The sequence below is a fragment of the Stenotrophomonas sp. genome, from assembly GCF_032056425.1.
Taxonomy (GTDB): Bacteria; Pseudomonadota; Gammaproteobacteria; order Xanthomonadales; family Xanthomonadaceae; genus Stenotrophomonas.
On sequence record NZ_DAMBCN010000010.1, the window covers coordinates 57,672 to 112,249 of the forward strand.

A 54,578-nucleotide genomic window follows, 5' to 3' on the forward strand; every position below is an offset into this window, starting at 1 on the left:
CGCTGCGCGCCCGGCTGGCCCCGCCGCCGCGCCAGGGTTCGCTGTTCGACCCACCCGCGGCGGCCTGACATGCAACGCTGGTCGCTACGCGTGGACCCTGCGTGGTCACTGCAGGCTTGGCGCGACGCGGCGCGGCAGGCGCTGCTGGCGACCGTGCCGCCCGCGCAGCTGGACTGGCTGCCGGGCACGGAAGCGTCGCTGCTGGATGCCCCTGCCCTGCCCGTTCCTGCAGACGGACCTGCGCTCGGCGCGCAGCCCGGCGTACCGCGCGACTTCCTGGAACTGGCCGCCACCGTGCTGTGCCACCGTGACCCGCAGCGCATGGCCCTGCTGTACCGGCTGCTGTGGCGCATCACCCATGGCGAGCGCGCGGTGCTGTCCAACCCGACCGATGCCGATGTGCTGCGGGCGATGGCGCTGGCCCAGGCGGTGCGCCGCGACACGCACAAGATGAAGGCCTTCGTGCGCTTCCGCGAAGTCCCCGGCGAACAGGATGCCTTCATTGCCTGGTTCGAGCCGGAGCACCACATCGTGGACCGCGTGGCGCCGTTCTTCGCGCGCCGCTTCGCCGGCATGCGCTGGGCGATCCTGACCCCGGGCCGCAGCGTGCACTGGGACGGCCAGGCCCTGAGTTTCGGTCCTGGCGGACAGCGCCAGGACGCGCCGGCCGAAGATGCACGCGAGGCCCTGTGGCAGACCTATTACGCCAGCATCTTCAACCCGGCGCGCTTGAACACCCGGATGATGCAGCAGGAAATGCCGGCCAGGTACTGGCGGCACCTGCCCGAGGCGCAGCTGCTGCCCAGCCTGGTGCGCGAGGCGGCAGGCCGGGTGCAGGAGATGCACGACCGCCCGGCCCAGGCACCGGCGCGGCGGGTGCCGGCGCGGGTACTGCCGGCCCCTGCGGTGGAAGGAAGCCTTGCCGCGCTGCGCGAACAGGCCAGCACCTGCCAGCAATGCCCGCTGTGGCAGCCGGCCACGCAGACCGTGTTCGGCCAGGGCCCGGCCGATGCGCGGGTGATGGTGGTGGGTGAGCAGCCCGGCGACGTGGAGGACCTCAGCGGCCGGCCGTTTGCAGGCCCGGCCGGCCAGCTGCTGGACCGTGCACTGGCCGAACTGGGTATCGACCGGGCGACGCTGTACCTGACCAACGCGGTGAAGCACTTCCACCATGAGCGGCGCGGCAAGGTGCGGCTGCACAAGCGACCGGAAAGCCGGCACGTGCACGCCTGCCGGCCCTGGCTGATGGGCGAGATCGCGCGGGTGCGGCCGCAGCTGATCGTGTGCCTGGGCGCGACGGCAGCGTCGGCGGTGTTCGGGCGCGGGTTCACCCTGGCGCGCGATCGCGGGCGCTGGCACACGCTGGACGATGGCACCCGCGGCTACGCCACCGTGCACCCGGCGTGGGTGCTGCGGCAGGGCGATGAGACACGCCGCGAGGAGGCCTATCGGCTGTTCCGCGACGACCTGCGGCAGATGCTGGGGCGGGATGAGATATCCGCCGGGCATGGCCCGTCGCTACCAGCCCCTGGCCAGAGGTAGCGCCGGGCAATACGCGGCGAGCGCAGCGGCCATCAGGCTGCGTCGGGCTGACGCTCCGGACGCGCGCGATCGAAGGCCTCCACGGCCTGGCAGGCCGCCTCGATGCGGCGCAGGGTCGGGTACGGGCCCAGGTCCAGGCTAAACCGGTGCGCGTTGTACAGCTGCGGCATCAGGCACAGATCCGCCAAGGTGGGGCGATCACCGTGGCAGAATTGGCCGGTGTCGCCGCTGCCGGCCAGCAGCGTTTCCATCGCCGCCAGCCCTTCGGCCATCCAGTGCAGGGTCCACTGCGTGCGCGCATCAGCCGGCAGCTGCAGATCGCGCTCCAGGTACTGCATCACCCGCAGGTTGTTGATCGGGTGGATATCGCAGGCCACCAGCTGGGCCAGCCCGCGCACGCGCGCACGGCCGGCGGCGTCGGCCGGCAACAGCGGCACCTGCGGGAAGCGCTCGTCCAGGTATTCCAGGATTGCCAGCGACTGGTTCAGCGTCTGGCCGTCATGCAGCAGGGTCGGTACCAGCTGCTGCGGGTTGAGCGCGGCATAGGCATCGGCATGCTGCTGGCCACCGTCGCGCAGCAGATGCACCAACCGCCCTTCCCAGGCCAGGCCCTTCAGCTCCAGACCGATGCGCACGCGGTAGGCGGCGCTGGATCGCCAGTAGGTGTACAGCACGATGCCGTCGTCGACTGGGATGTCCATCGCCGCCTCCATGCTCAGGGCTTGGCCGCTTGTTCGATGCGCTGCTCGATGGCACCGAAGATGCTGTTGCCGGCGGCATCGAGCATCTCAATGCGCACTACATCGCCGAAGGACATGAAGGGCGTGCTCGGCTTGCCGTCGCGCAGCGTTTCCACGGTGCGTTGTTCGGCGAAGCAGGAGGCACCCTTGCTGGTGTCTTCATTGGCGATGGTGCCCGAGCCGACGATGGCGCCGGCGCCCAGCGGGCGGGTCTTGGCGGCATGCGCGACCAGCTGGGCAAAGTTGAACTGCATGTCCACGCCGGCTTCCGGGGCACCGAACCAGGCGCCGTTGACGTGGGTCAGCAGCGGCAGGTGCACCTTGCTGTCCTGCCAGGCGTCACCCAGCTCATCCGGGGTGACGAACACCGGCGACAGCGCCGAGCGCGGCTTGGACTGCAGGAAGCCGAAGCCCTTGGCCAGTTCGCCGGGAATCAGGTTGCGCAGCGAGACATCGTTCACCAGGCCGATCAGCTGGATGTGGCCGGCCGCCTGTTCGGCGGTGACGGCCATCGGCACGTCGTCGGTGATGACCACCAGCTCGGCTTCCAGATCGATGCCGTAGTCCTCGCTGATCACCTTCACGGCATCGCGCGGGCCATGGAACCCAGCACTGGTGGCCTGGTACATCAGCGGGTCGGTGTAGAAGCTTTCCGGCACTTCGGCGCCACGGGCGCGGCGCACGCGCTCGACGTGCGGCAGGTAGGCGCTGCCATCGACGAATTCATAGGCGCGCGGCAGCGGCGCGGCCAGGGCCTGCGGGTCCAGGTCGAACACGCCATCGGCGTCGCCTGCGTTCAGCGATTCATACAGGGCGTTCAAGCGCGGTGCGATGTGGCTCCAGTCCTCCAGCGCCTGCTGCAGGGTGGCGGCGATGCCGGTGGCGCGCACGCCGTGGCGCAGGTCACGCGAGACGACGATGAGGGTGCCGTCGCGGCCGCCTTCCTTCAAAGAACCAAGCTTCATGGGTGGGTGTCCGGAGTCGTAGGCAAACAAGTTTCAAGTGTAATCAAATGCGCGGCGCAGCCAAGCTGCAGCGCGGCATCGGCCCACCCTACCGCAGGAGGGGGTTGGGCAGGGCTTGCAGCCCTGGCCCCCTGTAGAGTCGAGCCATGCTCGACTGAAGCAACGTCAAAAGCGGGCATTCCGTGGGATGGCGGGGCGGTGTGGGATTGCGGGGACGCCGCAAGTCCCCCTCCGGGGCCCGGCCCAGCCGCTGGCGGCTGTGCGTTCGGACGCTTGCGAAGCAGTGCTTCGCAAGCAAAGCGCCCTCACCCATGTAGGCTTGGCCGCGGCATCCATGCCGCGGACACCCCGCAATCCGACACCGCCCCGCCTTCGACAGATTCACGCGGCTGTTGGTAACTGCGCCTGTCGTTCCGCGCGGCTGTTGGTAGGTGTCGACCTTGGTCGACACATCTGTCAGATATCGAGTGAATTCATCCGTGTCGACCAAGGTCGACACCCACCAGAGCAGAGCGCCGTTCCGACAGCTCGCGGGAAACTGTCGAAGGCGGGGTGGGTCCGGTTGCGGGGGCGTGAGCGCCATGGATGGCGCGACCGAGGCTACAGGGACGTACTTGCGCCGTCCCCCGCAACCGGACCCACCCCGCCAACCCACGGATAGCCCGCTTTTGACGTTGCCGTTGCCGTTGCATTGAGCAGGTGCAGGGCGCAGCCCTGCCGGCCCCCTCCCCCTCCCCTGAACAGGGGTTTTTGCGTGAGGTCTCAGGCTTCGGTTAGACTATGCGGGTCTGCAGCGGCCGTCCGTTTCCCTTCGGGATCGCCGGCGACCGGGGTCCGCCCCTTCGCCCGCCCCCACTCCGACACCGTTCGTCACGCATTCCAGCCTGTGCACCGCGCCGGCTGCACCCAACTTCTCGCAGCGCGGTTCACGGGAACGCTCCGAGTCAGCCGATCACTTTGATCTGCCCCCGCCTGTCCGATCGGTCAGGCGTTTCTTGTACTTGGAGCAATCTCAATGTCTTTTGAATCGCTGGGCCTGGCGCCCTTCCTGCTGCGTGCGCTTGCCGAGCAGGGCTACGAAAACCCGACCCCGATCCAGCAGCAGGCGATCCCGCTGGCACTGGCCGGTCGCGACCTGCTGGCCGGCGCTCAGACCGGTACCGGCAAGACCGCCGCCTTCGGCCTGCCGCTGCTGCAGCACCTGGGCACCGCCTCGCAGGAAGTGCGCAGCGGCCCGCGCAAGCCGCGTGCGCTGATCCTGGCCCCCACCCGCGAACTGGCCACCCAGGTGCATGACAGCCTGCGCGGCTACAGCAAGTACCTGCGCATTCCCAGCGCCTGCATCTACGGCGGCGTCGGCATGGGCAACCAGCTGGACATCCTGCGCCGTGGCGTGGATCTGCTGGTGGCCTGCCCGGGCCGCCTGATCGACCACCTGGAGCGCCGCAGCATCGACCTGTCCGGCATTGAACTGCTGGTGCTGGACGAAGCCGACCGCATGCTGGACATGGGCTTCCTGCCGTCCATCAAGCGCATCCTGGCCAAGCTGCCTAAGCAGAACCGCCAGACCCTGCTGTTCTCGGCCACCTTCGAGGACAACATCCGTCAGCTGGCGCTGGAATTCATGCGCAACCCGGAACAGATCCAGGTGACGCCGAAGAACACCGTGGCCGAAACCATCACCCACCGCGTGCACCCGGTCGACGGCGGCCGCAAGCGCGACCTGCTGCTGCACCTGCTGGCGCAGGACAGCCGCGAGCAGACCCTGGTGTTCGCACGTACCAAGCACGGCAGCGACAAGCTGGCGGCGTTCCTGGAAAAGTCGGGCATCAAGACCGCGGCGATCCATGGCAACAAGAGCCAGGGCCAGCGCCTGCGTGCACTGGGCGATTTCAAGGCCGGCCGGGTGACCGTGCTGGTGGCCACCGATATCGCCGCGCGCGGTATCGATATCAACGAACTGCCGAAGGTGATCAACTTCGATCTGCCGATGGTGGCCGAAGACTACGTGCACCGCATTGGCCGTACCGGCCGCAACGGTGCCACCGGCCAGGCGATTTCGCTTGTCGCGCAGGATGAAGTGAAGCTGCTGCGCGCGATCACGCGCCTGCTGGGCCGCGACATGGATATCCGCGATGTGCCGGGCTTCGAGCTGCAGGTGCCGATCCGCTGGGGCAACAGTGCGCCGGGCAAGGCCGAGCACGAAACTGGCGAACGTGCGCCGCGCAAGAGCCACGCGCGTCGTCCGCACGGCGATGCGCCGCGTCACGCGCATGCCGGTCCGAAGAAGTCGGGTGGCGGCCGTCGCGAGGGCGGTGGCAATGGCCAGCAGCGTGCCGGTGCCGGTCAGGGCCAGCGTCGAGGCGGTGGCGGCAATGGTGGCGGCCGCGGTCGTGGCCAGGGCGGCAACGGCGGCGGTCGCGCTGGCTGATCCTGGCTGACAGTTATGCGCTTCCCGCTGCGCGGGGGGGGCTATCGAGGGACGGCGCTGACGCGCCGTCCTTTTTTTTGGCTGGCTACCGGCTGGGAGAGCACGCGGCTGGTTCTATTTGGGCGCTGGGACGCGGGGGCGGCGCAAAACACGCCGTGAATACATCCATGTAAGCTCGTAGGCGCCATCCATGGCGCCTGCGGTTTTGCGCCGCCCCCGCGTCCCAGCGCTTCAAACATTTCCAGCGCCTTCTTGTCCCGCCGGGTAGCCGGAACAAGAAAGATCAAATTCAAATTCAAAGACAAAAGCCGAGGCAGGAGCTTCGGCTTTTGCTTTTGCTTTTGCCCTTGCTTCCGCCCTGGGTTTGATGCGTCCGCGCCCGCAAGAAACTGTCAGGGGAGGCAGGGGGCCTCAGCCAACACCGCAGGCGCCAAGGGCCCGAGGCATGCCTCGGGCGGGTTGGGCAGGACGCCCAACCCCGGTCTTGCCGTGTGCGCAGGATTGCGCACACGAGCAAGGCGCCTACGAGCCTACAGGGACGTACTTGCGGCGTGTCCTGCGCGGCCCCTCCGTCCTCCCAATCCCAGCATCAGGCAGGCGCGTAAAGCCTCAACCCCGCGCTTTACTCGGATTCACCAGATTCCCGAAGAAGATCGCGTTGATCAGCAGGCGATCCGTGCCGTGCCAGTACTTGCGGTGAGCCGGGTCATCGGCAAACAACACCACGTTGCCCTGTCCCTGCGCCGATACCAGCAACCAGGCGCTGCCCGCCACGCGACTGCGGTTGCGTTCGGACAGATAGCCGTTCACCCGAGGCGGGTTGTCGATGCGTACGACGGTGGAGAACGGATTGGCACTGGGCTGCAGCACCACGGCATTTTCCTTGTTCACCGACAGCGGCCGGCGCGGTACGCCGAAGGCCAGCGGGTGCGAGGTATCGGCGTCGGCGCTGAGGATATTGCCGCTGACCCGCTCGATCGCGGCGATGTCGCGCTGGTCGCCGAACGCACGACGGCTCTCGTCGGCGGCATCCTCGTCCTTGCCCAGCTTTTCGCCCTCGGCCAACTTCTGTTCGATCGCCCACTTCGAGGCGCTGCCGTAGGTGACCAGTGAACCGCCGGCCTGCACCCAGCGCTTCAGCGCGGCCACGGCGGTGGCATCCACGCCGGCGTAGTTGCCGCCAGAGAGGACCAGGGTGGTGTAGCGATCCAACGGCACCTTGCCCAGCTGCTGCGGGTCCAGCTTGCTGGCCGGCAGGTGCAGCTGCTGATCGAGCAGGAACCAGGCCGAGCCGATCTCAGTGGCCGTCACGCCCTCGCCCATCACCAGCGCAACGGCCGGCTTGCGCAGTGCCTTGACACTGTCACTGCCCAGATCGATGCCCTCGCGGCTGCGGCCGCTGGCAAGTGCATGGGCCTGTACACCGGCAGTGCGCGTGGCCGCATTTACCGCGTCCAGCAGCGCGGCACCCTGCAGCGACTGGCCTGCCACGGGAATCACGATGCTGCCTGCGGCAAACGCCACGTCGCCTTGCGCGGTACCCGCAGTGAAGGGCTTGAAAGCGGCACGCGCCAGCACGCCCTTGCCCTGCAGCTCGGCAAGGACGCGGCCCGCGCTGTAGTCGCGCCAGTCGATGACATAAGCGAAGGTGGCCTGCCCGCCGACCACGCCGCCGCTGGCCGCCGGCAATTCGGCCACCACCGCACCACCGTCGATGCGGCTGCGGCTGCCAGCGAAGGCCACGCCGTAGGCCGGCGCAATCGCATAGCTGGTGCTGCCGTAGAAAACGTCGCCCTTGATCGGCGGGGTTTCGGCGAAGATCGAATGCACCAGGCGGAACTGCGGCTGCTGTACCGGGACCACGTAGGCGCTACCCGCCTTGAAGGCCTGACCGTCCACGCTGACATCGCGCGGCAGCGCCTGCACCTGGATGCGGTGCAGCAACAACAGTTCCAACAGGCGCCGGGTCAACGCCGGGTCATGCGCATCGCCGAACACGAAGCTCTTCACCGGCTGCTGCCCGGCCTGCTTCAGCGCGCTCTGGAAGAAGGTCTTCTGCAGGTCGAACAGGCCACTGCGTTCGGTGACCGCGCCACGCACGGTGCCCAGGCCGGTGGCGACCTGGTTGCGGATGGTGAACGGGAACGTCAGCAGGCCGTTCACCGATTCCTGCACACGCCCGCGCGAGCTGGCCTGCTCCACCGTCACCCCTACCGCGCCGTGGAAATCGGGATAGGTGGAGCCGTACACCGGCGAGAAGTTGTCGTAGTTTTCGCCGGTGTAGTACAGCGAGCCCAGCGCATCCAGCGACTGCGCGTGGTACTTGGCCAGAGTCTTGTTGAACTCGTACGACGCCGCCGGAATCAGTGGGCTGTGCATGCTCTTCGGCGACGGCTCGAAGTAGTACGTGCTGTCCTTGCCCATCTCGTGGAAGTCGATCTGCACGTTCGGGTACCACTGGTGGAACACTTCCACCTTCGGCCGCGAATCGCGCTGGGTCAGCGCCAGCCAGTCGCGGTTGAGATCGGTGAAGTAATGGTTGGTGCGGCCCTGCGGGAACGGTTCGACATGCTCCTTGTCAGCCGGGTCGGACGAGGCCGGGTCCGAAGCCCAGGCGTTGTGCCAGTTCGCCGCGCGGTCGCGGCCGTCGGGGTTCTGCGCCGGATCGAACAGCACCACGGCCTGCTGCAGCCACTGCTGGGTTTCGGCGCTGCGGTTGGCCACCAGGTAGTAGGCGGTCAGCATGGCCGCTTCACCGCTGGACGTTTCGTTGCCGTGCACGCTGTAGCCCAGCCACACCACCACCGGGCTGTCACCGGCGGCGCTGCGCGGCTGCGCCGGATCGACCAGCGTTGCGTGCTGCTGGCGGATCTGTTCCAGCCGGGCCTGGTTGCTGGCGGCGGTGACGGTAGCGATCAACAACGGCCGGCCTTCGTAGCTGCGGCCGATCTCGCGCACGCTGATCTTGTCCGAATGACGGGCCAGTTCCTGGAAGTACGCCACCAGCTGGTCATGCCGGGTGAAGCGGCTGCCGATCGGATACCCCAGGAATTGCTCCGGGGTGGGAATGCTGGCGTCGAAGGCCGCGGCCTCGCTGGCCTGCGGGAAGAAGTAGCTGCTCTGCGCCTGGGCCACGCCAGGCGCGGCGAAGACAGTGGCCGCGGCGATCAGCAGCGGCAGAACGGTACGGCGATGCAAGGACACGATGGTTTCCCGGAAGACAGGGCAGCGCGACCGGCCAACGGCTTGGCCGGTCGCGGCCGGTGGTTCAGAAGCGGTAATCGAAGCCGACGGTGAAGTAGCGCCCGCGCAGGTCGTACTGGCTGAAGTCGTACGGCGCGCGGATACCGGGGAACGAGGCGTCATACGGTGGCTCCTTGTCCGCCAGGTTCTGCACCTTGGCGTACAGGGTCAGCTGGTCGAAGCCGGTGTAGGCCAGGTACAGGTCCAGCTGGTTGTAGGCATCCACGCGATCCTGCACGGCGGCGGCCGCGGTGCTGGCCTTCTGGTCGTAGCCGCTGGTGTAGTACCAGGTCAGCGCCGCCTTTACGTCGGCGTAGCGCCAATCCAGCGTGGTGGTGGCCTTGTTCTTGGGCAGGGTGGCGCCCAGGTTGCTGCCGGCGTAATCCACCAGCGGGCCACCGACCACGGTCGGGCGACGGTAATCACGCACGTGGGTGAAGGCGCTGGACACGGTGAACTCACCGAAGGCGTCGGTGGGAATGCGTTGGCGCAGTTCCACGTCGATGCCGGAGGTCTTCAGGCTGCTCAGGTTCTGGTAGCGGTTGTACACCGCCAGCAGCTTGCCGCGCTCGTCGCGCAGCACCGCACCGGCCACGTTGTCGGTCACCAGGGTCTGGCTGTTGTTGGTGCCGACCAGGTTGTCCAGCTCGATCTTGTAGTAATCCACGCTCAGGTTGGTGTTCGACCACGGCGACAGCACGAAGCCCAGGTTGTAGCTGCGGGTGCGCTCGGGCTTCAGGTCGTTGTTGCCGACGGTGAAGAAGGTGGGGTTCTGCCGCGAGCCCGGCACGTCCGGATCACGCGGGTCGATCACGCTGCCGTAGGAAATGCTGGTGCTGTTGGAGTTTTCCGACAGCGACGGCGCGCGGAAACCCTTCGAGGCCGAGGCACGCACCAGCAGGATGTCCAGCGGCTGCCAGCGCAGGCCCAGCTTCGGCGAGAACGCATCGCCGAAATCGCTGTAATGGTCAGCGCGCGCGGCGGCGGAAAGCTCCAGCGTGGAGGCCAGCGGCACGTTCACTTCGGCGTAGGCCGCGGTGACCTTGCGCTCACCATGCACTTCGGCGATGGCCGGACGGATCTGCAGGCCGGCGTCGATCTGCCACGGATTTTCCGAATCCAGCTTCTCGCGGCGCCATTCGGCACCGGCGGCGAAGCCGATATCACCGGCCCAGGTGCGGCCCAGCGTGCCCGACACCTTGGCATCGATGCCCTGCAGCACCGATTCGGCCGGGCGCAGCGTGCTGATGTTGATCGCGTTGATGACTTCGGCCGGGGTGGCCGACGGGTCCAGCAGGTTGTAGCTGCCCGTGGCCAGCGCATCGGCCAGCGCCCAGCGGTTGGCGAAGCCGCCGGACACGGTCTCGCGCTCGCTGCTGCGTGCACCGAAGGCGCCCACTTCCCAATCCCAGTTGTCGGTGCTGCCGCGCAGGCCGACCAGGCCGCGGTAGGCCTGCGAACGGTTGGTCTTGATGGTGCCGCCCAGGTCGAAGAAGGTGTATTCGATGGGAATGGCGCGGCCATACGGGTTGTACGGGCTGCTGGCCGGCAGGTTGGAGGACACGGGCTCGGCCAGGCCGGTATCGGCGTTCAGCGCGAAACGGCCGCTTTCCAGGGTGAAGTACGGGCTGCTGCCGAACCAGGACACGCCCTTGATATCGCTGTACAGCACTTCGCCGAAGGCTTCGACGTTGTCGCTGACCCGGAAGGTGCCATTGACGTAGGCCTGCCAGCGCTTGGTGGACGGAATGAGGGTGGTGTACGGCGCCTGGTTGAAGCCGCAGGTATCGCCGGCCAGGCCGTCGATGGGCGCACTGGCGACCCGGGTGGTGCCGGTGGGGCAGTTGCCGTTGGCATCGAGCATGGGAACCGACACACCATTCACCAGGTAGCGCGCGCCCTTGGCCGACCAGCCGTTCCAGCGGCCGCCGGGCTGATCGCTGTAGATGCCGCTCTTGGTCAGGTCGCGCTGGTCCTGGTCCAGGCGGTCGCGGTTGTAGCCTTCCAGGCTGACCAGGATGTTGTAGCCATCCTTGTCCAGATCGCCGATGCCGCCGACGAAGTGCAGCTTCTGCTCGTCCAGCCCGCCCTGGTCGGCGGTGCCGGTGCTGCCGCCGACTTCGGCGCCCTGGAAGTTCTGCCGGGTGATGATGTTGACCACCCCGGCCACGGCGTCGGAGCCGTACACGGCCGAGGCGCCGTCCTTCAGCACTTCGATGCGTTCAACGGCCACCAGCGGCAGCGCGTTGAGATTGACAAAGGTGTCCGACAGGCCGCCGGCGGGGAAGCCGTAGTTGGCCAGGCGACGGCCGTTCAGCAGCACCAGCGTGTTCTTCTGCGAAAGGCCGCGCAGGCCGATGCCAGCCGAACCGGACGCCCAGCCGTTGTTGGTGGTTTCGTTGGCAGCGTTACCGGTGTTGGCCGAGATCGAGCGCAGCACGTCGGCCACGGTGGCCTTGCCACTGGCCTGCAGCTGCTCGTGACCGATCACCTGCACGGGATTGGAGGCTTCGGTGTCGGAGCGCTTGATGTTGGAACCGGTAACGCGCACGGCAGCCAGGGTGCTGGCTTCGCCACTGGCGTCGGTGGAGGTGTCGGCCGCCGCGGACAACGGCGTGGCCAGGGCAGCCGCGAGGGCCGCTGCAAGGAGGGTGTTCTGGGGCATGACGTTCGTGGGGTGGTGGTGACGACAAGTTCCGCAGTAGTCCATGCCTGGCCCGGCCCGGACCAATAACATCTCTTCATACGGATATAAGAGAAGCTAACATCTCTTTATCAAGATGGAAATGAAATGTTTACATCGGCAACCGATGCAGGCGGGTCAGCGAACGGCCGGCGGCGTACAATCGCGGCATGGAAATCTTCAAAGTCTTCATGCTCGAGGCGGCGCACCGCCTCCCCAACGTGCCGCCGGGGCACAAGTGCGCGCGCCTGCACGGCCACTCCTTCCGGGTGGAACTGAAGGTGGAAGGCGAGCCCGGCGTGCAGACCGGCTGGATCATGGATTTCGGCGACGTGAAAGCGGCCTTCCAGCCGATCTACGAGCGCTTGGACCACCACTATCTGAACGACATTCCCGGCCTGGAAAACCCCACCAGCGAGAACCTGGCCGTGTGGATCTGGAACGAGCTTAAGCCCGTGCTGCCGGCGCTGAGCGAGATCACCGTGCACGAAACCTGCACCTCCGGCTGCCGCTACCGCGGCCCGAACGCCTGATCAACCCGTTTATCCTGAAGGCTTTTTGAAGGCGCCCCGGGCGCCTTCATTATTTTTGTTGCAATGCCGCATGATCGGCGTATGCTGCATTGCATCAACTTCTTCGACGCAGCCATGGCCAACGCCTTCGCCGATCGTTTCAGTGATGCCACCCGCCAGATGGCGGCGGCCGCCACCCGTGCGAACCGGATGGCGCTGGAGAACGCGGAAAGCATGTTCGGCGTGCAGTTGAAGGTGATGGAACGCAACCTGACCGCGACCGGCGGCTGGCTGGGCGAACTGGCCCGCAGCGAGGACCCGGCGGGTTTGCTGCCCAAGGGCGCGCAGCTGTGGCAGGACAACCTGCAGCGGCTGGGCCAGGCCCAGCAGGACATGGTCGATCTGGGCCTGCAGGCCGGAAAGGCCTGGTCTGAACTGGTACAGGGCCACAACGAATCCACGGCGGACGCCACGGCCAACAGCCACTGACGTTACGCCCACGCTCATTGCATGGGTCCCTCCCCCCATGCAATCCGGACCCGGCAGATCCCTCCCTCTGCCGGGTCTTTTTTTGCCTGCGATTAGGTGAAGCGCATCCACGCATGGCGTGGATCTACTTGCGGGGCGTGGCCCGGCGGGGCGGCATCACGGTAGCGCCGGGCCATGCCCGGCGAGCGAAGCGGCGTGTCAGGCCGCCGCGCGGTCCGCCCGCGGCAGACTGAACACGAACAACGCCCCCTGCGCGCTGTCGCGCAGTTCGATGCGGCGACCATGCAGCTGCACGATGCGCTGCACGATCAGCAAGCCCAACCCACCATTGTCGCCACGCCGCGCGCCCAGCGCGGCCGGTGCCTGGAACAGGCCATCGCGCAGGGCCGGCGCCACACCGGGCCCATCGTCGGCCACGCTGACCTCGATGCTGTCCTCGGTGGCGCGCAGCGCCAGTGTTACCTGGCCGCCCTCGGGAGCGTGGCGCAACGCGTTGTCCAGCAGATTGGTCAGCACGCGCTCCACCAGACCCAGGTCGGCGCGCACCGGCGGCAGGCCCTGCGGCACATCCGCATGCAGCTGCTGGCCGCGCGCCTGCGCCGCCAGTTCGAACTTCTGCAGTACGTCCTGGACCAGCTCGGGCAGCGCGAATACCTCCCATTCCAGGCGCACTTCGCCGTGTTCCAGCCGCGCCAGTTCGAACAGCGCGCGCGCCAGCCGCCCGACCTTGGCGCTCTGTGCCAGGGCGATGCCCAGGTAGCGGCGGCGTTCCTCGGGCGCCAGCGTCGTCTCTTTCAGCGCCATGGTTTCCAGGTAGCCATGCAGCGATGACAACGGCGTGCGCAGATCGTGCGAGATGTTGGCCACCAGCTCGCGCCGCTGCAGGTCCTGCTGGCGCAGCTGCTGCCACTGCTCACCCAGGCGCTGCGCCATCTGCGCATGGGCATGTTCGAGGATTTTCAGTTCGTCGCGCTCGCCGGGGCGCAGCGGCGCCAGCGGTGGCAGCACGGACGGCGCGTCGATGTCGAACGCCTGGATGCGCCGGGTCAACCGCCGCAGCGGCCGGGTAACCCAGTAGAACGCCAGCAGGCCCGCCAGCACGCCCAGGCTGCCGACCAGCACGATCGACCACAGGGTGGTGTTCCACTGGCTGCTGGCGGCCAGATCGTCGGCCAGCATCTGCCGGTGCTCGCCTACCAGCACCACGTAGACGTAGCCGGCCGGACGCCCCTGCACCACCAGCGGCGCCACGCTGAACACCTTGCGACCGCGCTCGCTGCGCGGATCGTCCCCCAGGATCGGCAACGGCTCGCCCGCCAGCAGCCGCCGCAGCGGCGCCACATCCACGCGGTCACGCCGCAGGTGGCCACTGGGCGCATCGTGGCCGAGGATGCGCCCCTGCTCGTCCAGCAGGTACACCTCCACGCTGGGATTGACCGCCATCAGCTGGCCGAACAGCGCGCGCACGGCGGCATCGCGCATGCCGCTGGTGTCCATCAGTTCGCTGCGCTGGGCGATGTGCTCGGCCAGGCCCAGCGACAACCGCTGCACCACTTCCTGTTCATGCCGGGTATTGGCGCGCATCTGCAGCGCCAGCAACGCCATGCAGCACACCAGCATCAGCGCGGCGATCACCGCCGCCAGTTTCTGCCACAGGTTCGGCGTGATCATGCGCCCGCCCCGGCAGGGTCCACCAGCTTGTAGCCGCGCCCCCACACGGTCAGCAGCCGGCGCGGGTTCGCCGGGTCGGTTTCAATCTTGCTGCGCAGGCGGTTGATGTGGGTGTTCACCGTGTGCTCGTAGCCATCGTGCTGGTAGCCCCAGACCTGGTTCAGCAGTTCCATGCGCGCGAACACCTGGTCGGGATGGCGGGCGAAGAACAGCAGCAGGTCGAACTCACGCGGGGTCAGTTCCAGCGCGTTGCCTTCCACCGATGCGGTGCGCGCCACCGGGTCCAGCCGCAGCCCGCCCAGATCGATCGCACCGGCATCGATGCGGGCACTCTGGGCCATCGCTTCGGCGCGGCGCAGCAGCGCGCGCACGCGCGCCACCAGCTCGGGCATGGAAAAGGGTTTGGCCAGGTAGTCATCCGCGCCCAGTTCCAGGCCGACGATGCGCTGGGTCTCGCTGCCGCGCGCACTGATGATGATGATCGGCACGTAACGCGCCATCGAACGCGCGCGCTGGCAGACCTGCAGCCCATCCACGCCCGGCAGCATCACATCCAGCACCAGCGCGTCCCAGGGCCCGTCCTGCTCCAGCAGGTGCAGGCCGGCATCGCCGGTGGCCGCGTGCGTCACCTCATAGCCCTCGTCGGCCAGGTGCATGCGCAGCAGATCGGCGATATGGGCATCGTCTTCGACAATCAGGACGCGTTTTGCGGACATCGGCAGCTCGGGGCCAGTGGGGAGGCTGCCCGCATTGTGGCGCGGGACGGCGGCCGATACCTCACGAAAAATTGAATCCTGCGTGAGGATTCGTTGACCCGGGCGGGCGCAGCATGGCCCCGTCGCCCCTTCCCGGAGTCCGCCATGCCCCTCACCCGACGCCACCTGCTGGGTCTGGGCGGTGCCGCCACCGCCGCTGGCCTGCTGGGCCTGGCCGCCTGCAGCCGGGCCACGCCTGCGGCGGCTGAAGCGCGCCCGCAACGCCAGTTTGAAGTGATGCGCAGCGATGCCGAATGGCGCCGCCTGCTGACCCCCGCGCAATACGCGGTACTGCGCCAGCAGGCCACCGAACGCGCCGGCAGCAGCCCGCTGGACCGCGAGCACCGCAGCGGCACCTTCATCTGCGCCGGTTGCGGCCTGCCGCTGTTCTCCTCGTCCACCAAATTCGACAGCGGCACCGGCTGGCCCAGTTTCTGGGCGCCGCTGCACAACGCTGTTGGCGAGGACCGCGATACCACCTTCGGCATGTTGCGGGTGGAAGCGCATTGCCGGCGCTGCGGCGGTCACCTGGGCCATGTCTTCAACGACGGCCCGCGCCCCACCGGCCTGCGTTACTGCATGAACGGGGTGGCGCTGCTGTTCCAGCCCGGCCCGGCGCAGCAGGACAGCAATGGCGGCTGGCGCGTGCCGCTCGGTTCTTCCCGTGTTTCTGGAGCCTGATGATGCTGCTGTTACTGCTGGCCTACCTGGGCGGTGTATTGACCCTGCTCAGCCCGTGCATCCTGCCGGTGCTGCCCTTCGTGTTCGCGCGGGCCAACCGCTCCTTCGTGCGCAGCACGCTGCCGCTGCTGCTGGGCATGGCGCTGACCTTCGCCGCGGTCGCCAGTCTGGCCGCCGTGGGCAGCCAGTGGGTGGCGCAGGCCAACCAGATCGGCCGCTGGCTGGCCCTGGTGCTGATGGCGGTGTTCGCCCTGGCGCTGCTCTGGCCGCGCCTGGCCGACCATCTGCTGGCGCCGTTCCAGCGCGTGGGTGCGCGGCTGAGTGCACGCGCCGATGCCGCCGATGATGCCGGCCGTGGCGGTGCCGGGACCTCGCTGCTGATCGGCATCGCCACCGGCCTGCTGTGGGCGCCGTGCGCCGGGCCGATCCTTGGCCTGGTGCTGACCGGCGCTGCCCTGCATGGCGCCAGCGTCGGCACCAGCGCGCTGCTGCTGGCCTACGCGCTGGGTGCGGCCACCGCGCTCGCGCTGGCGGTATGGATCGGCGGCCGCGTGTTCAACGCCCTGCAGGCGCGGCTGGGCCTGGGCGACGTGCTGCGCAAGGCGCTGGGCGTTGCCGCGCTGCTGGCGGTGGTGGCGATCGGCCTGGGCTGGGATACCGGCCTGCTGACCCGCCTGTCCACGGTGAGCACCGCGCGCATCGAGCAGGGCCTGCTCGACGCCGTGCCCGGCGCTCAGCCGGCGGCCCCGCCGATGATGATGATGGCCGGCGCGAATGCCGGTGCCGATGCGCCGCTGCCGGTGGAAGGCACCCTGCCCTCCCTGGACGGTGCCACCGGCTGGCTCAACAGCCCGCCGCTCAAGGCCGAACAGCTGCGCGGCAAGGTCGTGCTGGTCGATTTCTGGACCTATTCCTGCATCAACTGCCTGCGTGCGATGCCCTTCGTGCACGAGTGGGAACGCCGCTATCGCGACCATGGCCTGGTGGTGGTCGGCGTGCACACGCCCGAGTTCGCCTTCGAACGCGACCCGCGCAACGTGATGAAGGCCGTGCAGCAGCTGAAGGTGGAATACCCGGTGGCGCTGGACAACCAGTATTCGATCTGGCGCGCGTTCAACAACCAGTACTGGCCGGCGCAGTACTTCGTCGATGCGCAGGGCAACATCCGCGCCCACCAGTTCGGTGAAGGCAACTACGCGCATTCGGAACAGGTGATCCGCCGCCTGCTGACCGAAGCCGGCCAGACCGATCTGCCGCCGCCGGCCGACCCGGCCGCCGCCGACCTGCAGGGCGTGGCCACGCAGGCCGACATGGGCAACCTGCGCTCGCCGGAAACCTACCTGGGCCATGCACGCGCCGAGCACTTCGCCTCGCCCGGCGGGCAGCGCACCGATGCGGCCTTCGACTACATGCTGCCGGCCAGCCTCGCGCTGAACCAGTGGGCCCTGTCCGGCCGCTGGACCATCACCGATGAAGCCGCGCAGCTGCAGCAGGCCGGCGGCCGCATCGCCTTCCAGTTCCATGCCCGCGACCTCCACCTGGTGCTGGCACCAAAACAGGACGGCACACCGGTGCGCTTCCGCGTGTGGCTGGACGGCAAGCCGCTGCCGGCCACCGATGCCGGCAGCGATATCGGCGCCGATGGCAGCGGCGTGGTCAACGAGAACCGTCTGTACCAGCTGGTGCGCCAGCGCGGCACGGTCGGCCCGCACCGCTTCGAGATCGAGTTCCTCGATGCGGGCGTGCAGGCCTATGCCTTCACCTTTGGTTGAGAACAGGAGGGCACGATGAAATTCTCCTTCGAACAGGGCATTGCAGTGGGTGTGGCCGGGCTGGTCGCCACGGCACTGGTGGCCGGCGTGCTGCTGGTGGATCGCGGCGCGATGGCCGCGCCGGCGACCGCCAGCGCGCAGGTACAGGCACTGCCGGCACCCACCGGCGATGCCGCCTTCACCGACGGCGCCACCCAGGCCAGCGTGGTGTTTGCCGGTGGCTGCTTCTGGGGCGTACAGGGCGTGTTCCAGCACGTGAAAGGCGTGAGCAATGCAGTGGCCGGCTATGCAGGAGGCAGTGCCGCCGATGCGCGCTACGAGCGCGTCAGCAGCGGCCGCACCGGCCACGCCGAAGCAGTGAAGGTCGACTACGATCCGCGCCAGGTCAGCTATGGGCAGCTGCTGCAGGTGTTCTTCTCGGTGGCGCACGACCCCACCCAGCTGAACTACCAGGGCCCCGACCACGGCAGCCAGTACCGCTCGGCGATCTTCAGCGATGACGCCAGGCAGCTGGCTGCCAGCCGCGCCTACATCGACCAGCTGGGCAAGGCTGGCAGCTACCGCGGCCCGATCGTGACCCAGGTGGCCAGCGGCCAGCGTTTCTATCCGGCCGAGAGCTACCACCAGAACTACATGAACAACTACCCGCAGGCGGCCTACATCCGCTACTACGACGCACCGAAGCTGGCCGCGCTGGGCAAGCAGTTCCCCGCGCTGTACCGGCGCCAGGCGTCGCTGGTACCGATGCGCTGACGACACACCGCTTCTGTAGAGTCGAGCTTGCTCGACTGCCCTTCCGATCAGCCGAGCAAGCTCGACTCTACCTGGGTCAACCGGTCGAGCACGCTCGACGCCACGAACCCGCCGCAAAAAAAGCGCACGGCCACCAGGACCGTGCGCTGCGAAAGTTCGGCCCTGCCCCGATCAGGCCGGGCCGACAAGGAAATGCTAGGCTCACCCGCACAACGGGTACAGAGCCAGTGCATGGCTAGATCGATGGATACAGATGAACAGGCCGGCATGGCCCCGCCGCGCTACCAGCGCCTGTCCGATGAACTGGCCGAGGCCATCCACGGCGGTCGCCTGCCGGTCGGCAGCCGCCTGCCCTCGCTGCGGCAGATGGCCGCGCAGCGCCAGCTCAGCCTCAACACCGTCATCGCCGCCTACCGCCAGCTGGAAGATGCTGGCCTCGTCGTGCCGCGGGCGAAGGCGGGTTTCGAGGTGGCGCCGCGCCTGTCGGTGCCGCAGCGATCACTGCGCGATGCACCCTCTGCGCCTACCGCACCGCTGCAGCAGGCGTTGATGGCGCGCGTGCTCGAGGCGCAGCGACGCCCCGGGGTGATCGATCTGGCGTTCGCCGGGCCGCGTGGGCGGCAGTTCTATCCCGGCGCGCAGCTGGCCCGGCACACCGCACAGGTGCTGCGCCACGGCCAGCAGACGGTGGAAACCTATGCGCGCCCGAATGGCTCGCCGCGCCTGCTGGCACAGATCGTACGGCGTGGCCCGCGGATGGGCCTGCATACCCATGCCGACCGCCTGCTGTTGACCCACGGCGCGATGGAAGCACTGCAGCTGGCCCTGCGCGCGGTGACCGAGCCGGGTGCGGCCGTCGGCATCGAGGCCCCTTCCTACTTCAACCTGTACCCGCTGCTGGCCAACCTTGGCCTGCAGGCCATCGAACTGCCTACCCACCCGCAGCACGGGCTGGACGTGGATGCGCTGGAAGCGCTGCTGGAGCACACGCCGCTGGCCGCGCTGGTGGTGATGCCTACCGTGCACAACCCGCTGGGCTGCAGCATGCCGGTGGCCGACAAGCAGCGGCTGGCCGAGCTGGCCAATACCCGACAGCTGCCGCTGATCGAAGATGCGGTGTACGCCGAACTGCAGTTCAGCGAGCCCCCGGCCCCCTTGCTGAAGACCTTCGACCGCGACGGCTGGGTGATGGTGGTGGGTGGTTTTTCCAAGACGCTGGCGCCGGATTACCGCATCGGCTGGCTTGATGGCGGCCGCTTCGCTGAACGCATCGCGCTGCTGAAGTTCCAGAGCACCGGCGGCGAACCGCAGCTGCTGGCCGACGCCGTGGCCGCGTACCTGGAAGGCGGTGGCTACGAGCACCACCTGCACCGCATGCGCCGTCTGTACCGCGAACAGGTGGGCCGCCTGCGGCAACTGGTGGCCGAACATTTCCCCGCAGGCACGCGCGCCACCGAACCCTCGGGGGGCTTCCTGCTGTGGCTGGAACTGCCGGGCGTGGATACCGGCGAACTGTTCGAACGCGCGTTGCAGGAAGACATCGTGTTCATGCCCGGGCAGGTGTATTCGCGCGGCGCGCGCTACCGCCATTGCCTGCGGCTGTCGTGCTGCCAAAGCCTGGACGCGCGGTTCGTCGGCGCAGTGGAACGGTTGGGCGCGATCGCGCGGGAGCTGGCAGCGCAGTGATGTGCAGTCACGCGTCGCGCAGGTGCGCGCCCAACCGCGCGCCATCAGCGCCCGGCAGATAGGGCAGACGGCCCCAGCACGGCATCGGCAGGCGCTTCACCAGGGTGGCCATGTTCTCGTCCTGGCGCTGCATGGCCGGATCGATGTGGTTGCCGATCCAGCCCAGGCACTCCACGCCGGCCGCCTGCAGATGGTCTGCGGTCAGCCGCGCATGGTTCACGCAGCCCAGCCGCAGGCCGACCACCAGCACCACCGGCAGCCGCAGCGCGCGCACCAGGTCGAGCTGGTCCAGGTCTGCCGACAGCGGTGCCAGCCAGCCCCCCACGCCTTCCACCACCACGGTATCGGCCGTGGCCCGCAGGCGCTCGAAGGCTGCCACGATCGGCGCCAGCTGCACCTGCACGCCGTCTTCGGCGGCGGCCAGCTCCGGCGCCAGCGGCTGCCGCAGCGCATAGGGATTCAGGTCGGCGTAATCCGGCACCGGCCAGCTGGCCGCCTGCAGCGCCAGGGCATCCTCGTTGCGCAGGCCCTGACCGAGGTCCTGGCTGCCACTGGCCACCGGCTTCATGCCCACCGCACGCAGCCCGCGACGGCGCAGCGCATGCAGCAGCGCCGTGCTGGCAGCGGTCTTGCCGATCTCGGTATCGGTACCGGTAACGAACAGCGCCGGCGGCAACACGGTGGGCAACGGCATGGCAAGGGCTCCAGCAGGGCAACAGAGCGTTCATTATCGCTGGCCCGGCGCGCTTGCTAGACTGCGGCCATGTTCGCCAATGCCTCGCTTACCGGCAGCAAGCCGGAACAATACGCCCAGCTGCTGGAACAGGCCCGTGGCCTGGTCTACGGCGAGAGCGACCGTATCGCCAATGCGGCCAACCTCTCTGCGCTGGTCTACCACGCCCTGCCCGACCTGAACTGGGTAGGTTTCTATCTGTACGACGGCAAAGAGCTGGTGGTCGGCCCGTTCCAGGGCCTGCCGGCCTGCGTGCGCATTCCGCTGGACAAGGGCGTGTGCGGTGCCGCCGCCAGCCAGCGCGTCACCCAGCGCGTGGAGGACGTGGATGCCTTCCCCGGCCACATTGCCTGCGATTCGGCCTCGCGTTCGGAACTGGTGGTCCCTCTGCTGCGCGGCGATGAGCTGATCGGCGTGTTCGACATCGACAGCCCGAAGGTCGCCCGCTTCGATGGCGATGATCAGGCCGGTCTGGAAGCCATCGCCCGCGTGTTCGTGGAGGCGCTGGGATGAGCGCGGCCAAGCTGCGCAACATCGGCCCGAAGAGCGCGGCCTGGCTGCGCCAGGTCGGTCTGCGCAGCCGCGAAGACCTGGCCGCGCTCGGCGCGGTCGGGGCCTTCGTGAAAGTAAAGCGCGCCGGCTTCAAGCCCAGCCTGAATCTGCTCTATTCGCTGGAAGGCGCGCTGCTGGACTGCCACTGGCAGGAGCTGAGCGAACCGCAGCGCGAAGCGCTGGTACAGGACTACGAAGCGCGTATTGCCGCACACCCGTTGAAGGCGGCTGGCCCGGCCTCGGGCCCGGTGCACGAACGGCGCTTCGATGAAAGCGACGACAGCGACGACCAGACCGACAGCCCCGACGAGGATTGAGGGGACCGCGCTCGCCGGGCATGGCCCGGTATTCGTCGGGTAGCGCCGGGCCATGCCCGGCGATGCGCTCACGGCTGCTGCAGTTCCAGCAGCTCGCCGACCAGGCCCGCTTCGCCGCGTTCCAGCCACACCCGCAGGCGCGTGCCGTGGTCGATGCGCAGTGCCCAGCACAGCGACAGCGGCAGTCCGCAGACCTGCGACAGCACCATGCGCAACGGACCGCCATGGCTGACCACCACGGTCGGCAGCGGATCCTCATCGTCCAGCAGGCGATCCAGCGCGCGTGCGATGCGCCGTTCGAAGTGGCCCCAGCTTTCGCCGTTGGGCGGCGGGAAGGCATGCGGATCAGCATGGAAGGCCGCCAGCGCGTCCTCCGGCAGGTCGAACAGTGGCTGCCCGTCCCAATCGCCGAAATCCAGCTCCTCCCACTCCTCGTCCGCCTCCACGTCCAGCCCGCGCGGGGTGGCCAGGGCCATCGCCGTGTGCAGCGAGCGCAGGCGCGGCGAACTGATCACCCGCTGCCAGTCCCGCTCGGCATAGGCGTCAACCAGTTCCTGCGGCAGGCGGGCCAGCTGCGGCGGATCACTGCGGCCATCGAGGAACTCATCGCGGCCGTTGCCGGCATGGCGGACCAGGTCGAGGATCATACGTGCGTCCTGTGCAGGCAACGCGGAAACACTAGAAAACAGCGGGACATCGGCAACGGCACCACGGGATCGAGGGGATATTCTACGGGCACGGGAAATGCAGTCGAGCAAGCTCGACTCTACGGGGGCGCAAGGGCAGTCGAGCAAGCTCGACTCTACGGGCGCCGGGGATGACGTAGACTGCGCGCACTTCCAGGTGACCTGCAGCCTTGGCCGGCAGGTTGAAACGGGAAGCCGGTGACGCGTGGCAACACGCCAGGCCGGCGCTGCCCCCGCAACGGTAAGCACGTCTGTTCCAGGCAACACCGCCACTGTGCCTCTGGCATGGGAAGGCGCCTGGACGGTGGCCTCGCGCCACCTGGCGGCAAGCCCGGAGACCGGCCCGGAAGCCTCAGGTCGCGATGCGGTGGGCATGGCGCTGGATGACTGCAGCCGTGGCTGCGGCATCGGCGCGTGCCTGCCCTCGTGGCTCCTCCCCTTCGCCGCGCGGGCGTGCGCGGCACCCGGAGTTCCCCCGATGAAGCTGCAGTCCCGATTGCTGTCCCTGGCCGTGCTGGCCGCCCTGCCCGCGCTGGCGCTGGCCAATGAAGCCGCCGATCCGCTCGACCCCGTCCTGGTCACCGCCACCCGCACCCCGATCGCCCTGCAGGACAGCATCGCGCCGGCGCAGGTGATCGATCGCGAACAGATTGAAACCAGCCAGGCGACCTCGCTGCAGGAACTGCTGGCCGGCCGCGCCGGCATCAACCTGACCAACGCTGGCGGCCTGGGCAAGCAGACCTCGCTGTTCCTGCGCGGCACCAATTCCTCGCACACCGTGGTGCTGGTCGACGGCGTGCGCATCAACAGCGCCGACCTGAACCTGGCCATGTTCCAGGACCTGCCGCTGGCGCAGATCGAACGCATCGAGATCGTGCGCGGCCCGCAGTCCAGCCTGTACGGTGCTGACGCCATCGGTGGCGTGATCCAGATCTTCACCCGTCGCAATGCCGGCAGCTTCGCCCCGCATTTCCAGCTGGGCGGCGGCAGCAACGGCCTGCGCCAGGCCAGCGGCGGCATCGGCGGCAGCGGTGAAAACGGCTGGTTCGGCGCCGATATTGCCTACCAGCACAGCGACGGCATCGATGCCTGCCGCGGTTCGGCCACCCTGTTCACCGGCTGCTTTGCCGATGAACCCGACCGCGATGGCTACCGCAATCTGTCCAAGAGCCTGCGCGGTGGCTACAGCTTCAACGACCAGTGGACCGTGGAAGGCAGCGCACTGCGCGCCGACGGCCAGAACCACTACGACGGCTACTACAACTACTCGGAAACCCGCCAGCAGGTACTGGCCGGCAAGGTGCGCTACACCCCGTCCGAACGCCTGGCGTTGACCGCCAATGTCGGCCGCAGCGACAACGAGTCGGACAACTTCGGCGACTTCGGTGTGCGTGGCAGCGCGCAGACGCACCGCGACAGCGCGTCGCTGCAGGCCGACATCGGCGTGGCCGACGGCCAGCTGCTGAGCACCGGCGTGGACTGGAACCAGGACACCCTGGATGGCAGCAGCGCCGGCTACCTGGTCGACAGCCGCCGCAACACCGGCGTGTTCGTGCAGTACCAAGCGCGCTTCGGCCGCCACCAGCTGCAGGCCAGCGCACGCAACGACGACAACCAGCAGTTCGGCAACCATGCCACCGGCAGCCTGGGCTGGGCGATGGAACTGGGCCACGGGCTGCGCGTGAATGCCAGCTATGGCGCTGCGTTCAAGGCGCCGACCTTCAGCGATCTGTATGACCCGTGGAGCGGCGTGCCGACGCTGGACCCGGAAAAATCCAAGAGCGCCAACATCGGCGTTTCCCAGCACGGCCAGGGCTGGCACTGGGGCCTGGATGTGTATGAAACACGCATCGACGATCTGATCACCTACGACGCGGCCACCTTCATGATGCAGCAGGTGGAAAAGGCGCGCATCCGCGGTGCAGAACTGACCGGCGGCGCGGTGTTGGCCGGCTTCGACATCAATGCGCAGCTCAGTTTCACCGACCCGCGCAACCGCACCGCAGGCAGCGGCCAGTTCGACAACTTGCTGGCGCGCCGCGCGCAGCAGACCGCCCGCCTGGACGTGGATCGCCGCTTCGGTGATTTCCGCGCCGGTGTGACCGTGCAGGGCGCCGGCAAGCGCTTCGACGATGCCGACAACGCGGTAAGGGTGGGCGGTTATGGCCTGCTGGACCTGCGTGCCGAGTACGCGCTCACCCCGGCGTGGTCGGTGCTGGCGCGCGTGGCCAATGTGTTCGACCGCCAGTACGAGACCATTGCCTGGTTCAACCAGCCGGGCCGCGAGTACCAGCTGAGCGTGCGTTACCAGCCGAAGTGATCGGTTGACGCGCACACGGTAGCGCCGGGCCACGCCCGGCGTTATCGATGCATCACGCCGTCGGCAGGTCGGCGGCCAGCCCCGGCAGGTCGCGCAGGTCGTCGATCACGGCCACGGCCTGTGCGGTGTCCAGATCCAGGCCGCGCGGGTAGCCATAGCGCACCAGTGCGATCGGCATGCCCGCGTCTTCGGCGGCACGGTAATCGGTGAGCGAATCACCGACCATCAGGCAGGCGCCGACCGCCAGCCCGAAGTGCGCGGCGATATGCCGCAGCGGTTCACCACTCGGCTTGCGCTGCGGCAGCGAATCGCCGCCCAGCACTAGCGAAAATGCATCGCCGATGCCCAGGTGCTGCAGCAGCGGCGGCACCAGCGCGGCCGGCTTGTTGGTGCAGATGGCCAGCGGCACGCCACGCGCGCGCAACAGGGCCAGCGCTTCGCCCACACCGTCATACAGGCGCGGGCTGCGCAGCAGGCACTCGCGGTAATGCACCATGAACGTAGGCATCACCTCGGCCAGATCGATGTCACGACCGGCCGCCTGCACGGCCTGCTCCACCAGCCGCCGCACGCCATCGCCAATCCATCCCAGCACGGTCGCTTCGGCCACGCGTACCAGGCCGATGTCTTCCAGCGTGCGGTTCAGCGCTTCGGCGATATCGGCAGCGCTGTCCACCAGCGTGCCGTCCAGATCGAACACGACCAACGAATAAGGATGGGACAAGGGAAGGCACCTGTACGACGTGGGCCGGCCAGTGTACTCCCCCGGCATCAGCCGATCCGCCGCGCCCGGGTCGCCAGGAACGCGGGCAGATAGCGTTCGATCAGTACCTGCGGGCGCGGCTGCCAGTCTTCCATGAAGCGCTCGACCACGAACCCGGCATCGAGCTGGCCGCCTATCAGATCGCCCAGGCTGTGGCCGTAGATCATCGGTTCGCCACGCGCCTGCCTGGCTTGACGCTCATCCACGGGCAGGTCGTCCAGGTCGGAATACGGAATCGCATAGCGCGGGCGCATCAGGCCTTGTTCGGCCAGCTGCGGGTCGTGTGCCGCAACGAACAGCACCGGGTTGAAGAAGCTGGCCAACAGCACTCCATCCCGCGCCAGCACGCGGTGGCACTCGGCCCACACCGGTCGCACGTCGGGCACGAACAGGTTGGACACCGGGTGCAGCACCACGTCGAAGCTGCCGTGGCCGAAGGCCTGCAGGTCGCGCATGTCGCCCTGCACCGCCTGCAGCCGCAGGCCTTCGCGTGCGGCCGCCGCGCGGTCCAGTGCCAGGTGCTGTTCGGACAGGTCGAACACGGTCACTTCAGCGCCAGCGGCGGCCAGTACCGGCGCCAACTGGCCACCACTGGATCCCAGGCACAGGATGCGCCGGCCACGCACATCCCCCAGCCAGTCCAGCGGCAGCGCCCGCGGGGTCAGGTGCACCTGCCAGCGCCCGCTGCGGGCGGCGGCGATGGTTCCCGCATCAACCGGGTGCGTCGTTGGCGTCTCCCGTTGCGCGTGCAGATCGCAGAGCGTACGGGGGTGATCGATCACTACCGTTCCGTGGTTCATGCGCGCTCCTTGCCCGTCGGTTGCCAGTCGAGGTCCTGGAAGGCGGGATCGTGCTCGAAGCAGCCGGCCAGGAAATCCAGGAATCGCCGCATGATAACGGGCTGTTGTCGACGCGATGCGTAGACGGCATGAACGCCCAGGTCGTCCAGCCGGTACTCCGGCAGGACGGCCACCAGCTCGCCACTGCGCAGCATGGGCGCGACCTGGTAGCTGGGCAACATGGCAATGCCCGCATTGGCGCGGACCGCTTCGACCAGCAACGAGGCCTCGTTGGCGCTGATGTTGCCGCCCACTGCAACCGACAGCGCGCGGCCGTCGCGGTGCAGTTGCCAGAGGCTGCGGCCCACGTAGTGGTGGGTCAGGCAGTTGTGCGCGGCCAGCTGTTCCGGCGCGGTGGGCGTGCCGTGTGCCTGCAGGTAGGACGGGCTGGCGCACAGCACCGACCGACAGGTGGCCAGGCGCCGTGCGATCAGGCCCGGATCGATCTGCCGCGCGATACGCACCGCCAGGTCCACCCGCTCTTCCACCAGGTTCACCATGCGGTCCACCAGCAGCAGTTCGATGCGCGCGGCCGGGTGGCGCTGCACGAACGCCGCCACCGCGCGGGCCAGATGGCTCTGCCCGAACGACACGCTGGCGGTGATCCGCAACGTACCGTGCGGTTCGGGGTCGTCGCTGGCCAGTTCGCCCTGCAGTTCCTCGCCGATGGCCAGCATCTGCCGGAAGCGCGCCAGTGCCGCCTCGCCGGCCGCGGTCAGGGTGATGCGGCGGGTGGTCCGGTGCAGCAGGCGCGCGCCCAGCCAGCGCTCCGCTTCGGCCAGGTAGCGGGTCACCATTGCCCGGGACATGTCCAGCACCTCGGCAGCGGCGGTCAGGCTGCCACGCTCGGCCACTTCCACGAACACGGTCATGGCGGTCAATCGGTCCATATGCTCGATCCATGCAACAAACAAGCGCGTTATACGCTGTTTTTCGAGCAACTGCAGCGGCCTACAGTGGGTCCGTACCCCAACCCACTACCCCACGGAGTCCTGCCATGAAGATTGCCCTCGTCGGCGCCACCGGCAACATCGGCCGCCAGATTGCCCGCCACGCGCTTGCCCACGGCCACCACGTCACCGCCGTGGTTCGCAGTGAAAAGGACCTGCCGGCCGAACTGGCCGGTGCCCAGCTGGCCATCGCCGCGCTGGACGACACCGCTGCATTGGCCGCGGTGATTGCCGGCCACGATGTGCTGGCCAGCGCCTACGGCCCGCGCCCGGGTGATGACATCGCCCAGATCGCCACCGTGGCCGACCAGCTGGTCGCCGCCGCACGCCAGGCCAAGGTGCCGCGCGTGGTGGTGGTCGGTGGTGCCGGCAGCCTGGAGATCGCGCCGGGCGTGCAGCTGGTCGACACCCCGGATTTCCCCGCCGCCTACAAGCCCTACGCACTGGCCGCGCGCGAAGCGCTGAAGCGCCTGCAGGCCGTGGATGACCTGGATTGGACCTTCTTCTCGCCGGCGGCGGAAATCGGCCCAGGCGCCGAGCGTGGCCAGTACCGCGTGCAGGCGAAGACTTTCCTGGCCGACGCAGAAGGCCACAGTCGCATCAGCTACGCCGACTACGGTGCGGCGTTCGTGGCCGAGCTGGAAGCGGGCAAGTACCCGAAGCAGATCATCACCGCCGCGTATTGATGACGTCTGCGACGTCGTAGAGTCGAGCTTGCTCGACTACCCAGGTATCCCGTCGAGCAAGCTCGACGCTACGAGGCATCGCTCATGCGTACTGTTCTTCTGTGCTCCATCGCCCTGGCCGTCGGCTTCGCCAGTGCGCCCCTGCTGGCCGCTCCCGCTGCGCCCGCTGCCGCCACCGCGGCGAAGGCACAACTGCGCCTGCAGACCTTCCACCCCGGGCCGCAGGCGATGTTCTCGGTGTCTTCGGTGCTGATCGAAGGCCGCCACGAGGTGATCCTGGTTGATGCCCAGTTCGCTGCCAGCGATGCGCGTGCGCTGGCCGAGAAGATCCGCGCCAGCGGCAAGCAGCTGACCACGATCTACATCAGCCATGGCGATCCCGATTACTACTTCGGCCTGGCCACGCTGCAGGATGCGTTCCCGCAGGCGCGCATCGTCGCCACCGCGCAGACCGTGGCGCATATCCAGCAGACCCAGGCCGCCAAGCTGGCGTACTGGGGGCCGAAGATGGGGGCCGACGTGCCCGCGCGTATCATCGTGCCGAAGGTGCTGGACGGTGATGCACTTGTCCTGGAAGACCAACGTCTGCCGCTGATCGGCCTGGACGGGCCGACGCCGGACCGCAGCGTGCTGTGGGTGCCCTCGCTGCGTGCGATCGTCGGCGGTATTCCGGTGGTTGCCGGCGAACACGTGTGGATGGCCGACACGCAGAGCGCACAGTCACATGCCGACTGGCTGCACACACTGCAGCAGTTGCAGGCGCTGAAGCCGGCGGTGGTGGTGCCGGGGCACTACGCACCCGGCGCGGCGCTGGATGCCAGTGCGTTGCGCTTCACCGCCGACTACATCCGTGCGTTCGATGTTGAAGCTGCGAAGGCGAAGGACAGTGCTGCACTGGTGCAGGCCATGCGGGCGCGCTATCCGACACTGGCTGGCGTGGAATCGCTGGAGCTGAGTGCGAAGGTGGCCAAGGGCGAGATGCGGTGGCCGTAAGGTAGGGGGAGTTTTTTTGCAGGGCTGCGCCCTGCACCTGCTCAACGGCAACGTCAACGGCAGAAGCGGGCTTGCTGAGGGTTGGCGGGGTGGGTCCGGTTGCGGGGGACGCTGCAAGTACGTCCATGTAAGCTCGGTCGCCGCATCCATGCGGCTCACGCCCCCGCAACCGGCCCCACCCCGCCTTCGACAGTTGGCTGCGGTCTGTTGGAATGGCATGGGGTCGGATCCCGTTGCTGCGCAACGGGCTCTGACCCCATTGTCTGACGACTAGATTTCTGTGGAACTGTCTGGCTCTTGCCCGAACAGTTCACCCTGCACCACCGGTTCCTTTTCGCGGAAACCACCCAGTCCCACACCCACCAGGCGGTATCGGGTATCGGCGGGCAGGTCCACGCGCGCGCGCAGCGCCAGGGCGATGTCACGCAGCTCCTGCTCCGATTCGGGGGGGCGCTCGGGGGTGAAGCTGCGGGTCAGAATGCGGAACTGGGCCGTCTTCAGTTTCAGCACCACGGTATGGCCGATGCGCTCGGTCTTGCGCGTGGCCTTCCAGGTCTTCTCTGCCAACTGCGCGATCGCCTCGGCCAGATCTTCCAGCAGCAGGTCTTCGGCGAAGGTGTCTTCGGAAGAAATCGACTGCACCTGCTGGTCCGGTTCCACCGGCCGCTCATCGATGCCACGGGCGCGGTTGTACAGGCTGCGGCCGAAACTGCCGAACGCTTCTTCCAGGTCCGGCAACGCCCATTGCCGCAGGTCGCCACAGGTGACGATGCCGCGCGCGGCCAGCTTGCCTTCCATCACCTTGCCCACGCCGGGAACCCGGTTCACCGGCAACGGCAGCAGGAACGCATCCACCCGCTGCGGCGGGATGACGAACTGGCCGTCGGGCTTGCGCCAGTCCGAGGCGATCTTGGCCAGGAACTTGTTCGGTGCGATGCCAGCTGAAGCAGTCAGCTGGGTTTCTTCGCGGATCTGCGCGCGGATGGTGCGGGCGATATCGGTCGCCAGTGCCATGCCGCTCTTCGGCTCGGTCACATCCAGGTAAGCCTCGTCCAGCGACAGCGGTTCGACCAGGTCGGTATGGCGCAGGAAGATCTCGCGCACCTGCCGCGAAACGGCCTTGTAACGGGCGAAATCGGGCGGCACGAAGATCGCATCGGGGCACAGGCGCTCGGCACGCAGCGCCGGCATGGCCGAACGCACGCCGAACACCCGCGCTTCGTAGGACGCGGCGCACACCACTGAACGCGCGCCGCGCCAGGCCACCACCACCGGCTTGCCGCGCAGGGAAGGCGCGTCGCGCTGCTCCACCGACGCATAGAAGGCGTCCATGTCAACGTGGATGATCTTGCGCAGTGCGTTCATGGTCGGCCGCCATCATACCTGCACCGTACCCGTCCAGACGCCAAAGTATGGTCGTTGTGCATCAACGGGATGCGCGATTCCGGTGCAGAACACTACGCACGCGTACGGTGTGGCGGTTTGATTCCCGTTGCAACCGTCGTGCATCCTCGGGAACTTGTTGCCTTGTTTTCGCTTCCAGGAATGCGCTTTCCATGACTCGTCTCCACGCGTTCAACCGCGACCAGCTGCTGGCCAGCGCCCGCGGTGAACTGTTCGGCGCCGCCGCCGGCCGTCTGCCCAACGACCCGATGCTGATGTTCGACCGCATCACCGACATCCGCGAGGACGGCGGACCGCATGGCAAAGGCATGGTGCGTGCCGAACTGGATATCCGCCCGGACCTGTGGTTCTTCGGCTGCCACTTCATCGGCGACCCGGTGATGCCCGGCTGCCTGGGCCTGGATGCGATGTGGCAGCTGACCGGCTTCTACCTGACCTGGCTGGGTGCCCCCGGCAAGGGCCGCGCCCTGGGCTGCGGCGAAGTGAAGTTCACCGGCCAGGTGCTGCCGGAAGCAAAGCTGGTGCGCTATGAAATCGACATCACCCGCGTGATCAACCGCAAGCTGGTGATGGCCCAGGCCGACGCCCGCATGTACGTGGACGACCGCGAAATCTATAACGCCCGCGACCTGCGCGTGGGCCTGTTCACCGAAACCGGGAGCTTCTGATGCGTCGCGTCGTCATTACCGGCATGGGCATCACTTCCTGCCTGGGCAACGATCTGGATACCGTGTCGTCGGCACTGCGCGACGGCCGCGCCGGCATCACCGCGCTGCCCGACCACGCCGAAGCCGGCCTGCGCAGCCAGATCGGCGGCCGCGTGGACATGGATCTGGATGCGCAGATCGATCGCAAGCAGAAGCGTTTCATGAGCGATGCGGCGGCCTTCGCCTACGTGGCCATGCGCGATGCGATCGCCGACGCCGGTCTTTCCCAGGAACAGGTGAGCGCGCTGCGTACCGGCCTGATCGCCGGTTCCGGTGGTGGTTCCAGTGAATGGCAGGTGGGTGCGGTGGACCTGCTGCGCGCCCGTGGCGTGCGCAAGGTCGGCCCGTACATGGTGCCGCGCACGATGTGCTCGACCGTGTCGGCCTGCCTGGCCACCGCGTTCCAGATCAAGGGTGTCAGCTATTCGCTGTCCGCTGCGTGTGCCACGTCGGCGCATTGCATCGGCGCCGCCGCGGACATGATCCGCCATGGCGCACAGGACATCATGTTCGCCGGTGGTGGCGAAGACCTGCACTGGTCGATGAGCGTGATGTTCGATGCAATGGGTGCCCTGTCCACCAGCTTCAACGACGCCCCGGCCACCGCGTCGCGTCCGTATGACAAGGACCGCGATGGCTTCGTCATTGCCGGCGGTGGCGGCATGCTGGTGCTGGAAGATTACGACCACGCCGTGGCCCGTGGTGCACGCATCCATGCCGAACTGATCGGCTACGGCGTGACCTCCGACGGCGCCGACATGGTCGCCCCGTCCGGCGAAGGCGCGGTGCGCTGCATGAAGATGGCGCTGCAGAACGTCGATCGTCCACTGGATTATCTGAACACCCACGGCACCTCCACCCCGCTGGGTGATGTGACCGAACTGGGTGCGATCCGCGAAGTGTTCGGCGATGCCGTGCCGCCGCTGTCGTCGACCAAGGCGCTGTCGGGCCATTCGCTGGGCGCGGCCAGCGTGCACGAGGCGATCTACTGCCTGCTGATGATGCGCGATGGTTTCGTGGCCGGTTCGGCCAACATCACCGAGCTGGACCCGGCGGTAGAAGGCTTCCCGATCCTGCGAGAAAGCCGCGAGCAGAAGCTGGATACAGTGATGTCCAACAGCTTCGGGTTCGGTGGTACGAACGCGGCGCTGGTGTTCGGCCGGGTGTGATGGAAGGGCGTGCCACGTCGCCCTCGTAGAGTCGAGCTTGCTCGACTGCTTGAGAATCGTGCCAACCAAGGTTGGCACCTACCAGGGCGGTGGAGCGTGCCAACCAAGGTTGGCACCTACCTGAGCAGCGGCACCAGCAATGCGTGCGCGTCCAGCAGCGAGCCGACGATACGGTGGCCCAGCGCACGCTGCGCTTCGTCCGGATCGACCAGGTCCGGCACCTGGATCACGGTCATGCCTGCCGCCAATGCGGCGCGCGTGCCTGCCGGTGAATCTTCCAGCGCCAGGCAACGCTGCGGGTCCTGCCCGACCTTACGGGCGGCCAGCAGATAGATGTCCGGCGCCGGCTTGGGCCGTTCCACATCGTTGCCCGCCACCACCGCATCGAAGTAAGGCAGCAGGCCGCTGGCGGCCAGCTTGCGGTTCGCCCGCGGCTGCCGCGTCGAGGTGGCCACCGCGCGCGGCACCGCGTGCGCCTTCAGCAGCTCCAGCAGTTCCATGATGCCCGGCCGCAATGGCAGACCGTGCTGGGTACGCGCGTCATACAGATCATGGCAGGTGCTCACCAGCGCCTCGATCGCGGCCTCGCTCAGCCCCTGCTGCTGCAGCAGCGCGCGGCAATCGCGGTCGCCCAGCCCCACCATGCGCAGGAAGAAGCGCTCATCCAGCGGCAGCCCGCTGGCCTGCGCGGCCTCGTTCCAGCAGGCCAGCGAAACGCGCTCGCTGTCGATCATCAAACCATCCATGTCGAAGATGACGGCGTCGGGCAGGAATGGCAGCGCAGCGATCACAGTCATACGGCGAACAGCGTGTCCAGATCGGCGGCACCCAGCATGCGCCACTGGCCTTCCTCCAGGCCCTGCAGGTCCATGCCGCCCACCCGGCTGCGGTGCAGGGTCTGCACGTGGTTGCCGGTGGCGGCAAACATGCGGCGCACCTGGTGGTAGCGGCCTTCGTGCAGCACCAGCCGCACCTGGCGAGGGCCCAGTACCTCCAGCTCGGCCGACAGCAGCGGGGTCTTCTCCGATTCCAGCATCAGCGTGCCGCTGGCGAACAGCGCCACTTCATCGCCGCGCAGGTCCTGTGCCAGTTCCACGTCGTAGACCTTGGGCAGCTTCGACTTGGGCGAGATGATCCGGTGCAGCAGGCCGCCATCGTCGGTCAGCAGCAGCAGACCGCTGGTTTCACGGTCCAGCCGGCCAACGGTGGACAGCACCGGGTCGCGGTCGCGGAAACGCAGCGGCAGCAGATCGTAGATCAGGCGGCCGGTGTCCTTGGTTGAACAGGTGTAGCCGGCCGGCTTGTGCAGGGCAAGGGTCAGGCCCGGCGGCGGGTCCAGCGGCTCGCCATCGACCCGCACCGCCTCGTGCGGCACCTGGTCATCGGCGTACAGCACCTCGCCGTCGGCATCGGTGATGCGCCCTTCGCGGAACATCCACTGCACCTGCTTGCGGCTGCCGTACCCCAGGTTGGCAATGTGCTTGACCAGCTTCATCGGCCCTTCCCCTTCACCGCTTCGACCAGTTTGAAGCCATCGCGCTCGGCCACCACGCGTACCGCGCCGAAGCTTTCGTTCAAGGTGTGCTCGTAGGGCAGGTGGCGGTTGGCCACCACGTACAGGCGGCCACCCGGGCGCAGCGCCGTCGCGGCCACGGCAATGAAGCGCTGGCCGATGTCCGGGCGATCGGCACGCGAGGGCGTGTGGAACGGCGGGTTGCTGATGATGACGTCGTAACCCGGCTCGATGCCGGCGGTCACGTCGCGCCACAGGAAGCGCAGTGGCACCGCGCGCGGCGGCGGCGCCAGGTTCAGTTCGGCCAGGGCCAGCGCCCGCTGCTCGGCCTCGTACAGGTCCAGCGCGGTGATCTTCGGGCAGCGCTCCAGCAGTTCGCGCGACAGGTAGCCGTAACCGGCGCCCAGATCGGCGGCGCGGCCGGCCAGGTCGGCAGGCAGGTGTTCGGCCAGCAGCGCCGAGGCCGGATCGATGCGGTCCCAGGCGAACACGCCCGGGCGGCTGAGGAAGCGCCCGCCCATGATCGGCCGCACCGCATCCAGGGCGGCCCAGCGCTTGGCCAGGTCGACATCGTGCTGACCCTGCAGCGGCGCGGTCCAGTACACCCGGCAGTGGTTCTTGGTCAGGCAGCCGCCCAGGCCGGTCAGCTGCTTCAGGTCGCCTTCGCCGGAACGGGCGCCTTCGTTGTTCGACTGGCAGGCCACGATGCGCCCGCCGTCGGCCACCAGGGCCAGGGCGCGGGCGAACAGTGCGCGTGCTTCTTCGCGCTGGCGCGGCGGCAGCACCAGCACCAGCGGGTAGCGGCCCTTGCCGGCGGCGTCATCCAGCTGGCCGCTGACGGTCCAGCCGCTGGCCTGCAGAGGCTGGGCGAACGGGGCAAAACTCTGTTCGAAGTGGACCTCGCGGGTGCCTGCGGCTTCGCGCAGCGGCCAGCCATCGCGGGCGCGCAGGAAGGCCACCGGACCCTCCGGCCAGCGCAGGGCGCCGCTGGAAAACGGCAGGAACAGGGTCTGCAGGGGGGCGTCGTCGCTGGCGGCCATCGGCGCGGGTACTGGAAGCGTGAGGGCCGTCCATTGTACCGGCTCGGCCCGCCCCGCCCCGGGCGCGCTTTGCGAAAGTTCAACGGGGCGTTGATGCGCCGGCAACATTGAAGGGTTCAGGGTAAAGGCTCCCCCCCGCAACCTATTGGAGCTCCTGCATGCGCGCCTTGTTCGTCGGTGGTGTGGTCGACAACAGTGAAATGGATCTGGAAGGCAGCCATCCGCCCGTGCATTACCCCGAGGACACCGGCGGCGGGCATTCACGCTACCGCCTGCACCAGGTCGGTCACGGCGCCGATGGCAGTGTGGCGTATGCGGTCTACGGCGCCCCGGATCTGGCCGATGACGAAGTCGCCCGCGTGGCCGAAGAACGCGCCTATGCGCGCCGGTTCGAAGCCACGCCTACGGTGTTTGAACATTAGGCAGACCAGCCACGCATGGCGTGGCTGTGCTCATTGCCTGGGCGGCAACCGGCGCACGCTGGCAATCTCGTCCAGCCACACATAGTGCTGCTGCACGGGCGTGTCGTAGTCGTCCAGGCGCAGCTGGCCGTTGGTACCTTCATCACCGGCGTCATTACGGAACTGCTGCACCGTTGGCCTGACGGCCACGGTGCCGAGCAGGCGACGACCATCGTGCAGGGTCAGTTCCACCTGCGTTTCGCCTTCCAGCTGCGGCAGCAGGGATTCCAGGCGCGCGATCTGCGCCGGGTCGGTGTGGATGCGGGGAGCAATACGGGACATTCGGCGACCTCCTGCAGGCAGGGTCGCCCATCGCCCGTGAATGCTCAGTGCAGTGCGTCGCCGTTGCGCAGTGCCTGCACGTGGCGCACCGCCGCCACCAGCTGGGCCACTGAATAAGGCTTGGCCACATGCTCCTGGAATCCCGATGCCAGCGCGCGGCGGCGATCATCGGCGCGTGCCAGCGCGGTCACCGCCACGGCCGGCAGCGTGGTGGCATCCACGCCCATGTCATCGCGCAGCGTGCGCACCAGCCCGTAGCCATCCATGCCCGGCATGCCGATGTCGGTCAGCAGCACGTTGTAGTGCAGGTGGCCGTTGTCGGCCAGCAGGGCCAGCGCTTCGACGGCCGAGGTGGCCGCCGACACCGATGCGCCCTGCTCTTCCAGCATGCGCCGCAGGTATTCCAGCACTTCCGGCTGGTCTTCCACGGCCAGCACGTGCAGGCCGCGCAGCGGGTACGGTTCGACCACCATCGGTTCGACGATCGGGCCGCTGATCACTTCCCGCAGCGGGCGCTTGTCCGCATCGGGGTAATGCTGTGGCAGGCGCACGGTGAACGTGGCGCCGTGGCCGTGGCCCTCGCTGGCCGCGCTTACCGTACCGCCATGCAGCTCCACCAGCTGCTGCACGATGGCCAGCCCCAACCCCAGGCCACCGTGGCGGCGGGTGGTGGTGCCATCGGCCTGGCGGAACCGGCTGAAGAGGTGATTGAGGAATTCCGGCGCAATGCCGTCGCCGGTATCACGCAGGGTTACCACCCAGTACTCACCCTCGGCCTGCAGCTGCACATCGATGCGGCCTTCGGCCGGAGTGAACTTGATCGCGTTGGACAGCAGGTTCCAGAACACCTGCTGCAGGCGCGTGGCGTCGCCCAGCACCAGGCAGCGTTCTTCGGGCATCTGCAGGGTGACGTCCAGCGCCTTGCCCTCGGCCACCAGTTCCTGCGCGCCCATGGCTTCGACCAGCTGCCCGCGCAGGTCCAGCGATTCCACTTCCAGCTGCACCTTGCCCAGCAGCATGCTGCTCAGGTCCAGCATGTCCGAGATCAGCCGCTTCTGCGCCGTGGCGCTGCTGGCGATCACGTTCAAGCCCTTGAACAGCGGGCTGGTGTTGTCCACCCGCTGCAGCAACAGCTCGCTCCAGCCCAGGATGGTGGTCAGTGGGGTACGCAGTTCATGCGACAGCGTGGCCAGGAATTCATCCTTCAGACGCGCCATGTTTTCGGCGGCGCTGCGTGCGGCGCGCTCGGACTGCAACAGTTCCTCGCGGGCCAGCTCGATCTCGCGGCGGTCGGTCACGTCCGGACTGCTGCCGGCCAGACCGATGAAGCGGCCCATGCGCGAGAAGCGCGGGCGAGCGTTCATTTCCAGCCAGCGCCACTGACCGTCGGCCCGGCGCGCGCGCACCAGCGCATGCATCGACCGCTGCGCCTTCAGCGCTTCCTGCAGCTCATATTCGAACACCGAGGCATCGTCGGGATGCACCAGGCCGCGCCAGACATCTTCCGGCACGCGGGTTTCATCGCCGCCGAAAAACTCACTGAAGGCGCTGTTGACGAAACGCGCGTGGCCTTTGTCGTCCAGCACCCAGACCGGCATCGGCAGGCCGTCGGCCAGCGCGCTGAAGCGCGCCTCGCTTTCGCCCAGTTCCACTTCAATCTGTTTGCGGGCGGTCACATCGAAGAACAGGATGCCGACCATGTCCTCGCCCTGCTGGCCCACGCGCACTGCGTCGACCGAGAACGAACGGCCCAGCGCGCGTGCTTCCATTTCAAACTGCGCCGGCTGGCCACTGCGTGCCACTTCACCGTAGATCCGGAACCAGTCGCGTTCGTGGTTGGGCTCCAGTTCGGTCATGCGCTTGCCGCGCGCGTCTCTCAGCCCGGTGTGGCGCTCGAAGGCGTCGTTGACCTCCAAGAAGCGATAATCGACGGCGCGGTCGCCCTCGAAGATCACGTGAATGACGCAGAAACCGGCATTGAAGCGCTCGAGCACGCCTCGGTGCAGATCGGTTTCCGGCGTGGGGGCCAGCAGCGCTGGACGCTCGGCGAGGGGCGGCAGTGTGGACAAAGGGGGGTCGAGGCAAGCCGGTATGGACGCACAGCATCTTCCAAAGGACGTATTCACAGCGTCAAGCGCCGTCGGTCATGCTTGACGTGGATGAATTGGTGGCAACCACGCCCAAGTGTGACGAATTTCGCCGTTGCAGCGGGTCGGGCGCAGGCTCACACTCGGCCTGAAACCACGACCATCGGCCCTTCCGGCCGCAGGAGTCCTGCCATGAACCGCATGCGTTTCACCACCACTGCCACGCTGCTGCTGGCCTGCGCATTGGCTGCCGGCGGCGCCATCGCCGCGCCCCGCACCGTCACCGCACCCGATGCGCCCCGCGCGCTGCAGGCCAATGGCCCGGTCAGTGTGCAGTGGACCGATCCGGCACAGTTCACCGAGCTGCGCCAGACCACCAACCGCTTTGAAGCCGAGCGCGGTGACTGGGTGCAGCAGATCGCCCGCTACATCCAGACCGCTGCGGCCAAGCCGCTGCAGCCCGGGCAGACCCTGGACGTGACCGTGACCGACATCAAGCGAGCGGGTGATTACGAGCCTTGGCACGGCTCGCGTGGCAGCGACATCCGGATCATGCGCGACATCTACCCGCCGCGCATCAGCCTGCAGTACACGCTGAAGGACGCCAGCGGCCACATCCTCGATGAGGGCCAGGCCAAGCTGAGCGACAGCGGTTACCTGCACAACATCGGGGTGCGCAGTGACACCGATCCGCTGCGCTACGAGAAGCGCCTGATTGACGACTGGGTGAAGAAGCAGCTCACCCCGCAGGTCACTGCCGCGCGATAAGCGCGCACGGTGCGCGGCCCTACCGGCGCACCACGCACCGGTAGGTGTCGACCTTGGTCGACACGCAGGGCCTTACTCCTGATACACCCGCGCCACGCGCTTCACCGCACACGGCAACTGGTAGGCACTCACGCCGCAGCGCGGGGCCAGTTCGGCCAGCGTGGGGGCAGTGCCCCACAGCTCCACCACGCTGCCCACAGCGGCCTGCGGGTGGGCGGTCAGATCCACCGTCAGCATGTCCATCGAAACACGGCCGATCAGGCCCCCAGGCTGGCCGTCGATCAGCACCGGGGTGCCGTTCGGCGCGAACTGCGGGTAGCCATCGGCATACCCCAGTGCCACCACGCCCACCCGGGTGCGCACCTTGGCCACGAAGCGGGCGCCATAGCCCACCGGTTCACCGGCTTCGATCCAGCGTTCGGCAATCACCTGCGACTGCATGGTCATCACCGGGCGCAGGCGCGCGGTCAGCGCGCTGTCGTCCGGCAGCGGGTTGGCCCCGTACAGCATCAGGCCCGGGCGCACCCAGTCACTGCGTACGTCCGGCCAGCCCAGCAGCGCCGGCGAGTTGCACACGCTGGTCTCGCCAGCCAGACCGTCAATGGCCGCCTTGAACGTTGTGGCCTGCTCATGCGTGCGCTCGCTGTCCAGTTCGTCGGCGCGCGCCAGGTGGGTCATCATCACGATGCGCTCGACCTGCGGCAGCGCCGACAGGCGTGCGTGCGCGGCACGGAAGCCGGCCACGTCCAGGCCCAGCCGGTGCATGCCACTGTCCAGCTTCAGCCAGACCGTCAGCGGGCGCGGGCTGTCGAAGGCGGCCAGCGCCTCCACCTGCCACGGCGAACCCACCGAGAACCACAGGTCATGTTCGGCCACCAGCGGCAGTTCGCTGGCTTCGAAGATGCCTTCCAGCAGCAGAATGGGCGCGCGGATGCCGGCCTGGCGCAGTTCCAGGGCTTCCTCGATGGTGGCCACCGCGAAGCCATCGGCCTCGCCTTCCAGCGCCTGCGCACAGCGCACCGCGCCGTGGCCATACGCATCGGCCTTGACCACGGCCAGCGCCTTGCCGCCGCCCAGTTCGCGGGCCAGGCGGTAGTTGCTGCGCAGCGCGCCCAGATCGATCAGCGCGCGGGCAGGACGCATGCGCGGCTCTCCTGCGGGGCGGCGTGGCCGTACTGGCCGTAACGGAAGATATCCAGGCCCTCGGTGCTGATCTGCGGCTGGCGCGCGCTCATCAGGTCGGCCAGGTAACGGCCCGAACCGCACGCCATGGTCCAGCCCAGGGTGCCGTGGCCGGTGTTCAGGTACAGGTTGCGCAGCGGGGTGGCGCCGATCACCGGCGTGCCATCCGGGGTGGCCGGGCGCAGGCCCGTCCAGAACTGCGCCTTGGCCAGATCCCCGCCCTTCGGGTACAGGTCGCGCACCACCAGCTCCAGGGTTTCGCGGCGGCGCTGCGACAGCGACAGGTCGAACCCGGCCACTTCGGCCATGCCACCCACGCGGATGCGGTTGTCGAAGCGGGTGACGGCCACCTTGTAGCTCTCGTCCAGGATGGTCGAGGTCGGCGCCATCGCCGGATCGGTGATCGGCAGGGTCAGCGAATAGCCCTTCAGCGGATACACCGGCAGGCGCATGCCCAGCGGCGCCACCATGGCCGGCGAATAGCTGCCCAGCGCCACCACCACCCGGTCGGCGGTTTCCACCCGGTTGCCGATGCGCACGCCGGTCACCCGGTCGCCCTCGACCTGCAGGCCGGTGATGTCCTGGTCGTAGCGGAATTCCACGCCGGCGTCGGCGGCCAGCTGGGCCAGGCGGCGGGTGAACAGCTGGCAGTCGCCGGTCTGGTCGCGCGGCAGGCGCAGCGCACCCACCAGGCCGTCCACATGGGCCAGCGCGGGCTCGGCCTGGATGATGCCGGCGCGGTCCAGCACTTCGTAGGGCACGCCGTACTGGGCCAGGATCTCGATGTCCTGGGCCGAGGCGTCCAGCTGCTGCTGGGTGCGGAACAACTGGGTGGTGCCCAGGTCGCGGCCTTCGAATTCGATACCGATCTGCGCGCGCAGCTCGTTCAGGCAGTCTCGGCTGTACTCGGACATGCGCACCATGCGTGCCTTGTTGATGGCATAGCGTTCCTGGGTGCAGTTGCGCAGCATCTGCCACAGCCAGCGGTACTGGGCCAGGTCCATGCCGGGCTTGATGGCCAGCGGGGCATGCTTTTCGAACAGCCAGCCGATCGCCTTCTTCGGCACGCCGGGGGCGGCCCACGGCGAGGTGTAGCCGAACGAGAGCTGGCCCGCGTTGGCGAAACTGGTTTCCAGCGCGGGGCCCGGCTGGCGGTCGATGACCGTGACTTCAAACCCGGCCTGCCGCAGGTACCAGGCACTGGTGGTGCCGATCACGCCGCTGCCAAGAACGAGGACTCGCATGGGGACTCTCCAACCCGATCATTCCCTGCGTTTGAGCACGCCGGGACCACAATTGGGGAAGTATAGGCCCGCATTCCTAGAGCATTTGCCTGTTTTTAGGACTACAGTCAGGCAGTTTCCCTGCGATTCATTCCCCGAGGTTGACGGCCATGGCCACCCGCTCCCGCGAACTGGACAAGATCGACCGCAAGATCCTGCGCATCCTGCAGGCCGAAGGCCGCATTTCCTTCACCGAGCTGGGGGAACGGGTCGGCCTGTCCACCACGCCCTGCACCGAACGGGTGCGCCGGCTGGAGCGCGAGGGCGTGATCACCGGTTACCACGCCCACCTGGACCCGACCGCGCTGAAAGCCAGCCTGCTGGTGTTCGTGGAAATCAGCCTGGCCTACAAATCGGGCGACATCTTCGAAGAGTTCCGCCGCGCCGCGCTGAAGCTGCCCAACGTACTGGAATGCCACCTGGTGTCGGGTGATTTCGATTACCTGCTGAAGGCGCGCATCAGCGAGATGGCCAGCTACCGCAAGCTGCTGGGCAGCACCCTGCTGACCCTGCCGCATGTGCGCGAGTCGAAGAGCTACATCGTGATGGAAGAAGTGAAAGAAACCTGGGCGCTGCCGATTGCCGATTGAGGCGGTGCCGCCTGTGGGGTCACAGCCCGCTGCGCGGGATCCGACCCTGGGGCTGGGGGTGGGGTCAGATCCCGCAGGGCGGGCTCCGACCCCGGGCCGGTCACCGCTGCTGCGGGTGCTTCATGCCGCCCTGCTGGCGGTGGTCCTGCTGCTTGCCACCCTTGTGCGGCTGCTGCTGATCCATCTGTTGCTGTTGCTGTTGCTGTTGCTGCTGCGGGTTGCGGCCCTGCGGTTCCTTGCCGGACGGACGGTTCTGCGGGTTCTTCATGATCGCGATCCAAAGGACAAAGGACATGCGCCGGCACGTTGCCGATGCAACGCCACGGTGGTCCCGTTCGGGTTAATCGCAGGCGAAAAAACAGTGATCGGCACGCACGCGTTTTGCTGGGTTCAGCCCGCCACGCCCGCGCCGCCCCTCACGGCTTGATCTGCTGCCCGGTGCCCTGCGGCACGCTGTCGTAGTAGCGCCCGGTGCGCGAATCAAACACGCGGTTTGGGCCTACCGGCTTCACCCCCGGCACGATGCGGCCGTTGCGGTCATACACCTTGTCCGGCAGTGCCGGCGCCGGGGTGGAGGTGATCGGCGCCGGGCCCGTGGCCTTGATCGGCTGGCGTGGCTGCGGCGAGGGCAACGGCTGCGGCTGCGGGCGGGCCGGCTGCACCGGCGGCTGCACCGGCTGCGGTGCCACCGCCGTGCTGCTGCGGGTGCTGGTCGGGTTGCCGGTCGGCATCTGCGCGTGCGCGGCCAGAGGCAGCAGCGCCGACAGCAGCAGGACAAGGGGGCGTTTCATGGCACGCTCCAGCGTGGACTGCCCCCACCATGCGCCCGGCCCCGTGTGCCGCCCATGAACGCGCATCACACTTGCAAGGCCGCCCCGCCACCCCCACTTCTGCCAGCATCCCACCACCGTCCCGGAGAGCCGCATGAGCGCGTTCGACCTCACGCCCCCCACCGCCGCCCAGACCGAAGCCCTGGTTGCCGGCCTGAGCGCCGAAGAGCGGCGCGTGCTGCTGCAGCACGGCACCGAGGCACCGTTCTGCGGCGTGTTCCTGGACAACAAGCGCGACGGCGTCTACTGCTGCCGCCTGTGCGCGCTGCCGCTGTTCCGGTCCAGCACCAAGTTCGATTCGGGCACCGGCTGGCCCAGCTTCTTCGCGCCCTACGACCCGGCCCACGTGCGCGAGATCCGCGATACCAGCCACGGCATGGTACGCACCGAGATCACCTGCGCCCGCTGCGGCAGCCACCTCGGCCACGTGTTCCCGGACGGCCCGCCGCCCACCTTCGAGCGCCACTGCCTGAATTCCGTCTCACTTTCCTTCACCGGCCAGGGCGAGCCGTGGCCCGATCCGCTGCAGCGTGGCGGCGCCGAGGCCGGCACGGCGGACTGAACACCCCCGCCGACCGACTTCACACAATTCCCTCTTCAGAAATCCCGGTGGCGCGCCGACAAGGAGATATCCCCCCTCCTTGCGTCGCGCCATGCTCATCATCGTTGGATTCCTGGTTGTCATCATCAGCGTGCTCGGCGGCTACCTCGGTGCCCACGGCCGCTTGGGTGCCCTCTGGCAGCCCTACGAACTGGTCATCATCGGCGGCGCCGCCCTGGGCGCATTCCTGGTCGGCACCCCGGCCAAGACGGTCAAGCAGACCCTGCAGGCCATGGTGGGCGTGTTCAAGGGCCCGCGCTACAAGCAGCAGGACTACATCGACGTCCTCAGCCTGCTCTATGAACTGCTGAACAAGGCCCGCCGCGAAGGCTTCATGGCGCTGGAAGACCATGTCGAACGCCCCGCCGAGAGCGCCCTGTTCGCCAACTACCCGAAGGTGCAGGCCGACCACCACCTGGTCGACTTCATCACCGACTGCCTGCGCCTGATGATCGGCAGCAACATCGAACCGCACGAACTGGAACCGCTGCTGGAGCTGGAGCTGGAAAAGCACCATGCCGAAGCCATGGCGCCGTCGCAGGTGCTGACCAAGGTGGCCGACGGCCTGCCCGGCTTCGGCATCGTGGCGGCGGTGCTGGGCATCGTCATCACCATGGGCTCCATCGGTGGCGACATCGTGGAAGTGGGCGGCCACGTGGCCGGTGCGCTGGTCGGCACCTTCCTGGGCATCCTGCTGGGCTATGGCTTCGTCGGCCCGATGGCCTCGGCCATGGAAGCCCGCGCCGAACAGGACAGCCGCATCTACGAATCGGTGAAGACCGCGCTGCTGGCCTGCCTGCGTGGCTACAACCCGAAGATCGCGCTGGAATTCGCCCGCAAGACGCTGCCGTCGAACGTGCGCCCGGCGTTCTCCGATTTCGAGCAGCACCTGAAGACGGTCAAGTAAGCCATGGCCGAGACCAAGCCCACCGTCATCGTCCGCAAGGTCAGGAAGGCCGGCCACGGCGGCCACCATGGCGGCTCGTGGAAGGTGGCCTATGCGGACTTTGTGACCGCGATGATGGCCTTCTTCCTGGTGCTGTGGCTGATGGCCAGCACCAGCAAGCCCGAACGCGCGGCCATTTCCGAATACTTCCGCAACCCCAGCCCGCTGGCCGGGCAGAGCCCCACGCCGGCACCGGGCATGGCCGGCCCCGGCGGCGCCAGCACCTCGATGATCAAGCTGGGCGGCGCCACCGATCTGTCGCGCGGCAACAGCAACGATCCCTTCCAGAACCAGAAGCAGGCCATGCAGCAGCCGGTGGACCAGCAGCAGCGCGACAAGCAGCAGCTGGAAGCGCTGATGAAGGAACTGCAGGAAGCGATCAGCCGCAGCCAGGCGCTGGAACCGTTCAAGGACCAGCTGCTGCTGGACCTGACCCCGGAAGGCCTGCGCATCCAGATCGTGGACAAGCAGAACCGGCCGATGTTCGACCTGGGCAGCGCGTCGCTGAAGCCGTACACGCAGCAGATCCTGCACGAGCTGGCCGAGTACCTGAACCATGTGCCGAACCGGATCAGCCTGACCGGCCATACCGATATCACCGCCTATTCGGCCGCGCGCGGCTACGGCAACTGGGAACTGAGCGCCGACCGCGCCAACGCCGCACGCCGCGCACTGGTGGACGGCGGCCTGGAAGACAGCAAGATCACCCGCGTGGTGGGCCTGTCCTCGTCGGTGCTGTTCGACAAGGTAGACCCGCAGAATCCGATCAACCGCCGCATCAGCATCGTGGTGATGACCCACGCCGCCGAAGAGGCCGCGCTGGCCGGTGCCGGCCCGCAGGTGGGGCTGTCGGCCACCACGGTCGACCCGGACGTGAAGGCTGCACAGGGTGAAGCCGCGAGCGGGGTCGGATCCCTTTCCCCCGGAAAGGGCTCTGACCCCTGATCGGCCTCCGCCGGGCACGGCCCGGCGAGCGCGCAGCGCGGCACCCAGTACAATGGCGGTCTTTCCGTTTCCAGGTGACCCCACCCCATGTCCCAGAACTCCAAGGCCAAGCGCGACAAGCGCAAGAAGCAGCAGGCCAAGCGTCCGTTCCTGCGCCTCAATGCCCAGCAGCAGGTGCAGAACCACGCCGTGCTGACCAACGAAGACGGCCAGCCGGTCGCCGCCATCGGTCTGCAGGGCCGCCAGTGGCTGCTGGCCATCGGCGGCCAGACCATGGGCAACGCCGACAACCCGGTGCCGATGCTGGCCATGCTCAAGCACCTGTCCAACGTGCAGGAAAAGGAAGGCCGCAAGGTCAACCTGGAATATTCCGAGCTGATGCAGAAGCTGCTGGACACCCTGGCCGCCGAAGCCGGCCAGACCGCTGACGAGTACCTGGGCAAGCTGGTGGCCGAGTTCGAGAGCGAGCAGGCCGCAGAAGCCGAAGACGCCGCTGAAGGCGACGTGGTTGAAGCCGCTGCCGACGCCGAGGCCGCGCCGGCCGCTGACGCCGACACCGACGGCAAGCCGCAGGCCTGACCCGGCCGCGGCGGTGGCGGTCTACGTCGATGACGCAGTGCATGCCTGGCGCGGACAGCGCTGGGCACACCTGATGGCCGACACCCTGGCCGAGCTGCACGCCATGGCGGCGCAGCTCGGCATCCCGCCCCGGGCCTTCCAGAACAAGGCCAGCGGCGCGCACTACGACGTCAACGCCGAACTGCGCGCGCAGGCCATAGCCCTCGGCGCCCGCGCCATTTCCCGCCACACCGACCGCGCCCTGGTGAAAGCGGTGATCGCCAACGCCCGCGCGCAATACCAGCCGTAGGCCGGGCAACGCGCCCGCCGGGCATGGCCCGGCGGATCGGCCGATCGATCAGAACGGGTCGCTGCCCAGCCGCACTTCCACGTTCAACAGCGAACACAGCGCCAGCAACGCATCGTCGTCGCGGGTCAGCGCCATCCAGCCGGTGAAGCCGTCGCTGCCGGCATCCACGCTCCACAGCGTGTAGTTGTGCTCGCGCAGGCGGTCGAAGGCGGTGGACATCAACTGCACGCCGTCCAGGTCTTCGGCGAAATCCTCGTCGTCCAGGTCGCCACCCCAGTCCAGCTGCAGGTTGAAGCGCGCCGACAGCTCGTTCACCGCCGACTGCAGCGATTCCAGATCGTCGCGCTCCACCTCGAAGCCGGACTGCCAGGCAATGGCGGTGAACAGCGCAGGCACCCAGTCGGCGTCGGCCTCCAGCGGCTCGCCGGCCTCGGCCAGCATCTCGCGCCAGCGGTTGAACTGCTGCAGCGCCAGCTCCTCGTCGCCGGGGTTGATCAGCACCAGCAGGTTCCAGATACGGGCCTCGAAATCGTCCTCGTCGAAATCGTGGGCGTCTTCCTCGAAATCGAAATAGTCGCTGTTGTCGGGCATGGCGGGCATTCCTGTGGGGCAGGCCGGCATTCTACGGTTTATCCTGTGCCGCTGAAGCCGGCCGTGGTGGCCGTCACTGTGAATGATGCGATGAGCGATACCCCTCCCGACCACCTGGCCATCAACCCGGCCAGCCCCTTCCACGATGCGCAGGCGCTGGAGCGCGGCGTGGGCGTGCGCTTCAACGATGTCGAGCGTGACAACGTCGAGGAATACTCGGTCAGCGAAGGCTGGATCCGCGTGCAGGCCGGCAAGGCGCGCGACCGCCGCGGCAACCCGATGACCATCAAGGTCAAGGGCAAGGTCGAGGTGTACTTCCTGGAACAGAAGCCGGAATAACCCGGCTCTCGTAGAGTCGAGCATGGCTCGACTCTACAACCCAGGGTCAACCGCGCTGGCGCGATTCCAGCAGGTCCAGGTTGCGGATCAGGCGCCGCGAGATCTCATCGGAAATCACCCCGCGCCGGGTCAGCCGGAACAGCTCCTCGCGCTCGGCATTCAGGCCCGCGCTGCGCAGTTGGCGGTAGCCCTGCTCCATCCGCTTCACCTTGTCCGGATCCACGTCGGGGCCTTCGTTGTCCTTTTCCAGGTGCCGCTGGTACAGCAGGCTGACCCGCGAGGCGGCGTCGTTGAACAGCTGCACGTTGTCGGTGTTCTGGTTCATCACCAGCTGCTGGCGCATGCGCTCCACCCCGGCCAGTGCGGCCTTGGAAGACAGCTTGCGGGCCAGGTCCTCTTCCTTGCGCTCGCCCGAATCGGCCGGCAGCTGCAGGCCCTTCAGCAGCTGCGGCAATGCCACGCTGGCGCCCACCAGCGAGAACAGGATGACCGCTGCGGCCAGGAAGATGACCAGGTCACGCGCGGGGAACGGGCTGCCATCAGGCAGGAACAGCGGCAGGGTCAGCACGCCGGCCAGGGTGATGGCACCGCGCACGCCGGCCACCGAGGTAGCCACCACGATGCGCCAGTTCGGCGCCTCGCCATGCTGCAGGCCACGGCGGCGGGCGCGCAGCAGGTTCCAGCGCAGCGACAGCCAGACCCACAGCAGGCGCAGCGCGATCAGCATGGCGTTGATCACCACCACATAGACCAGCAACCACCAGGCGCTCTGGTGGCCGGTCTCGTTCATGGTGGTGGTCGCGCGCTCGACGATGCCCGGCAACTGCTCACCCAGCAGCACGAACATGATGCCGTTGAAGCTGAACTGCAGCATGTTCCAGACCCCGGCGCGCTGCACGCGCATGCTGCCGGACACGCGGCCGGTCAGCTCCACATAGCTCATGGCAATGCCGGCAGCCACCGCCGCGAGGATGCCCGAGGCATGGATTTCTTCGGCCAGCAGATAGGCCGCAAACGGAATCAGCAGGTTCACCAGCATGGCCGCACCCGGCTCCTCGCCGAAGCGGCGCCACAGCCAGCGCTGGAAGGTGGACACGCCCAGGGTGACCGCCACGCCCACTGCCAGGCCTGCCACCGCCACCCACAGGAAGGTGAGCGAGGCGGTGGCCAGCGAGAACGAACCGGTCATCACCGCGGCCACCGCGAAGCGGAAGCAGACCAGGCCGGAGGCATCGTTCAACAGCGATTCGCCTTCCAGGATGTGCATCAGCCGCTTGGGAATGGGCGCCTTCGAAGCGATCGCCCCGACGGCTACCGGGTCGGTGGGCGAGACGATGGCCGCCAGCGCGAAGCACACCGCCAGCGGCATCACCGGAATCATCCAGTGGATCAGCAGGCCGGCGCCGATGACGGTGAACACCACCAGGCCGAAGGCCAGTTCCAGGATCGCGCCCTTGTCGCGGAAAAGGCCCTGTTTGGGAATGCGCCAGCCATCGAGGAACAGCAGCGGCGGCAGGAACAGCAGGAAGAACACTTCCGGTTCCAGCGCATGGCCGCGGTTGAACACCCCGGCGATGACCGCGCCCAGGCCGATCTGCACCAGCGGCAGCGGCAGTGAAAAGGGCAGGACGCGAACCAGGTAACCGCTGGCGACAACGGCCACCAGCATCGCCAGGACGACTTCGATGGTGTGCATGCTTCTTCCGGGAAGCGGCGCGTGGGGCCGGTAAAAAACCGGTATGCGCCGGAGACAGGAAAAAAACTTAGCACAGCTGGCGGCCGCTGCGGCCACCTGCATGAATGCGCGTCAGGGCGGCGACAGCAAACGCGCCGCGACCCAGTCCCGGGTGTCCCGCTGCATGTCCGCGGACAACGTGTGCGCGGCCGGGTAATCGCGCAGCTGGTGGACCACGCCCAGCGCGTGCAGGCGCTGCGAGGCCGCCTCGGCTAGCGCGAACGGCAGCTTGTCGTCCTGCCGCCCGTGCACCACCAGGCCATCCAGCCCGGCGCCGGCCACATCGGCCGGAATCAACGGCACGATCTCCGGCAGGATGCGCCCGCACAGGATGGCGAAGGACTTCACCCGATCCGGCGCGGTCAGGGCCACGCTGGCGCTCATGATGCCGCCCTGGCTGAAGCCCGCCAGCACGGTCTGCCGCGCATCCAGTCCCAGCCGCTGCTGCTGCACCGCCAACCAATCGCGCAGCAGCACCCGCGACGCCTCGGCCTGGGCCGGATCGATCACTGGCCCCTGCGCGCCGAAGCGCACGGTGAACCAGCCGAACGCCTGCGGCCCGAACACCTGCGGTGCGCGCGGCAGCAGCACGTGCAGGCGCGGATCGAGCGTGCTGGCCAGCGCGGCCAGGGACTGCTCGTTGCTTCCCACGCCGTGCAGCAGCACCACCAGGCCCTGCGGCCTGCCCTGCGCAGGCCGCTCCAGCACCGGCGCCAGCACGGCGCTCATGCGGCCTCCCGCACGGGCGCGGCGCCGTCGAAGCGGTACAGGTCCATCGCCAGCATGCCCGCATCGATACCCGCATCGATGCGGGTGGCACCGAAATCATCGCCGCCGGCCGCGCCCATGGCGAAGTACAACGGCAGCAGATGCTCATCGGTGGGATGCGCGCGCTCGGCAAACGGCGCCTGGCGGCGGTAGTCGAACAGCGCATCGCGATCGTTGGCGGCCAGGCGCTGTTCCACCCATTCAATGAACGGGCGCACGTAGGGCGCTTCCTTGCCGTCCTGGCAGTCGCGCCAGTCATGCAGGTTGTGGGTGATGCTGCCCGAGCCGACCAGCAGCACACCCTGTTCCCGCAGCGGCGCCAACGCACGGCCCAGCGCGAACTGGTGCTGCGGCCCCAGCATCGGCTGGATCGACAGCGGCACCACCGGAATATCGGCCTGCGGGCGCAGCAGCCGCAGCGGCACCCAGGCGCCATGGTCCAGCCCGCGCTGCGCATCCAGCGCCACCGGCAGGCCAGCGGCGGCGATGCGCCCGGCCACTTCTTCGGCCAGTGCAGGGTCGCCCGGGGCCGGGTACTGCAGCTCGAACAGCGCGCGCGGGAAGCCGCCGAAATCGTGGATGGTGGGCGGCTGCGGATGCGCGCCGACCAGCGGCTGGCGCGCCAGCCAGTGCGCCGACGCCATCACGATGGCACGCGGGGTGGGCAGGTCGCGGGCCAGTTCGGCCAGTCGCACGCCCACCTGCCCCGGGTGCAGGGCAGTCATCGGCGAGCCGTGGGAGATATACAGCGAAGGCAGGCGGGACATGACGTTCTCCAGAATCAGGGGGAAGCAGCGATCAGCGCGAACGCAGGGTCCAGCGGCCATCGCCCAGCAGGAACAGCACCACCAGCGCCAGCGCCCAGAACGCCGGGTATTCCCAGCCACCGCCGGCGTTGGCGAAACCAAAGCCATTGGCACCGTGTACGGTCACGATCGTGCCCAGCAGCAGCGGCACGCCCAACAGGCCCACCCAGCGCGCGTAGACGCCCAGCAGCAGGGCGGCGGCGATGGCCAGCTCGACCGCGAGGGTCACGTAGCCCAGTGCACCCGGCAGGCCCAGCGATTCGAAGAACGCCGCGGTACCGGCAGGGGTGAACACCAGCAGCTTGGTCAGCGCATGCACCAGGAACAGGCCGCCCAGAGCCAGGCGCAGCAGGGTGGCGGCATAGGGGGCCAGCGGCGAAATGGCAGCAGTAGGGGCTTTCATGGGGGCGTACCTCAGGGAGAGTGCGTACAGGTTATTGCGCAGCCGTCAGCCGATAAATACGATGAAACGACCGTATTTATTTCAGAAGGCGCAACAATGGACACTCTGGACGCCATGCGCGTGTTCGTGGCCGTGGTCGAGCGCAACGGTTTCAGTGCCGCCGCCGACGCCCTGGGCATTTCCACGGCCGGGGTGACCCGGCAGGTGGCCGCGCTGGAAAAGCGCCTGTCCACCCGCCTGCTCCACCGCACCACCCGGCGGGTCAGTCCCACCAGCGCCGGCGCCGCCTACTACGCGCAATGCGTTCGCCTGCTGGCCGAATTCGACGCGCTGGAAGCCAGCATCGGGGCGCAGGCGCTGGAACCGTCGGGCACGCTGCGCATCAATGCACCGGTCAGCTGGGGCATCGCCCGGCTGGGGCCGCTGCTGGCCGGCTACCGGCAGCGCTACCCGCAGGTGGAACTGGACCTGGCCCTGTCCGACCGCCTGGTGGACATGGTGGAGGAAGGCTACGACGTGGCCCTGCGCATTACCCGCGAACCCAGCCCGGCACTGATCGCCCGGCGCCTGGGCCAGGCCCGCATCACCCTGTGCGCGGCACCGGCGTACCTGGCCGCGCGCGGCACGCCGGCCACGCCGCAGGAACTGGCGGCACACGACTGCCTGGGCTACAGCTACTGGGCGTCAGGCAACCAGTGGCCGTTGCAGGGGCCGGGCGGCGAGGTGCGGGTAACGGTGAACAGCATTCTGCAGGCCAACAACGGCGACGTGTTGCGCGAAGCGGCCATCGCCGGGATGGGGGTGATCCTGCAACCGGATTTCCTGCTGGAACAGGCCCTGGCCGATGGCCGTCTGGTGCGCGTGCTGCCCGATTGGGAAGTGCCGCCGATCGGCATCTTCGCGGTGTACACCAGCCGCAGTCACCTGGCACCGAAGGTGCGCAGTTTCATCGATTACCTGGTGCAGGCCGGGGTATGAGGCCCTCTGCCGGGCATGGCCCGGCGGGTTTGCACGATCAGGCGACGACTTCGTCCAGCGTCCTGATGATCTGTTCCAGCGGCGCCGGCCGGCCCAGCAGGTAGCCCTGCACCTGGTCGCAGCCGTGCGCGGCCAGCCAGTCCAGCTGGCCCGGGGTTTCCACGCCTTCAGCAATGATGGTCAGGCCCATGCTGTGGCCCAGCGACAGCAGCGCGCGGCAGATCGACGCGTTGCGCGGGTTGGTTTCCACGTCGGCCACGAAGCTGCGGTCGATCTTCAGGATGTCCAGCGGCAGGTGCTGCAGGTAAGACATGCTGGAGTAGCCGGTACCGAAATCATCCAGCGACACGCAGATGCCCTGCTCGTGCAGGCGGCGCATGGTCTGCATGGCCTGCGCCGGTTTGCGCATCAGGCTGCTTTCGGTCAGCTCTACATGCAGCGCACCGCGGGCCAGGCCGAAGTCCTCCTGGGCGCGGGCGAACTCGGCCACCAGATCGCTGTTGAAGAACTGCACGGCCGACACGTTCACCGCGATCGGCAGCTCGCCCCAGCCCGCCGCCACCAGCCGCCGCTGCGCCTGTGCGGCCGCGCGGATCACCCAGCGCCCCAGCGCCAGGATCAGCCCGGTGTCCTCGCACAGCTGGATGAACTCGCTGGGCGGAATGAAACTGCCATCGGCCTGCGGCCAGCGCAGCAGGGCTTCCAGCGCCGCCGGGCTGCCATCACTGGCATGGCGGATCGGCTGGAAGTACAGCTGGAATTCGTTGTCGATGGCCGCATGGATGCGCCCTGCCAGACGCAGGCGGTCGGCGAGGCGGTTGGAAACCGCCGCGTCGAACCAGGCCACCACGGTGCCTTCGGCGCGCCCGGCGTGCGCCGCCTGTGCGGCCATGCCCACCACCTGTTCGGCACGCAGCGCGTCACCCTCTTCGCGCACGGCCACACCGATGCGCGGCTCGAACTGGTGCAGTGAATCCTTGCCGCGCATCGGTGCCGACACAATCTGCAGCAGATCGTCCAGCACCGCCTGGGTGTTGTGCTGCGGGGCGATGGCCAGCACGAAGTCTTCGGCGGGCTGGAACGCCAGTGTGCCGAAGCGCGCGCCCAGCCCGCCCAGGCGCGCGGCCATCGACTGCAGGATGGCATCGCCGATCTCGCGGCCCAGCGTATCGGCCACCAGCTGCAGGCCGCGCAGCTGCACGTAGGCCACCGTGTAGCCCCGGTCCTGGCTGTCCAGCTGTTCGCTCAGAGCGCGCACGTTCAACAGGCCGGTGGCCGGGTTGTGGCGTGCCCGGTAGGCCAGGTCACGTTCATAGGCCAGCCGTTCGCTCACGTCCTCGGCCAGTACCAGGCAGGCGGGCTGGCCGTCGAAATCCAGCTTCGACAGATGCGCGCGCACCTCGAATACGGTGCCGTCCTTGCGCCGGTGCATGCGCACGGCCGCGTCCTGCAGTTCACCCACGCGGGCGCGGGCAATGGCGCCCTTCACTTCATCCCAGCCTTCGCGCGGGCGGATATCCAGGATGCTCATGCCCAGGAATTCCTCGCGGGTGTAGCCGTACTGCAGCACCGCCGCTTCATTCACTTCCAGGAAGCGCAGGGTGTCCGGGTCGAACACCCAGAACGGCGCAGGGTTGCGGTCGAACAGCAGGCGGAAGCGGCGTTCGACCTGGTTCATCTGTTCGCGCGCCAGATGGCGCTCGCTCACGTCGGTCAATGCGCCGATCATGCGCCGCTGGCTGTCGGCCAGTTCCACCCGTTGCCCACGCGCGGACACCCAGCGCACGTCGCCACCGGGCAGCACCAGGCGGAACATTTCATCCAGAACCGCGCCGCGCGCGAATGCTTCGTGGAAGGCGTGCTGCAGCCGCTCGGCATCCTCGCGATGCACGCGCCCGAAGAACTCCGCCACCGGCAAGGCATCGGTCTGCACGCCGAAGATCTCGCGCGCCAGCGGCGACCAGTGCAGCAGCGCGGCGTCTTCATCCACATACCAGGTGCAGACCCGGCCCACCTGGTGGGCCATGCGCAGTTCGGTGTGGCCGGTGCGCAGTTCGGCCGCCATCCACTGCTGGCTGCGGGTGCTGCGGCGCACCGCGAACAACAGGCCCAACAGCACCAGCACATAGGTCAGCAGGATCGCCACCGCCGCATGCAGATAGGGCCACCAGGCGGCCAGCACATCGGCATCGGCCAGCCCCACCTGCACGGCCAGCGGGCTGTGTTCCAGCGTGCTGATGGTGGACATGCGTGGAATCTGGTCCACCACGCCGGGGAAACTGCCCAGTTCCACCACCGCCGGCCCGCCCACCAGATCACGGTAGGGCAACGTGTAGCGGCGACCCACCGTGCCATAGGGATCGGGCACGCGCGCCAGCATGAAACCGTCGGCGTCGGTAATCGACACCATGCCGTTGGGGCCCACATCCAGCCCGCCGATGATGCGTTGCAGCTCGCCACAGCGCAGCCGTGCCAGCAGCCAGCGATCATCGGCCATGGGCAGCGCCAGCGGCACCACCCAGGTGCCATCCTCGGCCCGCTGCGGCGGCCCCAGGTACAGCGCGCTGCCCTGCCCGCGCCGCTGCGGGTCAGCCCACAGCGGAAGCTTCAGTTCATCGGCGCCACCGGTCAGCGCACGTCCGTAGGCATCGACCACCACGATGCTGTGCAGCTCGGCATGGCGCTGCAGCACACCGGCAATGGCCGCTTCCAGCAGCTTCGGGGCCTGCGCCGGCACGGTGCCGAACAGTTCGGCAGCGTCGCCGGCAATGCCGGCCAGCGCGCGTTCCAGGTTGCGCAGTTCCAGGGCCAGCAGGCGCTCACTGCCGACCGCCAGGGCGCGGCTCTGCCGCTGCGCCGCTTCCAGCCGGCGCTGGTGATCGTTGGCCAGCATGGCCGCCAGGCCCACGGCCAGCAGCACGCCCAACGCCACACCGCCCCAGGTGATGGCATGCAATGGCCGGGCCAATGCACGCTTCAGCGCGGGCATCGGTCGGTGTTCCCTGTGCAGACAGCTGGCTTCATGCGCGAACAATTCCTCCACATCCCCGACCAGAGCGGCCGCAGCGCGTCATTCTTGACGGCTGGGCCGGCTCTGCGGGCCAATCCCTGAGTGGGTCCCTGCCCCGCAGCATGCACCAGCGCGATGACTGCGTGAAGCGCGACAGCGCGTGTTCAGCCAGATCATGCACAGCCGACCCTGCGCTGGCGCGCGTCCAGCGCCGCCACGGGGGATTAGACTTGGGGTTTTCCGTCGCAAGAGAAGTCCATGTCCAAGCTGCGCCGTCCCACCCTGGCGCTGGCCATTCTCGCCAGCCTGTCCCTGGCCGCCTGCGATCGCCCGGCCGAACCGGCGGCAGGCACCGCCGCGCCTGCCGAAACCGCCCCGGCCGCTGCCAAGCCGATGCTGGGCAGCTTCGGCTTCGATGCCAGCGGCATGGACCGCAGCATCGCCGCCGGCGACGACTTCTTCGGCTTTGCCAACGGCAGCTGGGTGAAGAACACCGAGATTCCGGCCGAC

The 54,578-nt window shown here is 68.1% G+C and carries 54 protein-coding genes and 1 riboswitch (2 of these 55 cut by a window edge); of the genes, 27 read left to right on the top strand and 27 right to left on the bottom strand.

Features of this window, described 5'->3' with window-relative positions:
* Window positions 1–68: the end of a putative DNA modification/repair radical SAM protein gene (locus tag RTY46_RS08820; RefSeq protein ID WP_312707851.1), read on the top strand. 1,222 nt of this gene lie to the left of the window's left edge; the window shows 68 of its 1,290 coding nt (coding positions 1,223–1,290); its start codon lies beyond the left edge, outside the window; it ends in the stop codon at window positions 66–68.
* A gap of 1 nt (window position 69) precedes the next feature.
* Window positions 70–1,542 (top strand): UdgX family uracil-DNA binding protein, encoded by a 1,473-nt coding sequence (locus RTY46_RS08825; RefSeq protein WP_312707852.1) that lies wholly within the window; start codon window positions 70–72, stop codon window positions 1,540–1,542.
* A gap of 32 nt (window positions 1,543–1,574) precedes the next feature.
* Here the strand turns inward: RTY46_RS08825 and maiA are convergent, their stop codons facing one another.
* Window positions 1,575–2,243: a maleylacetoacetate isomerase gene (maiA, locus tag RTY46_RS08830; protein WP_312707853.1), complete on the bottom strand. Its 669-nt coding sequence runs from the start codon at window positions 2,241–2,243 to the stop codon at window positions 1,575–1,577.
* 14 nt (window positions 2,244–2,257) lie between these two features.
* A complete protein-coding gene (locus RTY46_RS08835; protein ID WP_312707854.1) occupies window positions 2,258–3,247 on the bottom strand; it encodes a fumarylacetoacetate hydrolase family protein in 990 nt (329 codons plus the stop codon).
* Window positions 3,248–4,262: 1,015 nt separating this feature from the next.
* Here RTY46_RS08835 and RTY46_RS08840 point away from each other — a divergent pair.
* Window positions 4,263–5,678: a DEAD/DEAH box helicase gene (locus tag RTY46_RS08840; RefSeq protein WP_312707855.1), complete on the top strand. Its 1,416-nt coding sequence runs from the start codon at window positions 4,263–4,265 to the stop codon at window positions 5,676–5,678.
* 609 nt (window positions 5,679–6,287) lie between these two features.
* Here RTY46_RS08840 and RTY46_RS08845 read toward each other — a convergent pair.
* Entirely contained in the window at window positions 6,288–8,882 is a 2,595-nt protein-coding gene (locus RTY46_RS08845) for a M14 family zinc carboxypeptidase (protein WP_312707856.1), read from the bottom strand.
* A gap of 64 nt (window positions 8,883–8,946) precedes the next feature.
* Window positions 8,947–11,586, bottom strand: a complete 2,640-nt coding sequence (locus tag RTY46_RS08850) for a TonB-dependent receptor (protein WP_312707857.1) — start codon at window positions 11,584–11,586, stop codon at window positions 8,947–8,949.
* Window positions 11,587–11,774: 188 nt separating this feature from the next.
* On the opposite strand from RTY46_RS08850, the gene queD reads away from it, so the two are divergent.
* Both queD and RTY46_RS08860 read left to right on the top strand, forming a co-directional pair.
* Window positions 11,775–12,137, top strand: coding sequence for a 6-carboxytetrahydropterin synthase QueD (gene queD / locus RTY46_RS08855; RefSeq protein ID WP_312707858.1), 363 nt, complete (start codon window positions 11,775–11,777; stop codon window positions 12,135–12,137).
* 114 nt (window positions 12,138–12,251) lie between these two features.
* A complete protein-coding gene (locus tag RTY46_RS08860) occupies window positions 12,252–12,605 on the top strand; it encodes a phasin family protein (protein ID WP_312707925.1) in 354 nt (117 codons plus the stop codon).
* A 198-nt stretch (window positions 12,606–12,803) separates the two neighbouring features.
* Here RTY46_RS08860 and RTY46_RS08865 read toward each other — a convergent pair whose 3' ends face one another.
* Window positions 12,804–14,276: a HAMP domain-containing sensor histidine kinase gene (locus RTY46_RS08865; RefSeq protein WP_312707859.1), complete on the bottom strand. Its 1,473-nt coding sequence runs from the start codon at window positions 14,274–14,276 to the stop codon at window positions 12,804–12,806.
* Window positions 14,273–14,992 (bottom strand): response regulator transcription factor, encoded by a 720-nt coding sequence (locus RTY46_RS08870; RefSeq protein ID WP_312707861.1) that lies wholly within the window; start codon window positions 14,990–14,992, stop codon window positions 14,273–14,275. Before RTY46_RS08870 ends, RTY46_RS08865 begins: the two co-directional genes overlap by 4 nt.
* 144 nt (window positions 14,993–15,136) lie before the next feature.
* Here RTY46_RS08870 and msrB (RTY46_RS08875) point away from each other — a divergent pair, with 144 nt between their 5' ends.
* The 4 genes from msrB (RTY46_RS08875) to RTY46_RS08890 all read left to right on the top strand — a co-directional run bounded on the left by msrB (RTY46_RS08875) (window position 15,137) and on the right by RTY46_RS08890 (window position 19,923).
* Entirely contained in the window at window positions 15,137–15,712 is a 576-nt protein-coding gene (gene msrB, locus RTY46_RS08875; RefSeq protein WP_312707863.1) for a peptide-methionine (R)-S-oxide reductase MsrB, read from the top strand.
* Between the two features lie 2 nt (window positions 15,713–15,714).
* On the top strand, window positions 15,715–17,484 hold the full coding sequence (locus tag RTY46_RS08880; protein WP_312707927.1) for a cytochrome c biogenesis protein CcdA: 1,770 nt from the start codon (window positions 15,715–15,717) through the stop codon (window positions 17,482–17,484).
* 15 nt (window positions 17,485–17,499) lie between these two features.
* The gene (gene msrA, locus RTY46_RS08885; RefSeq protein ID WP_312707865.1) at window positions 17,500–18,237 is read left to right on the top strand and encodes a peptide-methionine (S)-S-oxide reductase MsrA; all 738 of its coding nucleotides are present in this window, start codon (window positions 17,500–17,502) and stop codon (window positions 18,235–18,237) included.
* 243 nt (window positions 18,238–18,480) lie between these two features.
* Window positions 18,481–19,923: a PLP-dependent aminotransferase family protein gene (locus tag RTY46_RS08890; RefSeq protein WP_312707867.1), complete on the top strand. Its 1,443-nt coding sequence runs from the start codon at window positions 18,481–18,483 to the stop codon at window positions 19,921–19,923.
* A 7-nt stretch (window positions 19,924–19,930) separates the two neighbouring features.
* Here the strand turns inward: RTY46_RS08890 and bioD are convergent, their stop codons facing one another.
* Entirely contained in the window at window positions 19,931–20,617 is a 687-nt protein-coding gene (gene bioD / locus RTY46_RS08895) for a dethiobiotin synthase (RefSeq protein ID WP_312707868.1), read from the bottom strand.
* A gap of 69 nt (window positions 20,618–20,686) precedes the next feature.
* Between bioD and RTY46_RS08900 the strand changes: the two genes are divergently transcribed.
* On the top strand, window positions 20,687–21,169 hold the full coding sequence (locus tag RTY46_RS08900) for a GAF domain-containing protein (RefSeq protein ID WP_312707869.1): 483 nt from the start codon (window positions 20,687–20,689) through the stop codon (window positions 21,167–21,169).
* The gene (locus RTY46_RS08905) at window positions 21,166–21,525 is read left to right on the top strand and encodes a TfoX/Sxy family protein (protein ID WP_312707870.1); all 360 of its coding nucleotides are present in this window, start codon (window positions 21,166–21,168) and stop codon (window positions 21,523–21,525) included. Before RTY46_RS08900 ends, RTY46_RS08905 begins: the two co-directional genes overlap by 4 nt.
* 68 nt (window positions 21,526–21,593) lie before the next feature.
* Here the strand turns inward: RTY46_RS08905 and RTY46_RS08910 are convergent, their stop codons facing one another.
* Window positions 21,594–22,172 carry a histidine phosphatase family protein gene (locus tag RTY46_RS08910; protein ID WP_312707871.1) on the bottom strand — a complete coding sequence of 193 codons (579 nt, stop codon included), beginning with the start codon at window positions 22,170–22,172 and terminating at the stop codon, window positions 21,594–21,596.
* A 177-nt stretch (window positions 22,173–22,349) separates the two neighbouring features.
* Window positions 22,350–22,573, top strand: a riboswitch (cobalamin riboswitch).
* A 116-nt stretch (window positions 22,574–22,689) separates the two neighbouring features.
* Between RTY46_RS08910 and btuB the strand changes: the two genes are divergently transcribed.
* Window positions 22,690–24,531, top strand: coding sequence for a TonB-dependent vitamin B12 receptor (btuB, locus tag RTY46_RS08915; RefSeq protein WP_312707873.1), 1,842 nt, complete (start codon window positions 22,690–22,692; stop codon window positions 24,529–24,531).
* Between the two features lie 52 nt (window positions 24,532–24,583).
* On the opposite strand, the gene gph is transcribed toward btuB, so the two are convergent.
* Genes gph through RTY46_RS08930 form a run of 3 tightly spaced genes read right to left on the bottom strand, consistent with a single transcriptional unit; the run spans window position 24,584 to window position 27,023 of the window.
* On the bottom strand, window positions 24,584–25,255 hold the full coding sequence (gph, locus tag RTY46_RS08920; protein ID WP_312707875.1) for a phosphoglycolate phosphatase: 672 nt from the start codon (window positions 25,253–25,255) through the stop codon (window positions 24,584–24,586).
* 47 nt (window positions 25,256–25,302) lie between these two features.
* Entirely contained in the window at window positions 25,303–26,094 is a 792-nt protein-coding gene (locus RTY46_RS08925) for a class I SAM-dependent methyltransferase (RefSeq protein WP_312707876.1), read from the bottom strand.
* Window positions 26,091–27,023 carry a LysR family transcriptional regulator gene (locus RTY46_RS08930; RefSeq protein ID WP_312707878.1) on the bottom strand — a complete coding sequence of 311 codons (933 nt, stop codon included), beginning with the start codon at window positions 27,021–27,023 and terminating at the stop codon, window positions 26,091–26,093. Before RTY46_RS08930 ends, RTY46_RS08925 begins: the two co-directional genes overlap by 4 nt.
* A 107-nt stretch (window positions 27,024–27,130) precedes the next feature.
* On the opposite strand from RTY46_RS08930, the gene RTY46_RS08935 reads away from it, so the two are divergent.
* Window positions 27,131–27,769 (top strand): NAD(P)H-binding protein, encoded by a 639-nt coding sequence (locus RTY46_RS08935; RefSeq protein WP_312707880.1) that lies wholly within the window; start codon window positions 27,131–27,133, stop codon window positions 27,767–27,769.
* 84 nt (window positions 27,770–27,853) lie between these two features.
* A complete protein-coding gene (locus tag RTY46_RS08940) occupies window positions 27,854–28,762 on the top strand; it encodes an MBL fold metallo-hydrolase (RefSeq protein ID WP_312707881.1) in 909 nt (302 codons plus the stop codon).
* Between the two features lie 270 nt (window positions 28,763–29,032).
* On the opposite strand, the gene dinB is transcribed toward RTY46_RS08940, so the two are convergent.
* Window positions 29,033–30,127: a DNA polymerase IV gene (gene dinB, locus RTY46_RS08945; RefSeq protein WP_312707882.1), complete on the bottom strand. Its 1,095-nt coding sequence runs from the start codon at window positions 30,125–30,127 to the stop codon at window positions 29,033–29,035.
* A 191-nt stretch (window positions 30,128–30,318) separates the two neighbouring features.
* Here dinB and fabA point away from each other — a divergent pair, with 191 nt between their 5' ends.
* Complete coding sequence (gene fabA, locus RTY46_RS08950) at window positions 30,319–30,834, top strand: 3-hydroxyacyl-[acyl-carrier-protein] dehydratase FabA (protein ID WP_108748387.1); 516 nt, start codon at window positions 30,319–30,321, stop codon at window positions 30,832–30,834.
* The gene (gene fabB / locus RTY46_RS08955) at window positions 30,834–32,042 is read left to right on the top strand and encodes a beta-ketoacyl-ACP synthase I (protein ID WP_312707883.1); all 1,209 of its coding nucleotides are present in this window, start codon (window positions 30,834–30,836) and stop codon (window positions 32,040–32,042) included. The genes fabA and fabB overlap by 1 nt, the downstream gene beginning before the upstream one ends.
* A 116-nt stretch (window positions 32,043–32,158) precedes the next feature.
* On the opposite strand, the gene RTY46_RS08960 is transcribed toward fabB, so the two are convergent.
* The 3 genes from RTY46_RS08960 to RTY46_RS08970 are packed head-to-tail and all read right to left on the bottom strand — an operon-like array spanning window position 32,159 to window position 34,595.
* Entirely contained in the window at window positions 32,159–32,839 is a 681-nt protein-coding gene (locus RTY46_RS08960) for an HAD family phosphatase (RefSeq protein WP_312707885.1), read from the bottom strand.
* Window positions 32,836–33,537 (bottom strand): pseudouridine synthase, encoded by a 702-nt coding sequence (locus RTY46_RS08965; RefSeq protein WP_312707886.1) that lies wholly within the window; start codon window positions 33,535–33,537, stop codon window positions 32,836–32,838. Before RTY46_RS08965 ends, RTY46_RS08960 begins: the two co-directional genes overlap by 4 nt.
* A complete protein-coding gene (locus RTY46_RS08970) occupies window positions 33,534–34,595 on the bottom strand; it encodes a class I SAM-dependent methyltransferase (RefSeq protein ID WP_312707888.1) in 1,062 nt (353 codons plus the stop codon). The genes RTY46_RS08965 and RTY46_RS08970 overlap by 4 nt, the downstream gene beginning before the upstream one ends.
* Before the next feature lie 158 nt (window positions 34,596–34,753).
* Between RTY46_RS08970 and RTY46_RS08975 the strand changes: the two genes are divergently transcribed.
* Window positions 34,754–35,017 carry a hypothetical protein gene (locus RTY46_RS08975; protein ID WP_053518254.1) on the top strand — a complete coding sequence of 88 codons (264 nt, stop codon included), beginning with the start codon at window positions 34,754–34,756 and terminating at the stop codon, window positions 35,015–35,017.
* A gap of 30 nt (window positions 35,018–35,047) precedes the next feature.
* Here the strand turns inward: RTY46_RS08975 and RTY46_RS08980 are convergent, their stop codons facing one another.
* Entirely contained in the window at window positions 35,048–35,338 is a 291-nt protein-coding gene (locus tag RTY46_RS08980) for a DUF3247 family protein (RefSeq protein WP_312707890.1), read from the bottom strand.
* 44 nt (window positions 35,339–35,382) lie between these two features.
* Complete coding sequence (locus RTY46_RS08985; RefSeq protein WP_312707929.1) at window positions 35,383–37,371, bottom strand: ATP-binding protein; 1,989 nt, start codon at window positions 37,369–37,371, stop codon at window positions 35,383–35,385.
* Between the two features lie 246 nt (window positions 37,372–37,617).
* Between RTY46_RS08985 and RTY46_RS08990 the strand changes: the two genes are divergently transcribed.
* Window positions 37,618–38,193, top strand: a complete 576-nt coding sequence (locus RTY46_RS08990) for a DUF3016 domain-containing protein (protein WP_312707892.1) — start codon at window positions 37,618–37,620, stop codon at window positions 38,191–38,193.
* Between the two features lie 72 nt (window positions 38,194–38,265).
* Here RTY46_RS08990 and alr read toward each other — a convergent pair whose 3' ends face one another.
* Together alr and RTY46_RS09000 are read right to left on the bottom strand one after the other, a co-directional pair.
* A complete protein-coding gene (alr, locus tag RTY46_RS08995; protein WP_312707894.1) occupies window positions 38,266–39,336 on the bottom strand; it encodes an alanine racemase in 1,071 nt (356 codons plus the stop codon).
* Entirely contained in the window at window positions 39,315–40,619 is a 1,305-nt protein-coding gene (locus tag RTY46_RS09000; protein ID WP_312707896.1) for a D-amino acid dehydrogenase, read from the bottom strand. The genes alr and RTY46_RS09000 overlap by 22 nt, the downstream gene beginning before the upstream one ends.
* A gap of 149 nt (window positions 40,620–40,768) precedes the next feature.
* Between RTY46_RS09000 and RTY46_RS09005 the strand changes: the two genes are divergently transcribed.
* Entirely contained in the window at window positions 40,769–41,248 is a 480-nt protein-coding gene (locus RTY46_RS09005) for a winged helix-turn-helix transcriptional regulator (RefSeq protein ID WP_108748377.1), read from the top strand.
* A gap of 100 nt (window positions 41,249–41,348) precedes the next feature.
* Here RTY46_RS09005 and RTY46_RS09010 read toward each other — a convergent pair whose 3' ends face one another.
* Together RTY46_RS09010 and RTY46_RS09015 are read right to left on the bottom strand one after the other, a co-directional pair.
* The gene (locus RTY46_RS09010; RefSeq protein ID WP_312707897.1) at window positions 41,349–41,543 is read right to left on the bottom strand and encodes a lana protein; all 195 of its coding nucleotides are present in this window, start codon (window positions 41,541–41,543) and stop codon (window positions 41,349–41,351) included.
* Window positions 41,544–41,664: 121 nt separating this feature from the next.
* Window positions 41,665–42,039 carry a classical arabinogalactan protein 4 gene (locus tag RTY46_RS09015; RefSeq protein WP_312707898.1) on the bottom strand — a complete coding sequence of 125 codons (375 nt, stop codon included), beginning with the start codon at window positions 42,037–42,039 and terminating at the stop codon, window positions 41,665–41,667.
* Window positions 42,040–42,172: 133 nt separating this feature from the next.
* Between RTY46_RS09015 and msrB (RTY46_RS09020) the strand changes: the two genes are divergently transcribed.
* The 5 genes from msrB (RTY46_RS09020) to RTY46_RS09040 all read left to right on the top strand — a co-directional run bounded on the left by msrB (RTY46_RS09020) (window position 42,173) and on the right by RTY46_RS09040 (window position 45,438).
* Entirely contained in the window at window positions 42,173–42,640 is a 468-nt protein-coding gene (gene msrB, locus RTY46_RS09020) for a peptide-methionine (R)-S-oxide reductase MsrB (RefSeq protein WP_312707899.1), read from the top strand.
* 91 nt (window positions 42,641–42,731) lie between these two features.
* Window positions 42,732–43,586 carry a flagellar motor stator protein MotA gene (motA, locus tag RTY46_RS09025; RefSeq protein ID WP_108752051.1) on the top strand — a complete coding sequence of 285 codons (855 nt, stop codon included), beginning with the start codon at window positions 42,732–42,734 and terminating at the stop codon, window positions 43,584–43,586.
* Between the two features lie 3 nt (window positions 43,587–43,589).
* A complete protein-coding gene (gene motB / locus RTY46_RS09030) occupies window positions 43,590–44,570 on the top strand; it encodes a flagellar motor protein MotB (protein ID WP_312707900.1) in 981 nt (326 codons plus the stop codon).
* Window positions 44,571–44,657: 87 nt separating this feature from the next.
* Entirely contained in the window at window positions 44,658–45,149 is a 492-nt protein-coding gene (locus RTY46_RS09035) for a hypothetical protein (protein ID WP_312707901.1), read from the top strand.
* 13 nt (window positions 45,150–45,162) lie between these two features.
* Window positions 45,163–45,438: a DUF4031 domain-containing protein gene (locus RTY46_RS09040; RefSeq protein ID WP_312707902.1), complete on the top strand. Its 276-nt coding sequence runs from the start codon at window positions 45,163–45,165 to the stop codon at window positions 45,436–45,438.
* A gap of 48 nt (window positions 45,439–45,486) precedes the next feature.
* On the opposite strand, the gene RTY46_RS09045 is transcribed toward RTY46_RS09040, so the two are convergent.
* Complete coding sequence (locus tag RTY46_RS09045) at window positions 45,487–46,029, bottom strand: hypothetical protein (RefSeq protein WP_312707904.1); 543 nt, start codon at window positions 46,027–46,029, stop codon at window positions 45,487–45,489.
* Between the two features lie 90 nt (window positions 46,030–46,119).
* Between RTY46_RS09045 and RTY46_RS09050 the strand changes: the two genes are divergently transcribed.
* Window positions 46,120–46,368, top strand: a complete 249-nt coding sequence (locus tag RTY46_RS09050) for a DUF3297 family protein (RefSeq protein ID WP_108751456.1) — start codon at window positions 46,120–46,122, stop codon at window positions 46,366–46,368.
* A 46-nt stretch (window positions 46,369–46,414) separates the two neighbouring features.
* Here the strand turns inward: RTY46_RS09050 and RTY46_RS09055 are convergent, their stop codons facing one another.
* The 4 genes from RTY46_RS09055 to RTY46_RS09070 all read right to left on the bottom strand — a co-directional run bounded on the left by RTY46_RS09055 (window position 46,415) and on the right by RTY46_RS09070 (window position 50,080).
* Window positions 46,415–48,064, bottom strand: coding sequence for a Na+/H+ antiporter (locus RTY46_RS09055; protein ID WP_108752047.1), 1,650 nt, complete (start codon window positions 48,062–48,064; stop codon window positions 46,415–46,417).
* A gap of 111 nt (window positions 48,065–48,175) precedes the next feature.
* Window positions 48,176–48,832, bottom strand: coding sequence for an alpha/beta fold hydrolase (locus RTY46_RS09060; RefSeq protein WP_312707906.1), 657 nt, complete (start codon window positions 48,830–48,832; stop codon window positions 48,176–48,178).
* Window positions 48,829–49,638: a class III extradiol ring-cleavage dioxygenase gene (locus tag RTY46_RS09065; RefSeq protein WP_312707908.1), complete on the bottom strand. Its 810-nt coding sequence runs from the start codon at window positions 49,636–49,638 to the stop codon at window positions 48,829–48,831. The genes RTY46_RS09060 and RTY46_RS09065 overlap by 4 nt, the downstream gene beginning before the upstream one ends.
* Before the next feature lie 31 nt (window positions 49,639–49,669).
* Window positions 49,670–50,080 (bottom strand): DoxX family membrane protein, encoded by a 411-nt coding sequence (locus tag RTY46_RS09070; RefSeq protein ID WP_312707910.1) that lies wholly within the window; start codon window positions 50,078–50,080, stop codon window positions 49,670–49,672.
* A 96-nt stretch (window positions 50,081–50,176) separates the two neighbouring features.
* Here RTY46_RS09070 and RTY46_RS09075 point away from each other — a divergent pair, with 96 nt between their 5' ends.
* Window positions 50,177–51,058, top strand: a complete 882-nt coding sequence (locus RTY46_RS09075; RefSeq protein ID WP_312707912.1) for a LysR family transcriptional regulator — start codon at window positions 50,177–50,179, stop codon at window positions 51,056–51,058.
* Between the two features lie 37 nt (window positions 51,059–51,095).
* Here RTY46_RS09075 and RTY46_RS09080 read toward each other — a convergent pair whose 3' ends face one another.
* Complete coding sequence (locus RTY46_RS09080) at window positions 51,096–54,047, bottom strand: EAL domain-containing protein (protein WP_312707914.1); 2,952 nt, start codon at window positions 54,045–54,047, stop codon at window positions 51,096–51,098.
* A 279-nt stretch (window positions 54,048–54,326) separates the two neighbouring features.
* Between RTY46_RS09080 and RTY46_RS09085 the strand changes: the two genes are divergently transcribed.
* Window positions 54,327–54,578, top strand: the 5' end (the start) of a protein-coding gene (locus tag RTY46_RS09085) for a M13 family metallopeptidase (RefSeq protein ID WP_312707916.1). The gene runs 1,860 nt beyond the window's last position; only the first 252 of its 2,112 coding nucleotides appear in the window; the start codon lies at window positions 54,327–54,329; the stop codon falls past the right edge of the window.

What these genes read in the sequence shown, in the direction of transcription:
- RTY46_RS08825 (WP_312707852.1), top strand. Translation starts at nt 70, where the DNA reads ATGCAACGCTGGTCGCTACGCGTGGACCCTGCGTGGTCACTGCAGGCT.
- maiA (WP_312707853.1), bottom strand. Translation starts at nt 2,243, where the DNA reads ATGGACATCCCAGTCGACGACGGCATCGTGCTGTACACCTACTGGCGA.
- RTY46_RS08835 (WP_312707854.1), bottom strand. Translation starts at nt 3,247, where the DNA reads ATGAAGCTTGGTTCTTTGAAGGAAGGCGGCCGCGACGGCACCCTCATC.
- RTY46_RS08840 (WP_312707855.1), top strand. Translation starts at nt 4,263, where the DNA reads ATGTCTTTTGAATCGCTGGGCCTGGCGCCCTTCCTGCTGCGTGCGCTT.
- RTY46_RS08850 (WP_312707857.1), bottom strand. Translation starts at nt 11,586, where the DNA reads ATGCCCCAGAACACCCTCCTTGCAGCGGCCCTCGCGGCTGCCCTGGCC.
- queD (WP_312707858.1), top strand. Translation starts at nt 11,775, where the DNA reads ATGGAAATCTTCAAAGTCTTCATGCTCGAGGCGGCGCACCGCCTCCCC.
- RTY46_RS08860 (WP_312707925.1), top strand. Translation starts at nt 12,252, where the DNA reads ATGGCCAACGCCTTCGCCGATCGTTTCAGTGATGCCACCCGCCAGATG.
- RTY46_RS08865 (WP_312707859.1), bottom strand. Translation starts at nt 14,276, where the DNA reads ATGATCACGCCGAACCTGTGGCAGAAACTGGCGGCGGTGATCGCCGCG.
- RTY46_RS08870 (WP_312707861.1), bottom strand. Translation starts at nt 14,992, where the DNA reads ATGTCCGCAAAACGCGTCCTGATTGTCGAAGACGATGCCCATATCGCC.
- msrB (WP_312707863.1), top strand. Translation starts at nt 15,137, where the DNA reads ATGCCCCTCACCCGACGCCACCTGCTGGGTCTGGGCGGTGCCGCCACC.
- RTY46_RS08880 (WP_312707927.1), top strand. Translation starts at nt 15,715, where the DNA reads ATGCTGCTGTTACTGCTGGCCTACCTGGGCGGTGTATTGACCCTGCTC.
- msrA (WP_312707865.1), top strand. Translation starts at nt 17,500, where the DNA reads ATGAAATTCTCCTTCGAACAGGGCATTGCAGTGGGTGTGGCCGGGCTG.
- RTY46_RS08890 (WP_312707867.1), top strand. Translation starts at nt 18,481, where the DNA reads ATGGATACAGATGAACAGGCCGGCATGGCCCCGCCGCGCTACCAGCGC.
- bioD (WP_312707868.1), bottom strand. Translation starts at nt 20,617, where the DNA reads ATGCCGTTGCCCACCGTGTTGCCGCCGGCGCTGTTCGTTACCGGTACC.
- RTY46_RS08900 (WP_312707869.1), top strand. Translation starts at nt 20,687, where the DNA reads ATGTTCGCCAATGCCTCGCTTACCGGCAGCAAGCCGGAACAATACGCC.
- RTY46_RS08905 (WP_312707870.1), top strand. Translation starts at nt 21,166, where the DNA reads ATGAGCGCGGCCAAGCTGCGCAACATCGGCCCGAAGAGCGCGGCCTGG.
- RTY46_RS08910 (WP_312707871.1), bottom strand. Translation starts at nt 22,172, where the DNA reads ATGATCCTCGACCTGGTCCGCCATGCCGGCAACGGCCGCGATGAGTTC.
- btuB (WP_312707873.1), top strand. Translation starts at nt 22,690, where the DNA reads ATGAAGCTGCAGTCCCGATTGCTGTCCCTGGCCGTGCTGGCCGCCCTG.
- RTY46_RS08925 (WP_312707876.1), bottom strand. Translation starts at nt 26,094, where the DNA reads ATGAACCACGGAACGGTAGTGATCGATCACCCCCGTACGCTCTGCGAT.
- RTY46_RS08930 (WP_312707878.1), bottom strand. Translation starts at nt 27,023, where the DNA reads ATGGACCGATTGACCGCCATGACCGTGTTCGTGGAAGTGGCCGAGCGT.
- RTY46_RS08935 (WP_312707880.1), top strand. Translation starts at nt 27,131, where the DNA reads ATGAAGATTGCCCTCGTCGGCGCCACCGGCAACATCGGCCGCCAGATT.
- RTY46_RS08940 (WP_312707881.1), top strand. Translation starts at nt 27,854, where the DNA reads ATGCGTACTGTTCTTCTGTGCTCCATCGCCCTGGCCGTCGGCTTCGCC.
- dinB (WP_312707882.1), bottom strand. Translation starts at nt 30,127, where the DNA reads ATGAACGCACTGCGCAAGATCATCCACGTTGACATGGACGCCTTCTAT.
- fabA (WP_108748387.1), top strand. Translation starts at nt 30,319, where the DNA reads ATGACTCGTCTCCACGCGTTCAACCGCGACCAGCTGCTGGCCAGCGCC.
- fabB (WP_312707883.1), top strand. Translation starts at nt 30,834, where the DNA reads ATGCGTCGCGTCGTCATTACCGGCATGGGCATCACTTCCTGCCTGGGC.
- RTY46_RS08960 (WP_312707885.1), bottom strand. Translation starts at nt 32,839, where the DNA reads ATGACTGTGATCGCTGCGCTGCCATTCCTGCCCGACGCCGTCATCTTC.
- RTY46_RS08965 (WP_312707886.1), bottom strand. Translation starts at nt 33,537, where the DNA reads ATGAAGCTGGTCAAGCACATTGCCAACCTGGGGTACGGCAGCCGCAAG.
- RTY46_RS08970 (WP_312707888.1), bottom strand. Translation starts at nt 34,595, where the DNA reads ATGGCCGCCAGCGACGACGCCCCCCTGCAGACCCTGTTCCTGCCGTTT.
- RTY46_RS08975 (WP_053518254.1), top strand. Translation starts at nt 34,754, where the DNA reads ATGCGCGCCTTGTTCGTCGGTGGTGTGGTCGACAACAGTGAAATGGAT.
- RTY46_RS08980 (WP_312707890.1), bottom strand. Translation starts at nt 35,338, where the DNA reads ATGTCCCGTATTGCTCCCCGCATCCACACCGACCCGGCGCAGATCGCG.
- RTY46_RS08990 (WP_312707892.1), top strand. Translation starts at nt 37,618, where the DNA reads ATGAACCGCATGCGTTTCACCACCACTGCCACGCTGCTGCTGGCCTGC.
- alr (WP_312707894.1), bottom strand. Translation starts at nt 39,336, where the DNA reads ATGCGTCCTGCCCGCGCGCTGATCGATCTGGGCGCGCTGCGCAGCAAC.
- RTY46_RS09000 (WP_312707896.1), bottom strand. Translation starts at nt 40,619, where the DNA reads ATGCGAGTCCTCGTTCTTGGCAGCGGCGTGATCGGCACCACCAGTGCC.
- RTY46_RS09005 (WP_108748377.1), top strand. Translation starts at nt 40,769, where the DNA reads ATGGCCACCCGCTCCCGCGAACTGGACAAGATCGACCGCAAGATCCTG.
- RTY46_RS09010 (WP_312707897.1), bottom strand. Translation starts at nt 41,543, where the DNA reads ATGTCCTTTGTCCTTTGGATCGCGATCATGAAGAACCCGCAGAACCGT.
- RTY46_RS09015 (WP_312707898.1), bottom strand. Translation starts at nt 42,039, where the DNA reads ATGAAACGCCCCCTTGTCCTGCTGCTGTCGGCGCTGCTGCCTCTGGCC.
- msrB (WP_312707899.1), top strand. Translation starts at nt 42,173, where the DNA reads ATGAGCGCGTTCGACCTCACGCCCCCCACCGCCGCCCAGACCGAAGCC.
- motA (WP_108752051.1), top strand. Translation starts at nt 42,732, where the DNA reads ATGCTCATCATCGTTGGATTCCTGGTTGTCATCATCAGCGTGCTCGGC.
- motB (WP_312707900.1), top strand. Translation starts at nt 43,590, where the DNA reads ATGGCCGAGACCAAGCCCACCGTCATCGTCCGCAAGGTCAGGAAGGCC.
- RTY46_RS09035 (WP_312707901.1), top strand. Translation starts at nt 44,658, where the DNA reads ATGTCCCAGAACTCCAAGGCCAAGCGCGACAAGCGCAAGAAGCAGCAG.
- RTY46_RS09045 (WP_312707904.1), bottom strand. Translation starts at nt 46,029, where the DNA reads ATGCCCGACAACAGCGACTATTTCGATTTCGAGGAAGACGCCCACGAT.
- RTY46_RS09050 (WP_108751456.1), top strand. Translation starts at nt 46,120, where the DNA reads ATGAGCGATACCCCTCCCGACCACCTGGCCATCAACCCGGCCAGCCCC.
- RTY46_RS09055 (WP_108752047.1), bottom strand. Translation starts at nt 48,064, where the DNA reads ATGCACACCATCGAAGTCGTCCTGGCGATGCTGGTGGCCGTTGTCGCC.
- RTY46_RS09060 (WP_312707906.1), bottom strand. Translation starts at nt 48,832, where the DNA reads ATGAGCGCCGTGCTGGCGCCGGTGCTGGAGCGGCCTGCGCAGGGCAGG.
- RTY46_RS09065 (WP_312707908.1), bottom strand. Translation starts at nt 49,638, where the DNA reads ATGTCCCGCCTGCCTTCGCTGTATATCTCCCACGGCTCGCCGATGACT.
- RTY46_RS09070 (WP_312707910.1), bottom strand. Translation starts at nt 50,080, where the DNA reads ATGAAAGCCCCTACTGCTGCCATTTCGCCGCTGGCCCCCTATGCCGCC.
- RTY46_RS09075 (WP_312707912.1), top strand. Translation starts at nt 50,177, where the DNA reads ATGGACACTCTGGACGCCATGCGCGTGTTCGTGGCCGTGGTCGAGCGC.
- RTY46_RS09080 (WP_312707914.1), bottom strand. Translation starts at nt 54,047, where the DNA reads ATGCCCGCGCTGAAGCGTGCATTGGCCCGGCCATTGCATGCCATCACC.